Annotated in this window: 56 protein-coding genes and 2 riboswitches (2 of these 58 cut by a window edge); of the genes, 29 read left to right on the top strand and 27 right to left on the bottom strand. The window is 69.3% G+C overall.

The genetic code is table 11. The features are described from left to right. The 4 genes in view from glgX to glgB are tightly spaced (at most 22 nt apart) and all read right to left on the bottom strand, a layout consistent with a single transcriptional unit that may run on beyond the window. Window positions 1-1,816, bottom strand: the 5' portion of a protein-coding gene (glgX, locus tag FHD67_RS03730) for a glycogen debranching protein GlgX (protein WP_139597843.1). It extends 269 nt beyond the left edge of the window; only the first 1,816 of its 2,085 coding nucleotides appear in the window; the start codon lies at window positions 1,814-1,816; its stop codon lies off the left edge, out of view. Continuing rightward, a complete protein-coding gene (glgA, locus tag FHD67_RS03735; RefSeq protein WP_139597844.1) occupies window positions 1,813-3,237 on the bottom strand; it encodes a glycogen synthase GlgA in 1,425 nt (474 codons plus the stop codon). The genes glgX and glgA overlap by 4 nt, the downstream gene beginning before the upstream one ends. After that, entirely contained in the window at window positions 3,237-4,496 is a 1,260-nt protein-coding gene (gene glgC, locus FHD67_RS03740) for a glucose-1-phosphate adenylyltransferase (RefSeq protein ID WP_139597845.1), read from the bottom strand. Before glgC ends, glgA begins: the two co-directional genes overlap by 1 nt. 22 nt (window positions 4,497-4,518) lie before the next feature. Next, window positions 4,519-6,702: a 1,4-alpha-glucan branching protein GlgB gene (gene glgB / locus FHD67_RS03745; protein ID WP_139597846.1), complete on the bottom strand. Its 2,184-nt coding sequence runs from the start codon at window positions 6,700-6,702 to the stop codon at window positions 4,519-4,521. Between the two features lie 117 nt (window positions 6,703-6,819). Here glgB and FHD67_RS03750 point away from each other — a divergent pair, with 117 nt between their 5' ends. Continuing rightward, window positions 6,820-8,424 carry an alpha-glucosidase gene (locus tag FHD67_RS03750; protein WP_139597904.1) on the top strand — a complete coding sequence of 535 codons (1,605 nt, stop codon included), beginning with the start codon at window positions 6,820-6,822 and terminating at the stop codon, window positions 8,422-8,424. A gap of 19 nt (window positions 8,425-8,443) precedes the next feature. On the opposite strand, the gene FHD67_RS03755 is transcribed toward FHD67_RS03750, so the two are convergent. Then, window positions 8,444-8,632 carry a hypothetical protein gene (locus FHD67_RS03755; protein ID WP_139597847.1) on the bottom strand — a complete coding sequence of 63 codons (189 nt, stop codon included), beginning with the start codon at window positions 8,630-8,632 and terminating at the stop codon, window positions 8,444-8,446. Continuing rightward, on the bottom strand, window positions 8,629-9,603 hold the full coding sequence (locus tag FHD67_RS03760; protein WP_139597848.1) for a LysR family transcriptional regulator: 975 nt from the start codon (window positions 9,601-9,603) through the stop codon (window positions 8,629-8,631). Before FHD67_RS03760 ends, FHD67_RS03755 begins: the two co-directional genes overlap by 4 nt. Window positions 9,604-9,723: 120 nt before the next feature. On the opposite strand from FHD67_RS03760, the gene FHD67_RS03765 reads away from it, so the two are divergent. Genes FHD67_RS03765 through FHD67_RS03775 form a run of 3 tightly spaced genes read left to right on the top strand, consistent with a single transcriptional unit; the run spans window position 9,724 to window position 11,980 of the window. Next, window positions 9,724-10,656 (top strand): ring-cleaving dioxygenase, encoded by a 933-nt coding sequence (locus tag FHD67_RS03765; RefSeq protein WP_139597849.1) that lies wholly within the window; start codon window positions 9,724-9,726, stop codon window positions 10,654-10,656. 17 nt (window positions 10,657-10,673) lie between these two features. Next, a complete protein-coding gene (locus FHD67_RS03770; RefSeq protein ID WP_139597850.1) occupies window positions 10,674-11,228 on the top strand; it encodes an NADPH-dependent FMN reductase in 555 nt (184 codons plus the stop codon). Then, window positions 11,225-11,980: a VOC family protein gene (locus FHD67_RS03775; protein ID WP_139597851.1), complete on the top strand. Its 756-nt coding sequence runs from the start codon at window positions 11,225-11,227 to the stop codon at window positions 11,978-11,980. The genes FHD67_RS03770 and FHD67_RS03775 overlap by 4 nt, the downstream gene beginning before the upstream one ends. Before the next feature lie 67 nt (window positions 11,981-12,047). On the opposite strand, the gene FHD67_RS03780 is transcribed toward FHD67_RS03775, so the two are convergent. Then, entirely contained in the window at window positions 12,048-13,544 is a 1,497-nt protein-coding gene (locus FHD67_RS03780; protein ID WP_139597852.1) for a VOC family protein, read from the bottom strand. 153 nt (window positions 13,545-13,697) lie between these two features. On the opposite strand from FHD67_RS03780, the gene FHD67_RS03785 reads away from it, so the two are divergent. The 5 genes from FHD67_RS03785 to aroQ are packed head-to-tail and all read left to right on the top strand — an operon-like array spanning window position 13,698 to window position 18,217. After that, entirely contained in the window at window positions 13,698-14,630 is a 933-nt protein-coding gene (locus tag FHD67_RS03785; protein ID WP_139597853.1) for a pirin family protein, read from the top strand. An 11-nt stretch (window positions 14,631-14,641) separates the two neighbouring features. After that, a complete protein-coding gene (locus tag FHD67_RS03790; protein ID WP_139597854.1) occupies window positions 14,642-15,184 on the top strand; it encodes a DUF924 family protein in 543 nt (180 codons plus the stop codon). An 8-nt stretch (window positions 15,185-15,192) separates the two neighbouring features. Further along, window positions 15,193-16,248: a histone deacetylase family protein gene (locus tag FHD67_RS03795; protein WP_246071219.1), complete on the top strand. Its 1,056-nt coding sequence runs from the start codon at window positions 15,193-15,195 to the stop codon at window positions 16,246-16,248. A 34-nt stretch (window positions 16,249-16,282) separates the two neighbouring features. After that, window positions 16,283-17,749 carry an asparaginase domain-containing protein gene (locus FHD67_RS03800; RefSeq protein ID WP_139597855.1) on the top strand — a complete coding sequence of 489 codons (1,467 nt, stop codon included), beginning with the start codon at window positions 16,283-16,285 and terminating at the stop codon, window positions 17,747-17,749. Window positions 17,750-17,788: 39 nt separating this feature from the next. Continuing rightward, on the top strand, window positions 17,789-18,217 hold the full coding sequence (aroQ, locus tag FHD67_RS03805) for a type II 3-dehydroquinate dehydratase (protein ID WP_042250123.1): 429 nt from the start codon (window positions 17,789-17,791) through the stop codon (window positions 18,215-18,217). 246 nt (window positions 18,218-18,463) lie between these two features. Here the strand turns inward: aroQ and FHD67_RS03810 are convergent, their stop codons facing one another. From FHD67_RS03810 to cobO, 3 genes are all read right to left on the bottom strand, one after another. Further along, on the bottom strand, window positions 18,464-19,822 hold the full coding sequence (locus tag FHD67_RS03810; protein WP_139597856.1) for an alpha,alpha-trehalose-phosphate synthase (UDP-forming): 1,359 nt from the start codon (window positions 19,820-19,822) through the stop codon (window positions 18,464-18,466). A gap of 9 nt (window positions 19,823-19,831) precedes the next feature. Next, a complete protein-coding gene (gene otsB, locus FHD67_RS03815; protein WP_176695045.1) occupies window positions 19,832-20,554 on the bottom strand; it encodes a trehalose-phosphatase in 723 nt (240 codons plus the stop codon). Between the two features lie 101 nt (window positions 20,555-20,655). Then, entirely contained in the window at window positions 20,656-21,285 is a 630-nt protein-coding gene (cobO, locus tag FHD67_RS03820) for a cob(I)yrinic acid a,c-diamide adenosyltransferase (RefSeq protein WP_139597858.1), read from the bottom strand. Between the two features lie 40 nt (window positions 21,286-21,325). Next, a riboswitch (cobalamin riboswitch) is annotated at window positions 21,326-21,551 on the top strand. Between the two features lie 95 nt (window positions 21,552-21,646). Here cobO and FHD67_RS03825 point away from each other — a divergent pair. From FHD67_RS03825 to cobJ, 7 genes are read left to right on the top strand one after another with little or no spacing between them, the layout of a single operon-like run. Further along, window positions 21,647-22,057: a DUF1636 family protein gene (locus FHD67_RS03825; protein ID WP_139597859.1), complete on the top strand. Its 411-nt coding sequence runs from the start codon at window positions 21,647-21,649 to the stop codon at window positions 22,055-22,057. A gap of 2 nt (window positions 22,058-22,059) precedes the next feature. Further along, on the top strand, window positions 22,060-23,103 hold the full coding sequence (gene cobW / locus FHD67_RS03830; RefSeq protein WP_139597860.1) for a cobalamin biosynthesis protein CobW: 1,044 nt from the start codon (window positions 22,060-22,062) through the stop codon (window positions 23,101-23,103). A gap of 13 nt (window positions 23,104-23,116) precedes the next feature. Beyond that, window positions 23,117-26,290 (top strand): cobaltochelatase subunit CobN, encoded by a 3,174-nt coding sequence (gene cobN / locus FHD67_RS03835; protein ID WP_139597861.1) that lies wholly within the window; start codon window positions 23,117-23,119, stop codon window positions 26,288-26,290. Further along, the gene (gene cobG / locus FHD67_RS03840) at window positions 26,287-27,375 is read left to right on the top strand and encodes a precorrin-3B synthase (protein ID WP_139597862.1); all 1,089 of its coding nucleotides are present in this window, start codon (window positions 26,287-26,289) and stop codon (window positions 27,373-27,375) included. Before cobN ends, cobG begins: the two co-directional genes overlap by 4 nt. Continuing rightward, the gene (locus tag FHD67_RS03845) at window positions 27,375-28,004 is read left to right on the top strand and encodes a precorrin-8X methylmutase (RefSeq protein WP_139597863.1); all 630 of its coding nucleotides are present in this window, start codon (window positions 27,375-27,377) and stop codon (window positions 28,002-28,004) included. Before cobG ends, FHD67_RS03845 begins: the two co-directional genes overlap by 1 nt. Beyond that, window positions 28,004-28,741: a precorrin-2 C(20)-methyltransferase gene (gene cobI, locus FHD67_RS03850; RefSeq protein ID WP_176695049.1), complete on the top strand. Its 738-nt coding sequence runs from the start codon at window positions 28,004-28,006 to the stop codon at window positions 28,739-28,741. The genes FHD67_RS03845 and cobI overlap by 1 nt, the downstream gene beginning before the upstream one ends. Further along, on the top strand, window positions 28,738-29,466 hold the full coding sequence (gene cobJ / locus FHD67_RS03855; protein ID WP_139597865.1) for a precorrin-3B C(17)-methyltransferase: 729 nt from the start codon (window positions 28,738-28,740) through the stop codon (window positions 29,464-29,466). The genes cobI and cobJ overlap by 4 nt, the downstream gene beginning before the upstream one ends. Here the strand turns inward: cobJ and FHD67_RS03860 are convergent. Then, the gene (locus FHD67_RS03860) at window positions 29,442-30,179 is read right to left on the bottom strand and encodes a cobalt-precorrin-6A reductase (protein ID WP_139597866.1); all 738 of its coding nucleotides are present in this window, start codon (window positions 30,177-30,179) and stop codon (window positions 29,442-29,444) included. The two genes, cobJ and FHD67_RS03860, sit on opposite strands and share 25 nt — an antisense overlap. On the opposite strand from FHD67_RS03860, the gene cbiE reads away from it, so the two are divergent. From cbiE to cobF, 6 genes are all read left to right on the top strand, one after another. Then, the gene (gene cbiE / locus FHD67_RS03865; RefSeq protein ID WP_139597867.1) at window positions 30,178-31,374 is read left to right on the top strand and encodes a precorrin-6y C5,15-methyltransferase (decarboxylating) subunit CbiE; all 1,197 of its coding nucleotides are present in this window, start codon (window positions 30,178-30,180) and stop codon (window positions 31,372-31,374) included. The genes FHD67_RS03860 and cbiE overlap by 2 nt on opposite strands. Further along, window positions 31,356-31,679 carry a cobalamin biosynthesis protein gene (locus tag FHD67_RS03870; protein ID WP_139597868.1) on the top strand — a complete coding sequence of 108 codons (324 nt, stop codon included), beginning with the start codon at window positions 31,356-31,358 and terminating at the stop codon, window positions 31,677-31,679. The genes cbiE and FHD67_RS03870 overlap by 19 nt, the downstream gene beginning before the upstream one ends. Continuing rightward, entirely contained in the window at window positions 31,676-32,443 is a 768-nt protein-coding gene (cobM, locus tag FHD67_RS03875; RefSeq protein WP_139597869.1) for a precorrin-4 C(11)-methyltransferase, read from the top strand. Before FHD67_RS03870 ends, cobM begins: the two co-directional genes overlap by 4 nt. Then, window positions 32,440-33,765, top strand: coding sequence for a cobyrinic acid a,c-diamide synthase CobB (locus tag FHD67_RS03880; RefSeq protein WP_139597870.1), 1,326 nt, complete (start codon window positions 32,440-32,442; stop codon window positions 33,763-33,765). The genes cobM and FHD67_RS03880 overlap by 4 nt, the downstream gene beginning before the upstream one ends. Before the next feature lie 21 nt (window positions 33,766-33,786). Then, a riboswitch (cobalamin riboswitch) is annotated at window positions 33,787-34,001 on the top strand. A 31-nt stretch (window positions 34,002-34,032) separates the two neighbouring features. Continuing rightward, window positions 34,033-34,698: an energy-coupling factor ABC transporter permease gene (locus tag FHD67_RS03885; protein WP_139597871.1), complete on the top strand. Its 666-nt coding sequence runs from the start codon at window positions 34,033-34,035 to the stop codon at window positions 34,696-34,698. Further along, complete coding sequence (gene cobF / locus FHD67_RS03890; protein WP_139597872.1) at window positions 34,695-35,435, top strand: precorrin-6A synthase (deacetylating); 741 nt, start codon at window positions 34,695-34,697, stop codon at window positions 35,433-35,435. Before FHD67_RS03885 ends, cobF begins: the two co-directional genes overlap by 4 nt. 15 nt (window positions 35,436-35,450) lie before the next feature. On the opposite strand, the gene FHD67_RS03895 is transcribed toward cobF, so the two are convergent. Further along, a complete protein-coding gene (locus FHD67_RS03895) occupies window positions 35,451-36,347 on the bottom strand; it encodes a GAF domain-containing protein (protein WP_052715253.1) in 897 nt (298 codons plus the stop codon). Between the two features lie 331 nt (window positions 36,348-36,678). Here FHD67_RS03895 and FHD67_RS03900 point away from each other — a divergent pair, with 331 nt between their 5' ends. The 5 genes from FHD67_RS03900 (at window position 36,679) to FHD67_RS03920 (ending at window position 41,574) form a co-directional block, all read left to right on the top strand. Continuing rightward, the gene (locus FHD67_RS03900) at window positions 36,679-37,170 is read left to right on the top strand and encodes a Csu type fimbrial protein (protein WP_139597874.1); all 492 of its coding nucleotides are present in this window, start codon (window positions 36,679-36,681) and stop codon (window positions 37,168-37,170) included. Window positions 37,171-37,181: 11 nt separating this feature from the next. Continuing rightward, on the top strand, window positions 37,182-37,895 hold the full coding sequence (locus FHD67_RS03905) for a fimbrial biogenesis chaperone (protein WP_139597875.1): 714 nt from the start codon (window positions 37,182-37,184) through the stop codon (window positions 37,893-37,895). A 25-nt stretch (window positions 37,896-37,920) separates the two neighbouring features. Next, window positions 37,921-40,266, top strand: coding sequence for a fimbria/pilus outer membrane usher protein (locus FHD67_RS03910; RefSeq protein ID WP_176695046.1), 2,346 nt, complete (start codon window positions 37,921-37,923; stop codon window positions 40,264-40,266). After that, window positions 40,263-41,246 (top strand): Csu type fimbrial protein, encoded by a 984-nt coding sequence (locus FHD67_RS03915; protein ID WP_176695047.1) that lies wholly within the window; start codon window positions 40,263-40,265, stop codon window positions 41,244-41,246. The genes FHD67_RS03910 and FHD67_RS03915 overlap by 4 nt, the downstream gene beginning before the upstream one ends. Window positions 41,247-41,373: 127 nt before the next feature. Then, window positions 41,374-41,574 (top strand): hypothetical protein, encoded by a 201-nt coding sequence (locus FHD67_RS03920; RefSeq protein ID WP_127897629.1) that lies wholly within the window; start codon window positions 41,374-41,376, stop codon window positions 41,572-41,574. Window positions 41,575-41,601: 27 nt separating this feature from the next. Here FHD67_RS03920 and FHD67_RS03925 read toward each other — a convergent pair whose 3' ends face one another. From FHD67_RS03925 to FHD67_RS03955, 7 genes are all read right to left on the bottom strand, one after another. Further along, a complete protein-coding gene (locus FHD67_RS03925) occupies window positions 41,602-43,479 on the bottom strand; it encodes a bifunctional sugar phosphate isomerase/epimerase/4-hydroxyphenylpyruvate dioxygenase family protein (RefSeq protein WP_127897628.1) in 1,878 nt (625 codons plus the stop codon). Then, window positions 43,476-44,321, bottom strand: coding sequence for a shikimate dehydrogenase family protein (locus FHD67_RS03930; protein WP_139597878.1), 846 nt, complete (start codon window positions 44,319-44,321; stop codon window positions 43,476-43,478). The genes FHD67_RS03925 and FHD67_RS03930 overlap by 4 nt, the downstream gene beginning before the upstream one ends. An 18-nt stretch (window positions 44,322-44,339) precedes the next feature. Beyond that, window positions 44,340-45,833 carry a tripartite tricarboxylate transporter permease gene (locus FHD67_RS03935; protein ID WP_139597879.1) on the bottom strand — a complete coding sequence of 498 codons (1,494 nt, stop codon included), beginning with the start codon at window positions 45,831-45,833 and terminating at the stop codon, window positions 44,340-44,342. 9 nt (window positions 45,834-45,842) lie between these two features. Beyond that, window positions 45,843-46,343, bottom strand: coding sequence for a tripartite tricarboxylate transporter TctB family protein (locus FHD67_RS03940; protein ID WP_045982583.1), 501 nt, complete (start codon window positions 46,341-46,343; stop codon window positions 45,843-45,845). Between the two features lie 86 nt (window positions 46,344-46,429). Further along, the gene (locus FHD67_RS03945; protein ID WP_045982582.1) at window positions 46,430-47,419 is read right to left on the bottom strand and encodes a tripartite tricarboxylate transporter substrate binding protein; all 990 of its coding nucleotides are present in this window, start codon (window positions 47,417-47,419) and stop codon (window positions 46,430-46,432) included. Between the two features lie 105 nt (window positions 47,420-47,524). Beyond that, window positions 47,525-48,451, bottom strand: coding sequence for a LysR family transcriptional regulator (locus tag FHD67_RS03950; protein WP_139597880.1), 927 nt, complete (start codon window positions 48,449-48,451; stop codon window positions 47,525-47,527). 65 nt (window positions 48,452-48,516) lie between these two features. Then, a complete protein-coding gene (locus FHD67_RS03955; RefSeq protein WP_052715252.1) occupies window positions 48,517-48,999 on the bottom strand; it encodes a DUF421 domain-containing protein in 483 nt (160 codons plus the stop codon). Between the two features lie 161 nt (window positions 49,000-49,160). Between FHD67_RS03955 and FHD67_RS03960 the strand changes: the two genes are divergently transcribed. Further along, window positions 49,161-49,598, top strand: a complete 438-nt coding sequence (locus FHD67_RS03960; RefSeq protein WP_139597881.1) for a DUF1810 domain-containing protein — start codon at window positions 49,161-49,163, stop codon at window positions 49,596-49,598. Here FHD67_RS03960 and FHD67_RS03965 read toward each other — a convergent pair whose 3' ends face one another. From FHD67_RS03965 to FHD67_RS03995, 8 genes are all read right to left on the bottom strand, one after another. Next, entirely contained in the window at window positions 49,599-50,225 is a 627-nt protein-coding gene (locus FHD67_RS03965) for a TetR/AcrR family transcriptional regulator (protein ID WP_139597882.1), read from the bottom strand. 159 nt (window positions 50,226-50,384) lie between these two features. Next, complete coding sequence (locus FHD67_RS03970; RefSeq protein ID WP_139597883.1) at window positions 50,385-51,104, bottom strand: sulfate/molybdate ABC transporter ATP-binding protein; 720 nt, start codon at window positions 51,102-51,104, stop codon at window positions 50,385-50,387. 13 nt (window positions 51,105-51,117) lie between these two features. After that, window positions 51,118-51,978 (bottom strand): sulfate ABC transporter permease subunit CysW, encoded by an 861-nt coding sequence (gene cysW, locus FHD67_RS03975; RefSeq protein ID WP_139597884.1) that lies wholly within the window; start codon window positions 51,976-51,978, stop codon window positions 51,118-51,120. Continuing rightward, the gene (gene cysT, locus FHD67_RS03980) at window positions 51,971-52,777 is read right to left on the bottom strand and encodes a sulfate ABC transporter permease subunit CysT (RefSeq protein ID WP_425467239.1); all 807 of its coding nucleotides are present in this window, start codon (window positions 52,775-52,777) and stop codon (window positions 51,971-51,973) included. Before cysT ends, cysW begins: the two co-directional genes overlap by 8 nt. A 29-nt stretch (window positions 52,778-52,806) precedes the next feature. Next, entirely contained in the window at window positions 52,807-53,778 is a 972-nt protein-coding gene (locus tag FHD67_RS03985; protein WP_139597886.1) for a sulfate ABC transporter substrate-binding protein, read from the bottom strand. 23 nt (window positions 53,779-53,801) lie between these two features. Next, a complete protein-coding gene (locus FHD67_RS21050) occupies window positions 53,802-53,927 on the bottom strand; it encodes a hypothetical protein (RefSeq protein ID WP_281282443.1) in 126 nt (41 codons plus the stop codon). Window positions 53,928-53,944: 17 nt separating this feature from the next. Beyond that, the gene (locus tag FHD67_RS03990; RefSeq protein ID WP_139597887.1) at window positions 53,945-54,157 is read right to left on the bottom strand and encodes a hypothetical protein; all 213 of its coding nucleotides are present in this window, start codon (window positions 54,155-54,157) and stop codon (window positions 53,945-53,947) included. A 148-nt stretch (window positions 54,158-54,305) separates the two neighbouring features. Then, window positions 54,306-54,770: an RrF2 family transcriptional regulator gene (locus FHD67_RS03995; RefSeq protein WP_139597888.1), complete on the bottom strand. Its 465-nt coding sequence runs from the start codon at window positions 54,768-54,770 to the stop codon at window positions 54,306-54,308. 193 nt (window positions 54,771-54,963) lie between these two features. Here FHD67_RS03995 and FHD67_RS04000 point away from each other — a divergent pair, with 193 nt between their 5' ends. Then, a protein-coding gene (locus FHD67_RS04000; protein ID WP_046000615.1) for an Lrp/AsnC family transcriptional regulator crosses the window boundary here: on the top strand, window positions 54,964-55,411 show its 5' portion. Its footprint extends 35 nt past the window's final position; only the first 448 of its 483 coding nucleotides appear in the window; its start codon is at window positions 54,964-54,966; the stop codon falls past the right edge of the window.

The raw sequence follows: 55,411 nt of genomic DNA on the forward strand, positions 1-55,411 counted from the left end.
AATCGTCGGGCGTCATCGGCGCGCCATCGGCCCGGCGCCAGAACAGGTCGGGCAGCCCGTCCTGTTCGCGCGGCTGGCTGTGCAGGAACCGCTTCTGCCGCAGGATCGGATGCGCGCGCCGGAACGCGATGACGCGGCGCACGAAGTCTAGGAAGGCCGGGTCCGCGCCGTCCCAGTCGACCCACCCCGTCGGGTTGTCCTGGGCATAGGCGTTGTTGTTGCCGCCCTGGCTGTTTCCCAGCTCGTCGCCGGCCAGCAGCATGGGCGTGCCTTGGGACAGCATCAGCGTGGCGATCAGGTTGCGGCGGCGGCGGTCGCGCGCGGCGGTGATCGCGGGATCGTCGGTCGGGCCTTCGGCGCCCATGTTGTCGGACAGGTTGTGGTTGTGGCCGTCGCGGTTCTCCTCGCCGTTGGCCTCGTTGTGCTTGTCGTTGAAGCTGACCGTGTCCATCAGCGTGAAGCCGTCGTGGGCGGCCACGAAATTCACCGAACTGGTCGCGGGGCGACCGTCATGATCGAACCGCGCGGCCGATCCCGCCACCCGCTTGGCCAGCTTGCCGATCAGGCCCTGATCGCCCCGCCAGAACCCGCGGATCTGGTCGCGATAGCGGTCGTTCCATTCCGCGAAGGGCGCCGGATAGGCGCCCAGCTGGTATCCGCCCGGCCCGATGTCCCAAGGTTCCGCGATCAGCTTGACGCGGTTCAGCACCGGGTCCTGGCGGATGGCACGGAACAGCGGCGCGTCGCGGTCGAACACGCCGCGCGTGCGCCCCAGCACGGATGCCAGGTCGAAGCGGAACCCGTCCACATGCATCACCTCGACCCAGTATCGTAGCGAATCCATGACCAGCCGCAGCGTGAAGGGGCTGTCCAGGTTCAGCACGTTGCCGGTGCCCGCATCGTTGACATAGAACCGCCGATCCTCAGCCAGGCGGTAATAGGACGCGTTGTCCAGCCCGCGGAACGACAGGGTCGGGCCCAGTTCGTTCCCTTCGGCGGTGTGGTTGTAGACGACGTCCAGGATCACCTCGATCCCGGCCTTGTGGAACCGTGCAACCATCTGCTGGAATTCGGCGATGTCGCCCGCCTGCATGTAGCGCGGTTCCGGCGCGAAGAACCCATAGGACATGTAGCCCCAGAAATTCGTCAGCTTCCTGTCGGTCAGAAAGCGGTCGTCGGCAAAGGCATGGACGGGCAGCAGCTCGATCGCGGTGACGCCAAGCCGCGTCAGGTGATCCAGCACGGGTTCGGACGCCATCGCCAGATAGCTGCCGCGATGCCCGATATCGGTGCGCCCCGCGGTCAGTCCCTTGACATGCGCCTCATAGATCACCGTTTCCGACAGTGGCCGGTGCAGTGCACGGTCGTCGCCCCAGGCGAAGCTGGGGTCCACGACCACCGACTTCGGCATGTGCTGCGCGCTGTCGCGGCGGTCGAAGGACAGATCGGCATCGTGATGCCCGACCCGGTATCCCATCAACGCGTCATGCGCGGCGGGCCGTCCCGTCAGCCGCTTGGCATAGGGGTCTATCAACAACTTGCGCGCGTTGAAGCGATGCCCTTCGTGGGGGCGATAGGGGCCGTGCATCCGAAAGCCGTATTTCTGGCCGGGGCGAAGCCCCTCGACATGACCGTGCCAGACATGGCCCTCGCGTTCGGGCAGATCGACCCGCGTCTCTCGGTTGCGTTCGTCGAACAGGCACAGCACGGCGCGTTCGGCATGCTGAGAGAACACCGCAAAGTTCACCCCCGCGCCGTCGAAGGTCGCACCCAGGGGCGTGGGGCGCCCTGCGGTCATCGCGATGGTCTGGGTCATGACGGATGGGTCAGCCTTGCATAAAGATCGGCATAGGCACGGGCCGACTGCCCCCACCCGACGGGATGGGCCATGGCGTTGGCCTGCATCCGGGACCAGGTGTCCCGGTCCGCGTAAAGGGTCGCCAGCCGCATCAGCGCCCCGCGCAGCGCCACCGCCGTGACGGGCGCGAACTGGATGCCCGTGGCGACGCCGCGCGCCAGCCCCGCGGGCGAGGCGTTGATGACCGTGTCGGCCAGCCCGCCGGTCAGCGCGACGACCGGGATGGTGCCATAGCGCAGTCCGTACATCTGCGTCAGCCCGCAGGGTTCGAACCGCGACGGCACCAGGATCGCGTCCCCCCCGGCGATCAGCCGATGAGAGAACGCCTCGTCATAACCGATGCGCACGGCCACGTTGGGATCCGCCGCCGCCTGTCGGAACGCCTGTTCCAGGCCAGGATCGCCCGACCCCAGGACCGCCAGCTGACCGCCCGCCGCCATCAGCGCGGGCAGCGTCTCCAGCACCAGGTCCAAACCCTTCTGATGGGTCATCCGCGACACGATCACGCAAAGCGGCCCCTCCGCCTGCGGCAGGCCCAGCTCCGCCTGCAACGCGACCTTGGCGGCGGCCTTGCCCGCCGGATCCGTGAAGGACAGGATGGCCGGGTCGGTCGCCGGGTCCCAGGCCTGTTCGTCGATGCCGTTCAGGATGCCGGTCAGGGCGGCCTGCCGGTGGCGCATGACCCCGTCCAGCCCCATGCCAAATTCCGGCGTCATCAATTCGTCCGCATAGCTGGGCGACACGGTGGTCAGCGCGTCCGCGCCCATCAGCCCGGCCTTCAGCGCCGAGATGCCGCCCCAGAACTCGTATCCCTCGCTGTAGAATCGCGCGGGGTCCAGGCGCAGCGAATGCAGCCGCCCCGGATCGGTCGACCCGGTGAAGGCGATGTTGTGGATGGTCAGCACCGTCCGCACATCGGCCCCGCCCATGCGCGGCAGGTATTCGGTCATGAAGCCCGCCTGCCAGTCGTGACCGTGCAGCACCTGGGGGCGCCAGCCGCCCGCGCCATGGGCCGCGACATGCGCGCCCGCCCAGGACAGCGCGGCAAAGCGTTCCGGGTTGTCCGGCCAGTCGCGCCCGTCGGGGCCCAGATAGGGGTTGCCGGGGCGGCCATACAGATGGGGTGCGTCGATCACCAGCAGGTCCAGCCCCGCGCCCCGCCCCTGCAGCAGGACCGCAGGCCCGCCGAACAGGTCGTCGAAGGCATGAACGGCCTCGGCTTCCTGCAGCGCGGCCATCACTGCGGGATAGCCGGGGACCAGGCTGCGCATGTGGACGCCCACGCCCGCCAGGGCGGCGGGCAGCGCGCCCGTGACGTCGGCAAGCCCCCCGGTCTTGACCAGGGGGGCGATCTCGGAGGCGACCGACAGCACCCGCATCACAGGGATGCCGCCCGCCGGTCCAGCATGTCCTGGGTGATCAGGGTCACGCCGCCCTCGCTGACGCGGAACCAGCGGGCATCGGCCTCGGGGTCCTCTCCGACGATCAGGCCCTCGGGGATGACCACGCGGCTGTCGATGACGACGTTGCGCAGCCGGGCATGGCGGCTCACCGTCACGTAGGGCAGCACCACCGCGTGATCCAGGACCGCATAGCTGTTCGTGTGCACCTCGGTGAACAGCAGCGAATTGCGCACCTCGGTCCCCGAGATGATGCAGCCCCCGGACACCATCGATGACACGGCAAGGCCGCGGCGGTCGGTTTCGTCATGGATGAACTTGGCGGGCGGCACGCTTTCGGAATAGGTCCAGATCGGCCAGTCGCGGTCCCACAGGTTCAGGTCCGGGGTAAAGTCGGTCAGCGCGATGTTGGCCTGCCAGAAGGCGTCGACCGTGCCCACGTCCTTCCAATAGGCCGGCGCATGCGCCTCGCGCACGCAGGACGTGTCGAACCGATGCGCCATCGCCTTGCCGTTCTTGACGATGTCGGGGATCAGGTCGGTGCCGAAATCATGGCTGGAATTGGGGTCCTGCGCATCGCGCAGCAGCAGGTCGCGCAAAAAGGCCCAGTTGAAGACATAGATGCCCATCGAGGCCAGCGCCTTGTCCGGCTCGCCCGGCATGGCGGGCGGATCGGCGGGCTTCTCCAGGAAGGATACGATTCGACCCGTGGCGTCCACGTCCATCACGCCAAAGGCCGTGGCCTCCATCCGGGGCACGGTCAGGCAGCCCACGGTGACGTCCGCGCCGCTTTCGACATGCTCACGCAGCATGATCTCGTAGTCCATCTTGTAGATGTGGTCGCCCGCCAGGATGACGATGTAATCGACGTCGTAATCGTCCACGATGTCGATGTTCTGGGTGACCGCATCGGCCGTGCCGCGGTACCAGTGGTCCTCGGAGGTGCGCTGGCTGGCGGGCAGGATGTCCAGGAATTCGTTGCGTTCGGCCCGGAAGAAGTTCCAGCCGCGCTGGCAATGCCGGATCAGGCTGTGGGCCTTGTACTGCGTGGCGATGGCGATCTTGCGGATGCCGGAATTCATCGCGTTTGACAGGGCAAAGTCGATGATGCGGGTCTTGCCGCCGAAATAGACGGCGGGCTTGACGCGCCGGTCGGTCAGCTCCTTCAGGCGACTGCCCCGGCCCCCCGCCAGCACGAATGCCATCGCCCGGCGCGTCAGCCGTTGCGTTTCCACCATGGTCCTCTCCTCCCTCATGATTTCAGCCTGCCGCCACGAAGATCACCACGGACAGGGGCGGCAGGGTCACAGCCATCGAAGCCGGCTGACCGTCCTGCGGTTCCCCGTCCGCCACGACGCCGCCCAGATTGCCCATGCCGCTGCCGCCATAGGCGGTGGCATCGGTGTTCAACGCCTCGCGCCAGCGCCCCGCCTGCGGCACGCCGATGCGGAAACCGGGGCGCGGCACGGGGGTGAAGTTGCAGACCACCACCACCGGCGGATCGCCCGCATCGCCACGCCGGATCCAGGAATAGGTCGACTGCGCGGGATCGGTCGCGATCCACTGGAACCCCTCGGGCTCGGCATCCTTGACGTGCAGGGCGGGGGTGTCGCGGTAAAGGCCGTTCAGGTCGCGCACCAGTGCCTGCACGCCCTGGTGCATCGGCTGGCCGGCGGCGTGCCAGTTCAGCTCTCCGTTGTGGTTCCACTCCTCGGGCTGGCCGAACTCGCAGCCCATGAACAGCAGCTTCTTGCCCGGATGCCCCCACATGAAGCCGAAATAGGCGCGCAGGTTCGCGAACTGCTGCCATTCGTCGCCGGGCATCTTGTGCAGCAGGCTGCCCTTGCCGTGGACGACCTCGTCATGGCTGATCGGCAGGATGAAGTTCTCGCTGAAGGCGTACATCAGCCCAAAGCTCATCAGGTCGTGGTGATAGCGGCGATGGACCGGATCGCGGCTCATGTAGCGCAGGGTGTCGTTCATCCAGCCCATGTTCCACTTGAAGCCAAAGCCCAGCCCCCCCGCATCGACCGGGGCCGAGACCTTGGGAAAGGACGTGCTCTCCTCGGCCACGGTCATGATGCCGGGCTGTTCGCCGTAAGCCTCGATGTTCATGTTCTGAAGGAAGGCAATCGCCTCATAGTTCTCGCGCCCGCCATCCTTGTTCGGGACCCATTCGCCCGCCTTGCGCGAATAGTCGCGGTACAGCATCGACGCCACCGCATCCACGCGCAGCCCGTCGATATGGTATTCGTCCAGCCAGTAGACCGCATTGGCGGTCAGGAAGTTCTGCACCTCGGTCCGGCCATAGTTGTAGATCAGCGTGTTCCAGTCCTGGTGGAACCCCTCGCGCGGGTCGGCATGTTCGTAAAGCTCCGTCCCGTCGAAGCGGGCCAGGCCATGCGCGTCGGTCGGGAAATGCCCCGGCACCCAGTCCAGCAGCACCCCCAGACCGGCCCGATGCGCCGCATCGACCAGGTCGCGGAACTCATGCGGCGGGCCGAAGCGGATCGTCGGCGCATAAAGGCCCACCGGCTGATAGCCCCAGGACCCGTCAAAGGGAAACTCGCTGACCGGCATCAGCTCCAGATGGGTGAAGCCCATGTCCTTGGCATAGGCCACCAGATCCCGCGCCATCTCCTGATAGGAGAGCGGCCGCCCGCCATCGTCGTACTTGCGCCGCCAGCTGCCCGGATGGACCTCATAGATGCTGATGGGGGCGCGGCGATCCTGCGCCCGCGCGCGCCGCGCCATCCATTCGGCGTCCTTCCAGCCATAGCCGGTGATGTCGCGCACCACGCTGGCCTTCTCGGGCGGATGCTGGCTGCCGAAACCCACCGGGTCGGCCTTCAGCATGACCCCGCCATGGGCGTCCAGAACCTCGTACTTGTAGAGGGTGCCCTCGCCCAGGTCGGGCAGGAAGATCTCCCAGAACCCCTGGCCCACGCGGCGCATCGGATGGCGCCGGCCGTCCCACCCGTTGAACTGGCCCACGACCGACACCCGCCGCGCATTGGGCGCCCAGACCGCAAAGCGGGTCCCTGCGACGCCCTGATGGGTGGTCACATGCGCGCCCAGCACCTGCCACAGCCGCTTGTGCGTGCCTTCGGCCAGCAGGTGCAGGTCCATTTCGCCCAGCACGGGCGCGAACCGATAGGGGTCGTCGAAGGTCCATTCGACGCCGCCGCCCGACCGGGCCTTCAGCCGATAGGGACCGGCCGGGATGGGGCCGGCGAACAGATCGCCCGCCACGCGCGGCAGATCCGCCTCTCCGTCGGGCCCCACGGCCGACAGTGCGGCCAAGTCAGGGTGATAGACGGTCAGCCACTGACCGTCGCCGAACGGGCGCGGTCCCAGAATTGAAAACGGTTGCGAACATCGCCCCTGGGCCAGCAGGGCCTGATCTTCTGGGCTAACATGCGGAGGATTCTTGCTTTTGTCCATGAGGCCCACCTTAGCCCGATCATAGATTCGGGCAATCGTCTGGTTAACGCTAACACCTCCTTTTTGATCTCGCTATAGTCATCCGCGACGACAGGATTTTCCGGAAAGGTATCGATGATGGCGGAATGGTGGCGCGACGCGGTGATCTATCAGATCTATCCCCGCAGTTTTCAGGACAGTGACGGCGACGGCATCGGCGACCTGCCGGGCATCACGCGCCGGCTGGACCATGTGGCGGGCCTTGGTGTGGATGCGATCTGGCTGTCGCCCTTCTTCACCTCGCCGCAGAAGGACATGGGCTATGACGTGTCCGACTATACCGGCGTCGACCCGCTGTTCGGCAGCATGGCCGATTTCGACGCCATGGTCGCCCGCGCGCACGCCCTGGGCCTGAAGGTCATCATCGACCAGGTCATCAGCCATTCCAGCGACAAGCATCCCTGGTTCGAGGAGAGCCGCCGCGACCGCACTAACCCCAAGGCCGACTGGTATGTCTGGGCCGACCCCAAGCCCGACGGCACACCGCCCACGAACTGGCCCTCCGTCTTCGGCGGCCCGGCCTGGGAATGGGAGCCGCGCCGGCGCCAGTACTACCTGCACAACTTCCTGATCGAGCAGCCCGACCTGAACATGTGGAACCCCGCGGTCCAGGACGCCCTGCTGGACACGATGCGATTCTGGCTGGATCGCGGCGTCGACGGGTTCCGGCTGGACACGGTCAACTACTACTTCCACGACGCCAAGCTGCGCGACAACCCGCCCAATCCCGACCACAAGGGCCCCGAGACCTACGGCTTTCAGCGCCACGTCCATTCCAAGAACCAGCCCGAGAACATCGCCTTCCTGGAACGCATGCGCGCGCTGACCGACGAATACGACGCCCGCATGATGGTCGGAGAGGTCGGTGACGGCGGCCAGACCGCCATCGACATCATGGGCGATTACACTCAGGGCGATGACCGCCTGCACATGTGCTACAGCTTCGAGATGCTCAGCCCCGACTTCACCGCGCGCCATTTCCGGCACACGATCGAGGGCGTGCACGATCATGCCCCGGACAGCCATTCCTGCTGGTCCTTCTCGAACCACGACGTGATCCGGCACGTGTCCCGTTGGGCCGACCATGCGCAATCCCCCGAGGCGCTGGCACGGCAGGCGGCGGCGATGCTGCTGTCCTTTCCTGGCACGATCTGCCTCTATCAGGGAGAGGAGCTGGGCCAGACCGAGACGACCCTGGTCTATGAGGAACTGACCGACCCCCCTGCCCTGCGCTTCTGGCCCGAGGTCAAGGGCCGCGACGGCTGCCGCACGCCGATGGTCTGGGACCAGGTCGAACCGCATGCGGGGTTCTCGGACGCGACGCCCTGGCTGCCGGTCAAGGACGACCAGGCGGTCCGCGCCGTGGCGCATCAGCAGAACAGCAACGATAGCGTGCTGGCCGCCTATCGCGGCACGATCGCCTTTCGCAAGGCGTCCGATGCGCTGCGCTTGGGCAAGACCGCCTTCCTGGACATGCCCGAACCGATCCTGGCCTTCCGCCGCGACCATGACGGGCAGGCGCTGACGGCGGTGTTCAACCTGTCGCGCACGCCCCTGTCGGTGGCGGTCGCGGGCGATACCGACCTCAGCGGCCCGGTCAACGCCACGCTGGAGGGCGGCACGCTGCACCTGCCGGCGAACGGCTTCGCCTGGCTGACGGGTGCGCCGGCGCTGACCGCCTAAGATACGGGTGGCCGGGGCCTCAGGGCTCCGGCCGCCGCCACACGAACAGGGCCAGCCCCAGATAGATCCCCGCGGCCCCGAACAGCATGGCCCAGGCGGTACTGCCCGACCACAGCTCCACCCCCGCCCAGATCAGCGGCAGGATCACGCAGATCACCCGCACCCACAGCGGGCGAAAGAACGGCGCATCGGGATCGACAAGCTTCATGGCACACCTTCCAGGGGCTTGGGGGGGCGGGGGGTCCGGGGGGCTGGCCCCCCGGCCGTCGCGGGACGCATCAGACCGCGCTGCCATGGCGGGTCCTCGGCAAAGGCCGCCGCGATGTGATCGACAAAGGCCCGCGTCTTGCGGGGCAGCGGCCGGATCGGCGGCCAGACCACGCTGATCGGCAGCGGGTCCTGCGCCAGGTCCGGCAGCACCTGCACCAGCCGCCCGTCGCGCAACGCGTCATGGACGATGAACAGCGGCAGCAGCGCCAGGCCCAACCCGCCGATGGCCAGATCGCGCATCGCCTCGCCGTTGTTGGCGGATACCCGGCTCTGCCGGGGCGGCGCGACCTGGTCGCCAAAGGGCCAGATCTCGGCCAGCCGCGCATTCAGGTATCCGATGATCTCGTGCCCCGCCAGATCGCCGGGCGCCCCGACCGCGCCGTGCTGCGCCAGGTAATCGGGACTGGCCACCAGGGCGCGCGGATCCTCGCACAGGCGGCGCGCCATCAGGCTGCTGTCCTTCAGATGCCCGATGCGCAGCCCCAGATCGAACCCCGCCCGCCCCAGGTCCATGTGCCGGTCATCGTAATCCAGCACGATCTCCAGCCCCGGATGGGCGCGCGCGAAACCCGCGATCACCGGGCCCAGGTGGCGGATGCCGAAACTCATCGGCGCCGCGATGGCCAGCCGCCCGCGCAGCGCGGCCTCCGGCGCGGCGGCGCTTTCGGTGGCGGCGACCAGTTCGGCCAGCGCCGGGCGCAACCGTTCGGCCAGGGACAGCGCGCTGTCGGTGGGCGCGATGCGCCCGGCATGCCGGGTGAACAGCGCGACGCCCAACGCGGCCTCGAAATCAGTGATCCGCTTGCTGACCACGGATTTCGACAAGTCCGACCGCGCCGCGGCACCCGAGATGCTGCCCGCATCCAGCACCGACAGAAAGGTTCGGATATCCGTGATCGTCCAGGTCATGGCGAACCCTAGCACGTCGCCGGTCGTTCGCAAGAACCGAACGCGGCGTTGCCGCGCGCATGGGTGCCGCGAACGCCCCGCCTGCGCCATATTCCCTTCAAGCAAGGAAAGGAGCCTGCCATGCAGCTGACCGGAATCCATCACCTGACGGCGATCACCGCCAATGCGCCGGGCAACAACCAGTTCTATACCCAGACCCTTGGCTTGCGCCGGGTCAAGAAGACCGTGAACCAGGACGACACCTCGGCCTATCACCTGTTCTTCGCGGACGGCGCGGGCAGCCCCGGCACCGACATCACCTTCTTCGACTGGCCCGCCGCGCCCGAACGTCGCGGCACGAACGCGATCACCCGGACGGGGCTGCGCGTGGGCGCGGACAGCCTGGACTACTGGGCCGACCGTCTGTCGGGCCTGGCCGGCAAGATCACCACGCTGGACGGCCGCCCGACCTTGGATGTCGAGGACCCCGAGGGTCAGCGCCTGCGCCTGATCGCCGCCCCTACCCCGGCGGGCCAGCCCTGGGATCGCAGCGACGTGCCCGCCGAACACCAGATCCACGGGCTGGGGCCGATCACCATCTCGGTTCCCGAACTGGCCCCGACCCAAGCCGTGCTGACCCAGGTCATGAACATGCGCCCGGTGCGCGATTATGCCAGCCCCGATGGCCAGGGCCAGGTCCATGTCTTCGAGATGGGCGAGGGTGGTGCCGCGGCCGAACTGCATGTCGCGGTCCAGCCCGGCCTGCCGCAGGCGCGCCAAGGCGCGGGCGGGGTGCATCACGTGGCCTTCCGCGTGCCCGATACCGCCGCCCTGACCGCCTGGACCGACCGCGTGGCCCGGTTCCGCGTACCCAGCAGCGGCGAGGTCGAGCGGTTCTATTTCCGGTCGTTGTATTTCCGCGAACCCGGCGGCAATCTGTTCGAACTGGCGACCGACGGGCCGGGCTTCGACGTGGACGAACCCTTCGAGACGATGGGCGAGGGCCTGTCCCTGCCCCCCTTCCTGGAGGGCAAGCGCCAGCAGATCGAGGCCGGGCTGAAACCCTTGGCCTGAACGCAAGGAGAGACGCGATGACCACGATCCTGGGACTTTCCGGCAGCCTGCGTCGGGCATCGCTGAATTCCGGCCTGCTTCGGGCGGCGGCGGATGCCGCCCCCGAGGGTGTGACGATCACCATCGGCGACATCGCGCAGGTGCCGCTCTATGATGGCGATCTGGAGGCCGCGTCGGGCATTCCCCCCGCGGTCACGACCCTGACCGACCAGCTGGCGGCCGCGAACGGGCTGCTGCTGGTCAGCCCGGAATACAACAACGGCGTGCCGGGCGTGCTGAAGAACGTCATCGACTGGATGTCGCGCGGCCAGGGCATGGCCGTCTTCAAGGGCAAGCCCGTGGCCGTCATCGGCGCCTCTCCGGGCAATTTCGGAACCGCGCATGCGCAGTCGCACTGGCTGCCGGTGCTGCGGATGCTGGCCACCCGCCCTTGGTGGGAAGGACGGCTGATGGTGTCGCGCGCGGGCGATCTGTTCGACGACCAAGGCAACTTGACGGACGACAAGACCCGCGAAAGGTTGGCCGAATTCGTGGCGGGCTTTGCCGGCTCGATCGGCGGCGGCCGGTCATGACCGGCATCGCCCATGTCGCGCTGACCGTGCGCGACCTGCCCGGCATGGCGCGGTTCTATCAGACCGCGCTTGGGCTGGAACCGATGGGCGGGGACGGGGCGCAGCGCGACCTGGGCGCGGGCGGGCAGGTGCTGATCCGCCTGTCGGGCGACCCCGCCGCCATCCCGCGCGATCCGCGTGACGCGGGCCTGTTCCACACCGCCTTCCTGTTGCCCGACCGCGCGGCCCTGGGCCGCTGGCTGCGCCACGCCGCCGATACGGGCGTGCGGCTGACCGGCGCATCGGATCACGATGTCAGCGAGGCGCTGTATCTGGACGACCCCGAAGGCAACGGGATCGAGATCTATCGCGACCGGCCTGCCTCGGACTGGGCCCGCGACGGCGACCGCGTGCGGATGGTTACCGAACGGCTGGACCTGAACGATCTTGCGGCCGCGGCGGACGGGCCCTGGCAGGGCGCGCCCGCCGGGACCCAAATCGGCCATGTCCACCTGCAGGTCGGGGCGATGGACGCGGCCGATGACTTCATGCAGGGCACGCTTGGCCTGACGCGCACCCATGATGCGCCGGGCGGGGGGTGGTACGGCTGGAACGGCTATCACCACCATCTGGCCGCGAATGTCTGGAACAGCCGGGGCGCCGGTCCCCGTCCCGACGGCCGGACCGGGCTGGATCACGTCGCCTTGACCGGATTTCCAGAGAAATCGGCGGCCGTGGCGGACCCGTTCGGGAACCGGTTCGAATTTGTCTGAGTTATAGCGCCGTACACAGTCTGACCAGTGCGCCCCGCCTCCGGCCAAGACCGGAGGCGGGGCTTTTTCATGCCCCGGAACTGGCCATCCAGGCGCTGGCCGCGGCCAGGTCCTCGGGGGCGATCTCGTGTCCCGCCGCGATCGTGCGGGCGTCCAGATCGGCCCCGCTTGCGGTCAGCCAGTCGTTCAGCGCCGGGGCGTAATGCCCATAGGGGTCGCGCGCCCCCTGCAGCGTCAGAACCCGGACCCCCGACAGGTCGGCCCGTGGCACCGGGTCCAGCACCAGCATCGGCCGGATCAGAATCGCCCGCGCGATCAGCCCTGGATGCAGCGCCATCACCGCCCCCGCAAAGTTTGCGCCGTTCGAATAGCCCAGCACCGTCAGCCGCGCGGGGTCGAGGCCATAGGCCGCCATCGCACCCTCCCAGAAGGCGGCAAAGGCCGCGGCTTCGGACCGGATGTCGTCCTGGTCAAAGCTGGCCATGGACAGGCGCCGAAAGAACCGGGCGACGCCCTCTTCGGTCGACCGGCCGCGCAGGCCCAGCAGGGTGGCGCGCGGCGCGATGCGATGCGCCAGCGGCATCAGGTCGGATTCCGATCCGCCGGTGCCGTGCAGCAGCAGGATCACCGACCCGTCTGCATCGTCGGGGGTGTGGATGCGGTGGATGAAAGGCAGATCGCGCATGGGGGTCCTTTCCTCGCCCGGGCGGGCGAATTGCGGCAGGCGCAGCCGCAGGTCGGTGTCGTCAGTCATGTGCGGCGGGACCTTCAGCGTCCGGCCAAGGTCGTCCTCGTCCACGGCCATGCCGGGACCGTCGGTCGCCAGTTCGATCAGGATGCCCGCAGGATCGCGGACATAGAGCGAGGTGAAATACAGCCGATCATGGACCGTCACATCGGTCAGCGCGGCCCGGTGCGCGTCGATCGCCGCGACATCGGGCACGCGCAGGGCGACATGGTCGATCACCCCGGTTCCCGGAATGCCCGGCACGAACCCTGCCGTGTCGCGGATGTCGATCGCGTCGCGGTCCGATGCCAGGCGCGTCACGCCGCCTTCGATGCCCTGGTGGGCATAGCCGAAGCGCGCCAGGAACGCCGCCGTGGCCGGGGCGTCCTGCGACCACAGGGTCACGCCCTGCAGGCGGGCGGGGGCCGCGGGCCAGCCGGTATCGGGGATGTCCCCGCCCACCAGCTTGACGATGATCCCGTCCGGGTCGCGCAGGCGCAGGACCGGCGCGCCGAATTCGCGGACCGGCCCCTCGACGCGCAAGCCACGCTGCATGGCGCGGGTCAGCCAGTCGCCGATCCGCGCGCGGGGGATGGCCAAGGCGATCTCGGCCACCTGTCCGTGTCCCACCCGACCGGGCGCACCGTCCTGCCAGACTAGAAAGCTGACCAGCGACCCGGGCGCGCCCGTGGCATCGCCATAGAACAGATGCAGCTGTTCGGCATCCTCGAACCCCGCGGTCTGCTTGACCAGCGACAGGCCCAGAAAGCCCATCCAGAAATCGACATTGGCCTGCACGTCGCGCGTGATGGCCGTCACGTGATGAAGTCCCGTCATGGCGACCTCCTTTCAGGATCCAACATGCCCATGGCGGTCGTTCGGCGCCACGGGGGTCGTACGCAACCCGGCGTTCGCACGGGCAGAACGCCTGCACGCTTGCCCGATGGCCCGCAAACCCCCACCCTTGGGAACAGCACAGGAGAGAACGCCATGAGCTGGAACCCCGCCCTGACCCCCGGATGCCCCGACGCCATCGGCGCCGATGCCATCGAGACGCTGATCATCCCCCGCGCCCGCGACCTGGGCGGGTTCGAGGTACGCCGCGCCCTGCCCGCCCCCAAACGCCAGATGGTCGGGCCGTTCATCTTCTTCGACCAGATGGGCCCGGCGGAATTCCTGACCGACCAGGGCATCGACGTGCGCCCGCACCCCCATATCGGGCTGGGCACGGTCACCTATCTGTATCGCGGCAGCTTTCAGCATCAAGACAGCACCGGCGCCGACCAGATCATCACGCCGGGCGCGCTGAACTGGATGGTGGCGGGGCGCGGCGTGACCCATTCCGAACGCAGCCCCGACGCCGTGCGCGCCGGGCCCAGCAGCCTGCTGGGGATCCAGACCTGGATCGCCCTGCCGGAGACGCATGAGGACATCGCCCCCAGCTTCGAACATCACGCGGCGGACGCCCTGCCCGAGATCCGCGACCAGGGGATCGAGGCGCGACTGATCCTGGGTCGCGCCTATGGCGAGACAGCCCCCGCGACGATGCATTCCGACACGTTCTATCTGGACGTGACGCTTGCCGCCCGCGCCCGCTTTCCCCTGCCCGTCGATCACGAGGATCGGGGGATCTACATCACCGAGGGCAGCGTCAGCATCGCCGGGCAGGAGTTCCAGGCTGGCCAGATGATGGTGTTCCGCCCCGGCGACGCGATCACGGTGGCGGCGGGCGACCGGGGCGCGCGGCTGATGGCGCTTGGCGGTGCCACGCTGAACGGGCCGCGCCACATCTGGTGGAACTTCGTCGCGTCGTCGCGCGAACGGATCGAGGCCGCGAAACAGGAATGGCGCGAGGCGCGTTGGGGACAAGGACGGTTCGACCTGCCGCCGGGCGACCGCGACGAACACATCCCCTTGCCGTGACGGAGAGACACATGCCCAAGACCCCCCACGAGGTGCTGGAGTTCTGGTTTTCGGACCAGATGCGCCCCTATTGGTTCGCCAAGTCGGACGACATCGACCGCGACATCGCCGCCCGTTTCAGCGACACCTACGAGGCCGCGCATGCCGGGCGGCTGGACGACTGGATGGACGCGCCCGACAGCGCGCTGGCTCTGGTGATCGTGCTGGACCAGTTCCCGCGCAACATCTATCGCGGCGGGCCGCGCAGCTTCGAATCGAACGACCTGGCGCTGCGCCACGCGCGGACCGCGCTGGACATGGGCCATGACGTGGGCCAGGCCCCCGACCGGCGGCAGTTCTTCTATCTGCCGTTCATGCACAGCGAGGATCTGGCCGACCAGACCCGGTCGGTGGCGCTGTACGAAGACCTGGGCAACGACCATTCGCTGCATTTCGCGCGCGAGCATCGCGACATCGTCGAACGCTTCGGCCGCTTTCCGCATCGCAACGCGATCCTGGGCCGCGACAGCACCGCCGAGGAGGCGGAGTTCCTAAAGACGCATAGCGGCTTCTGATCTTGCCGATGCGGCGCGGGCGTCCTAGCCTGCGCCGCATGGACAGCCTGCTCTGCTTTTACGCACCCGACACCGCCGCCCACGATCCCCGGTTCTGGATGCTGCGCGGGGTGCCGATGGCGAACAAGGAAACCGCCGAACGTGCGGACTGCCTGCTGGCGGGCATCGCCGCCGCGGGGTTGACCGCGACCGATCCGCCGGTGGCCGACCGCGCCCCGATGCACGCGGTTCACACGGCGCGCTATCTGCACTTTCTGGAAACCGCATGGGACGAATGGCAGACGGCCCCCGGCGCGGGGGCCGAGGTTGTGGCCAATCTGCATCCGCAGAAGGCCGACCAGACCTATCCGTCGGGGATCACCGGGCGGGCGGGCTGGCACATGGCCGATACCGGCTGTCCGCTTGGTCAGCACACCTATGCGGCGGCGCTGCGCGGGGTGGACACCGCACTGGCGGCCAGCCGCGCGGTGCTGTACGGGGCGGGCGCGGCCTATGCGCTGTGCCGTCCGCCGGGGCACCATGCCGATGCCGACACCGCGGCGGGGCACTGTTTCCTGAACAATTCCGCGATCGCCGCGCAGGCCCTGCGCGCGGCGCATGACCGGGTCGCCATCCTGGACATCGATGTCCATCACGGCAACGGCACGCAGCAGATCTTTTTTGACCGTGCCGACGTGCTGACCGTGTCCGTTCATGCCGATCCGGACGCGTTCTATCCCTTCTATCTGGGCCATGCGCATGAGGTGGGGCCGGCCGGCACAAACCTGAACCTGCCGCTGCCCCTGGGATCGGACGATGCCGTCTGGCTGGACGCCATCGACCGCGCGCTGGACCGCATCGCGGGTTTTGCGCCGGGCGCGCTTGTCCTGGCCCTGGGGCTGGACGCGCACGAGAACGACCCGTTTCGCGGGCTGCGCGTCACCACCCCGGGTTTCGCCCGCGCCGCCGCCCGCATCCGCGCCGCGGGCCTGCCCACCGTCATCGTCCAGGAGGGCGGCTATCTGTCCGAGGATCTGACGCACAACCTTGCCAGCTTTCTACGGGGCTGGATCGGCACCGCCTGAGCGTTCTATAGCGGTCCGGGAACGGGGGACCCTCATGCGCATCTGCATCATCAACACGGGCGGCACGATCAGCAGCACGGGCCAGCCGCTGGCCCCCATGGCGGCGGACCGCTTTGCCCGCGCCGCGCAGGATCTGCTGGGGCCGGCGCTGGCGGCGGCCCTGCCGGGGGACGCGCTGCATTTCGACACGGGACTGCGGTTTTCGGATGACGGGCCCGGAACGCTGGACAGCACCGACCTGCGCCCGTCCGACTGGTGCCGGATCGCGCGGCGGGTGCTGGACCTCTATGCCGACCACGACGCCTTCGTGATCCTGCACGGCACCGACACGATGGATTACACCGGCGCGGCGCTTCCCCTGCTGCTGAACGTCTTCGACGATCTGGGGCTGGCCCGCGCGGCGCTGTCCAAGCCGGTGATCCTGACGGGCGCACAGCTGCCGCTGTTCACCGACACCCCCGCCGGGCTGGTCCTGAACGCGGGCAGCGATGCGCTGGCCAACCTGACCGGCGCACTGTCCTGTGCCCGCCTGCGCCTGCCCGAGGTCGCGATCTTCTTCGACGGACGCCTGCTGCGCGGGTGCCGCGCACTCAAGGTGTCGACGACACGCTTCGCGGCCTTTGACAGCCCGCATCTGGCGCCTCTGGCGGAACGCGGCATCGGCATCCGCCGGGGCACGGTCGCGCCCCTGCCCGGCCCCGCCGCCCCCGACTTGGCGCTGGACGCGCCCGCGGCCCATGCGCGGGCGATGGCCCAGCTGGACGCGGTGCAGGCCTGCATCGACGATCAGCGCGTGGTGCAGATCACGGCCGTGCCTGCCGATCACCGCGCCGCCGCCCCGATGCTGGCGCAGCAGGTGCGCGCGGCGCTGGACCAGGGCGCGACCGGCCTGCTGCTGGAGGGGTTCGGCCCCGGCAATGTCCCCGCAGGAAATGGCGCGATCGCGCAGGTGCTGGCGGATGCGGACGTGCCCGTGCTGATCGCCAGCCGGGTGATCGGCGGGCAGGTCGGCGCGTTCGATTATGCCGCCGGGGCCTGGATCGCGGCGACCGGGGCCGTCGCGGGGGGCGACATGACGCCCGTCGCGGCGCTGGCCAAGATGGTTGTCCTGACCGCGGCCGCGCCCCATCACGGGTGGGACCGTGCCACGCTGGCCGCCCTGCTGGCACGCGGGCTGACCGGGGAATGTGCGCCCACCGACCGGATGGACGGCCCGCTGTGGCCCGGACAGGTGCTGACCTGCGGCCCCGTGCGGCTGGAGAACGACCCCGATGCCGGGCCGCGGCTGATGCGGGGCGGCGCGGTCCTGTGGCAAGCGCCGGGGCCCGGCGTGCTGCGGATGCAGGGCGAAAGACTGGCGCTGATCGGTCACGACGGGGCGGTGCTGTGGTCCGGCCCCCCCGCCCCCGGCGCGGTGGCGATCCTGTCGGACGATCCTCCGGCGCTGCGCATGATCGACCCCGCCCATCGCGCCGCCCCCGTCACCGCGCTTGCGGGCTGACACCCGCCCGCGCTAGCAAGCCCCAGCAAGGAGACCCCGATGCCGCTGATCCATGTTCTGAACGGTCCGAACCTGAACCTGCTGGGCCAGCGCCAGCCCGAGGTCTATGGCCACGAGACGCTGGCCGATCTTGAGGCGCTGTGCCGCAAGGCCGCCGCCCCGCATGACATCCGCTTCCTGCAGTCGAACTGGGAAGGCCAGATCGTCGACTGGATCCACGAAGCCCGGCTGGAAGCCGCGGCCATCGTCATCAACCCGGCGGCACTGACCCATACCTCGGTCGCGGTGCTGGATGCGCTGAACGCCTTCGACGGCCCGGTGATCGAGGTCCATATCAGCCAGGTCCACAAGCGCGAGGCGTTCCGCCACCATTCGTTCGTGTCAAAGCGCGCCGACGGAGTGATCGCGGGGCTGGGGCTGAACGGCTATGCCGCAGCCCTGCGCCACGTGGCGGGCCTGATCGGCTGAGACGAAAAGACCGCCGGACCTGGCCGCAGGGAGGAGGGGGGCGGCAGGACCGGCGGCTTTCCGAAGTGTCCGTGGCCGGACCGGGAGGAGGACGCCACGAAGCATCTGCTTCATAGGTCCACCATGCGCCGGACCCGCGCCCCTGTCACCGCAGGCCGCGCCGCTCGGTCAACCGGAACGTGCGCTGCCACGGGACAGGGCGCAATTTGAGGGTATTGCCCGATCCTTGGGCACACCCCGCGCGAATCACCGCGCCGTCAGCGCCTCCAGATAGGTGCGCGACCACCAGGCGACATCGTGGTCCACCACACCTTTCAGGAGGGCGGCATGGCGGTCGCGGCGTTCGGCTTGCGACATCCGCATCGCCTGTGCCATCGCGACGGCCAGATCATGCGGGTCGTGGGGGTTGATGATCAGCGCCTCGGCCATGGTCTCAGCGGCCCCGGCAAAGCGCGACAGGATCAGCACGCCCGGATCGTCGGGGTTCTGAGCGGCGACGTATTCCTTGGCGACCAGGTTCATCCCGTCGGCCAGCGGCGTGACCAACCCGATGCGCGCCTGCCGGTACAGCCCCGCCAGCACGGGACGCGGGAACGGCCGATGAATGAACCGGATCGGCGTCCAGTTCAACGTCGCGAACTGGCCGTTGATGCGTCCGGCCAGGTGTTCGGTCTCCTCCCGGATGTCCTGATAGGCTTCGACCTCGCCCCGCGTCGGAGGCGCGATCTGCAGGAACGAGATCTTCTCGTGCAGGTCGGGGATCTTTTCCAGCAGCAGCTGATAGGCCCGGAACCGCTGCGGGATGCCCTTGGAATAATCCAGCCGGTCGACGCCGATCATCATCTTGGCCCCGGTCAACAGGCGCATGCGGTCGCTGTCGGGGGCGTCTGCTGCCTCGGTGATGAAGGCCGCGGCGTCGATGCCGATCGGAAAGACCTGCGTGCGGACCATGCGTCCCGACAGCCGGAAGCGGTCCGGCGCGACCTGATCGCCGTCCGCCAGCTGACGGGCGCTTTCGGCAAAGGCGCCAAGGTCGCGTTCGGCCTGGAACCCCAGCAGATCGTAATGGGACAGCCAATCGAACAGCTGCGCGGGGTTGGGCAGGGCCGCGCAATCAGCCGGACCCGGAATGGGGATGTGCAGGAAATGGCCGATCGGGTTTTCCACCCCCAAGGCGCGCAGTTCGGCGGCCATCGGGAACAGGTGATAATCCTGCACCCAGATCCGGTCATCGGGGCGCAGGACCGGCAGCAGCATCCGCGCGATGCGCTGGTTCACCCGTGCATATCCATCCAGGTATTCGGGCCTGATGCGCATCAGGTTGGGGCGCCCATGGCACAGCGGCCACAGGATGGAGTTGGAATAGCCCAGATAGTATTCGTCATGCTCTTGCGGGGTCAGGTCAAAGGACAGCCGTTGGAACGCCGCGCCCGGATGGTCCTGCAGGTCGGGCGCGGGATCGTCCGTCACCTCGCCCGAGAAACCCACCCACACCCCGCCGGAACTGCGCAACGCATCCTCCAGCGCCACCACCAGCCCGCCCGAGGGATCGTCCCCCAGCGGCAGGCGGTTCGAGACGACGATCAGGCGCGGTTCGGTGGACATGGGCATTCCTCAGTTCAGCGATGCGTCAAGCCAGGCGGCCAGCGCGGCAGGGTCGGACAATCGGTGATGCGCGGCGGTGGGACCGTCGCCGATCTTGATGGCAAAGCCACCGCGGGCCTGCGCCTCGGCCATGGCGGGTTCGTCGGTGGTATCGTCGCCCGCAAAGACCGGCACGCGCCCGGCAAAGGGCTCAAGCGTCATCAGATGCGCCAGCGCGCTGTCCTTGCCGACACCGCCGGGGCGCAGTTCGACCGCCATCTTGGCGGGCTGCAGCACCAGATGCGGGTTCCGATCGGCCAGATCCTGCATCACCTCATCGACAAAGGCGCGCAGATCGGGGGCGTCCCGATAATGCAGTGCGACGCCGTGGGGCTTTTCCTCGACCAGCAGGGCGGGATGGGGCGCGGCGGCGGCATGGGCCGCGGCATGAAGGGGGCCCGCGTCGAAATCCACCCGGTGCAGGGTCTGAATGCGGCCGGGGCGCAGCGACAGTTCGGCGCCGTGGCTGCCCGCGACGATGCCCTCGAACCCGTCCATATGTCCGCGCAGGTCGGCCACGTCGCGCCCCGAGATCAGCGCCACCGCACCCCCCTGCCTCCGGTACAGCGCCGCCAGCCGGTCGCGCAGCGCCTGCGTGACAACGACCGCATCGGGCCGGGGGGCGATGTCGACCAGGCAGCCGTCGAAATCCAGGAACAGGGCGGCGTCGGGGGCAAGCGGGGGTGGGGTCACGTCAGGCGGGCTCCGGCGATTGGGATATACCAAAGGGAACCCGTGACTCCCCCCGAGGGTTCACCGCCGCGTGAGGTTTTTTGACTGCCGACCCGCGCGCGTCAGTATTCGACCCCGGCCTGCGCCTTGATCCCAGACCGGAACGGATGCTTGACCTGGGTCATCTCGGTCACCAGGTCGGCAGCCTCGATCAGCGCGTCGGGGGCGCCGCGCCCGGTCAGCACCACATGGGTCATGGCGGGCTTTTCCGCCTGCAGAAAGGCCACCACTTCGGCCGCGTCCAGATAACCATAGCGCAGCGCGATGTTGATCTCGTCCAGCAGGACCATGCGGATGGCCGGGTCACGGATCAGGTCCCGCGCGCGCGCCCACCCGGCCTGCGCCATGGCGATGTCACGGGACTTGTCCTGCGTCTCCCAGGTAAAGCCCTCGCCCATGGCGTGGAACTGGCAGATGTCGGTGAAATGCGTGGTCAGCAGCGTGCGTTCGCCCGTGTCCCACGCGCCCTTGATGAACTGCACAACGGCGCAGGGCATCCCGTGCGCGATGGAGCGCATGATCATGCCGAACCCCGACGACGACTTGCCCTTGCCCGGCCCGGTATGGACGATGATCAGGCCCTTTTCGCCGGTCTTGGTCTCCATCATGCGGTCGCGTGCGGCCTTTTTCCTGGCCATCTTGGCGGCGTGGCGGTCCTGATCCTCGGCGGAAATCGGGTCGGTCTGCGTCATCGGGTCGCTCCTTGCGGTTGACAAACGGCGGGTGCGGGGGTTTGGGTGAGGGCGTGTTGGTTCCTGTCTATGACAGGCGAAGAGGGAATGCGACAAGGCCCCGGGTCACCAGACCCGCGACCCCAAGCGCAGCCGCCCCCGCGACCGTGACCGGAGAGGTCGCCCGATCCACTGGCCCCGATTGGGGCTGGGAAGGTGGGACGACCGTTGGGGCATTCGCCCCTGGATCCGCAAGCCGGGAGACCTGCCAGCACCTGACGATGACGGGCGAACGGGGTGTTTCGCGACCGGCAGGTGATGGCCGGATGCCCCGTGCCGCCTCCTCTCGGACGCCCCTTGCCGCAACAAGGAAGGGGCCGCGATGCGCGCCGTTCTGCATGTCTGCACCACCTGTCGCGGCACCGTGCCCGACCCGGTTCCCGATGCCGCAGGGACCGATGCCGCAAGGACGGATGCCCCTGGCCCGGACGTGCCGCGCCTTGGCGCCCGGCTGCACGACCTGCTGTCCCGCACCGCCCCCGACGGCGTCGAGATCCGCCCCGTCGAATGCCTTTCTGCCTGTTCGCAGGGCTGTTCCGTCGCGCTGTCCGCGCCGGGCAAGTGGTCCTATGTCTATGGCCGCCTGACGCTGGACGACGCCGCCGACATCCTGTCGGGCGCGCGCGCCTATGCCGGGACCGCCGACGGCATCGTGCCGTGGCGCGAACGCCCCGCCGTCTTCCGCAAGCAGAGCCTTGCCCGCATCCCCCCGCATACCCTGTCGCAGGAGTGACCATGAACGACCTTATCAAGACCCCCGTCACCGTGATCACCGGCTTTCTGGGGTCGGGCAAGACGACCCTGGTGCGCCATCTGATGGCCAACCCCCAGGGGCTGCGCCTTGCGGTGATCGTGAACGAATTCGGCACGATGGGTGTCGATGGAGAGATCCTCAAGGGTTGCGCCGACGCCGCCTGCCCGGCCGAGAACATCGTTGAGCTGTCGAACGGCTGCATCTGCTGCACCGTCGCCGACGATTTCATCCCCACGCTGGAGGCGCTGATGGCGCTTCCCGCCCGCCCGGACCACATCCTGATCGAGACCTCGGGCCTCGCGCTGCCCAAGCCCCTGCTGAAGGCCTTCGACTGGCCCGCCGTCCGCTCGCGCATCACCGTGGACGGCGTGATCGCCCTGGCCGATGCCGAGGCCGTGGCGGCGGGCCGCTTCGCCCCCGACGTGGCGGCGGTGGACGCGCAGCGCGCCGCCGACCCCGGCCTGGACCACGAGACGCCCCTGTCCGAGGTCTTCGAGGATCAGATCGCCTGCGCCGATGTCATCCTGCTGACCAAGGCCGATCTGGCCGGACCGCAGGGCGTCGCAGCGGCACGGTCGGCGATCGAGGCCGAGCTGCCCCGCCCCCTGCCCATCCTGACCGTGACCGAGGGCGCGGTCGATCCTCGCCTGGTCCTGGGCCTGGGCAAGGCCGCCGAAGATGATCTGGACGCCCGCCCCAGCCATCACGACGGCGCCGACGACCACGAACATGAGGATTTCGACACCGTCGTCATCGACCTGCCCGAAATCACCGACCCGGCCGATCTGGCCGCCCGCATCGCCCGTCTGGCCGCCGAGCAGAACGTGCTGCGCGTCAAGGGCCATGTCGCCGTCGCGGGCAAACCCATGCGCCTTTTGGTGCAGGCCGTGGGCGCGCGGGTGCGCCATCAGTACGACCGCCCGTGGGGCCAGACCCCGCGCCGCTCGCGCCTGGTGGTGATCGCGGAGCACGACGACGTGAACCCCGACGCGATCCGCGCCGTGCTGGAGGCCGTGCCAGCATGACCGGGCCCGCCTGATGCATGTCATCTTCCGCGAACAGGTCGGGCTGGAGCAGACCGACACCCCCTATGATCCCGGGCAGACGCCCGGCGATCTGGTGGTCCTGTCCTTTTCGGACAGCGACCTGGGGGCCTTTGCGGAGGGCTGGCGGCGCGCGGCGGGGGGACTGCCGTCCACGCGGCTGTGCAACCTGGTGGCGCTGCGGCACCCGGTCTCGGTCGACACCTATGTCGAGAACACCCTGTCGGGCGCGCGCGGCATCCTGATCCGCCTGATCGGCGGAGAGGCGTATTGGCCCTATGGCCTGGCCTCGGTCCAGGACCTGGCGCGCCGGCGGGGCATCGCGCTGGCCGTGCTGCCCGCGGACGGCCGCGACGATCCGCGGCTGGAGGAGATGTCGACCGTTCCCCCCTCGGTCCTGCGCGTGCTGCGGCGGCATTGCGACCAAGGCGGCGCGGTCGCGGCGCAGGCGGCGCTGGCGCAGATGGCCGTCGCATCGGGCCTGCAGGCCGCGCCCGTGCCGGGGGTCAAGACCCTGCCCGCGATGGGGTTCTACGACCCCGACCGGGGGGTGGTCGCCGATCCGGGCCCTATTGCGGCGCTGGTCACCTTCTATCGCAGCTGGCTGGCGGCGGCGGATGTGGCGCCCATCGACGCGCTGATCCGGGCGTTGCGGGCGCGGGGCATCGCGGCGATGGGCGTCTTTGCCCCGTCGCTCAAGGCGCCGGGCCTGGGCGACTGGCTGGCCGATGCCCTGCCGGGCGGGCCTGCGCTGGTCGTGAACGCGACCGGGTTTTCCGGGGGGAACGCGGGTCCGTTCGACGGCTGGTCCTGCCCGGTGTTCCAGGTGGCCCTGTCCACCAACCGCCGCCGCGACTGGCTGGCGGCCGAACGCGGTCTGTCGCCGTCGGACCTAGCTATGAACGTCGTCCTGCCCGAGGTCGACGGACGCATCTTCGCGGGCCTCATCAGCTTCAAGGCGGTCAGCCCGCGCGACCCGGACCTGCAGTATTCGCGCTTCGTGCACCGGCCCGATGCGCCGATGCGGGCCCGGGCCGTCGACCGCATCGCCGCCTGGCACGCGATGGCGCAAGGGGCGGGTCGCGTGGCGATGGTGCTCTCCACCTATCCGGGCCGCGACTGGCAACAGGCCCATGCGGTGGGGCTGGACGCGCCGGCATCCGCGCAGGCGGTGGGGGCGATGCTGGGCACGGACCTGCCCGCGCTGCCGGACGGCACCCTGGCTTGGCCGCTGGACGATTACCGCGCGGCGCTGGCCCGCCTGCCGCAGGCGCTGCAGGAGGACCTGCACGCGGCCTGGGGGCCGCCCGAGACGGACCCCGATTGCCGGGACGGCGCCTTCCACCTGCGCGCCAGCCTGCACGGCCCGGTGATCCTGGCGCTGCAGCCCGAACGCAGCCACCGCGCCGGGCGCGAGGACAGCTATCACGACCTGACCCGCGTGCCGCGCCATGCCTATGTGGCCTTCTATCTGTGGCTGGCGCAGCAGGGCGCGCGGGCGCTGATCCACATGGGCGCGCATGGCACGCTGGAATGGCTGCCGGGCAAGGCGGTCGCGCTGTCGGGCGACTGCTGGCCGCAGGTTCTGCTGGGGTCGCTGCCGGTGATCTATCCCTTCATCGTCAACGATCCGGGAGAGGCCGCGCAGGCGAAACGCCGCATCGGGGCGGTGACCCTGGGCCATATGCCGCCCCCCATGCGGGACGCGGCCCTGCCCCCCGGCATGGCCGGGCTGGAACGGTCCCTGGACGAATATTCCACCGCCGACGGGCTGGACCCCGCGCGTCGCGACCGCCTGATCGCCGCAATCCGGGACGAGGCGCGCGCCCTGGGGGTCGAGGCCGATCTGGGCATCCCCCCCGACGCCAGCGCCGCCGAGGCGATCACCCGAATCGACCGCTTCGTCTGCGACATCAAGGAAAGCCAGTACGGAGAGGGGCTGCATGTCTGGGGCAGCGGCGTCTGCGGTCAGGCCGAACGCGACGGGCTGATGGCCGCGCTGGCCGGGCGGTTCGTTGCGCCGGGGCCGTCGGGTTCGCCCAATCGGGGGCGGTCGGACGTGATGCCCACCGGGCGCAACCTCTACAGCGTGGACCCGCGTGCCGTGCCCACGCCCTCCGCCCATGCGCAGGGGGTGAAACTGGCCGAGGAGTTGCTGCGCCGTCACCTGCAGGATCACGGCGACTGGCCGCGCGGGCTGGTCGTGGATCTCTGGGGCAGCGCGACCATGCGCACCGCGGGCGAAGAGTTCGCCATGGCCCTGCATCTGGCCGGGCTGAAGCCGGTCTGGGATGCCGGGTCCGGCCGCGTCTCGGGCGTCGAGGTCGTGCCGCTGGCCCTGCTGGGCCGCCCGCGCATCGACGTGACGCTGCGGGTGTCGGGCCTGTTCCGCGACGTGTTCCCGGTGCTGGCACAGCTGTTTCAGACCGGGGCCGCGACGCTGGCCGCGCGGGACGAGGCGGCGGATCAGAACCCCTATGCCGAGGGCGCACGGGTCTTCGGCCCGCAGCCCGGGCAATACGGGCTGGGCATGGGCACCGCGCCCGCGGAATTCACCGATGCCGCGCGTCAGGCGGCGGGCGAGGCCTGGATCGCGGCCTCCAGCTGGGCCATCGGGGCGGATGGCGCCAGCCATGAGGCCCGCGACGTGCTGGAGGCGCGGCTGGCCGCGACCGACAGCTTTGTCCACGCGCAGGACCTGCCCGAGACGGATCTGCTGCTGGCCGCCGACTATGCCGCGCATGAAGGGGGCTTTGCTGCCGCCATGGCGCGGATCGGGGCGGATGCGCCCGCGCTTTACCATCTGGACGCCAAGCAACCCGACCGCCCCCGCGCCCGGACCCTGACCGAAGAGATCGCCCGCACCACCCGCGCCCGGGCCGCCGATCCGGCGTGGGCCGACGCCATGACGCGGCACGGCTATCGCGGCGCGGCCGAGATCGCGTCGACGCTGGACCACATGGCGGCCTTTGCCCATCTGGCGGGCGCGGTGCCCGCGCATCTGTTCGACCTTTATCATCAGGCGACCTTGGGCCGCCCCGAGATCGTCGCCTTCATGCAGGACGCGAACCCCGCCGCCCTGGCCGCGATGCGCGACCTGTTCCAGCGGCTGCACGATGCCGGCCTGTGGGTCACGCGGCGAAACTCGATCATGGCGGGGCTGTCATGATCCGCGGCTGGTGCCCTGGCGCGCTGCAGCCGATGGAGTCCGGCGACGGGTGGGTGGTACGCATCCGCCCCCCCGGCGGGCGTCTTGACGCGGCCCAGGCCCAGGCCATCGCCGATGCCGCCCAGACCCATGGCAATGGCGTGATTGAGCTCACCGGCCGCGCCAACCTGCAGCTGCGCGGCGTCACGCCCGCGACCCATGCGCCGCTGATCGCGGCGCTGCGCCCACACGGCCTGATCGACCCCGACATCGCCACCGAGACGCGCCGCAACATCTTGGTCACGCCCTTTGCGGATGCCGCCGCCGATGCGCTGGCCGCCGATCTGGCGGCGGCGCTGTCCGCAAGCGACCTGGCCCTGCCCGCCAAGTTCGGTTTTGCGGTCGATACCGGTCCCGCGCCAGTGCTGACCCGAGACCCTGCCGATATTCGCATCGAGGCAGGCCCGACGCTCCGCGCCGATGGCATGGACCGCGCCGCGCCCTATCGCGGGCCGCAGGATGCGCTGGCGCTGGCCCGCTGGTTCCTGGACCGGGGCGGCTCGCCCGACGGGCGGGGCCGCATGGCTGCATTGACCGCGCGGGTGCAGCCCCCCGGCGCCACCCTGCCCGCCCCCCGACCCGCCGCGCCACCGCAGCCGGGGCCGCAGGCGCAGGGCCTGATGGTCGCGCTGGAATTCGGCCAGATCGCCCCCGACACGCTGCGTCGCCTTGGGCGCCTGACACCGCTGCGCCTGACGCCGTGGCGGATGCTGCTGGTGGAGGGGGTCCGCCACCTGCCCGCGCTGGAGGGGCTGATCCTGGACCCCCGCGATCCGCGCAACCGTCTGCGTGCCTGCCCCGGCGCGCCCGCCTGCCCGCAGGGACAGGCCGCGACGCGCCCCCTGGCGCGGGCGCTGGCGCCGCTGATCCCGCCGGATGCCGTGCTGCATGTCAGCGGCTGCGCCAAGGGCTGCGGCTGGCCGCGTGCCGCCGACCTTACGCTGACCGCGACGCCCGAGGGGTTCGACCTGATCCGCCATGGCCGCGCCCATGACCCCGCCGCCCTGCGCGGCCTGCACCCCGATCAACTGCCGAAGGTTCTGTGATGCCCCATGACTACGAAAGGGACGGCGCCGCCATCTATCGCCAGTCCTTCGCCACTATCCGGGCCGAGGCCGATCTGGCGCGTTTCGACGCGGATGAGGAACCCGTCGTCGTCCGCATGATCCATGCCGCGGGCCTGGTTGGGCTGGAACGCGACGTGACCTTCACCCCCGGCATGGCCACCGCCGCCCGCGCGGCGCTGGCTGGCGGTGCGCCGATCCTCTGCGACGCGCATATGGTCAGCGAGGGCGTCACCCGCGCCCGCCTGCCTGCGGACAACGCGGTGATCTGCACCCTGCGCGACCCGCGTGTGCCGGACATGGCGCGCGACCTGGGCAACACCCGCAGCGCCGCCGCGCTGGAGCTGTGGCGGCCGCATCTGGCGGGGGCGGTCGTGGCCATCGGCAATGCGCCCACCGCGCTGTTTCACCTGCTGAACATGCTGGAGGACCCCGCCTGCCCCCGCCCCGCCGCGATCATCGGCTGTCCCGTGGGCTTCGTCGGCGCGGCGGAGTCGAAGGACGCGCTGATGGCCGCGCCGCCCGTGCCGTCTGTTGTCGTGCGCGGCAGGCTGGGCGGGTCGGCCATCACCGTCGCCGCAATCAACGCGCTGGCCAGCCGGAGGGAATGATGGGACGCATCATCTGCGCAGGTCTGGGGCCGGGCGATCCGGACCTGATCTCGGTCCGGGCCGACAGGGCGGTGCGCGCCGCGCGCCACGTCGCCTATTTCAGGAAGCCCGGCCGCCCCGGTCAGGCGCGGCGCATCGTCCAGGGGATGCTGACCGCCGATGCGGTCGAATATCCGATGGAATACCCGGTCACGACCGAGATCCCCTTCGATCATCCCGATTACAACGACGCGCTGGCGGGGTTCTATGACCTCTGGGCCGCGCGTCTGGCGCAGCTGGCCCAGACCGATGACGTGGTGGTCCTGTGCGAGGGCGATCCGTTTCTTTACGGCAGCTTCATGCATCTGCAGGTGCGCCTGCAGGGACTGGCCCAGGTTGAGGTGATCCCCGGCATTCCCGGCATGGTCGGCTGCTGGAACGCGGTGGGTCAGCCGATGACCTGGGGCGACGATGTGCTGACCGTGCTGATGGGCACCCTACCCGAGGCGGACCTGATCCGCCACATGCAGGGCAGCGACGCGCTGGTGGTGATGAAGACTGGCCGCAACCTGCCCAAGCTGCGCCGCGCGCTGGCGGCATCCGGGCGTCTGGCGGATACCTGGCTGATCGAACGCGGCACCATGCCCGGCCAGCGCATCCAGCCGCTGCGCGAGGTGGCCGATGACGACTGCCCCTATTTCGCGATCCTGCTGGTCCATGGTCACGGGCGGCGCCCCATGGCGCGGGTGGCGGAATGAGCGGCTGGATCACCGTCGCGGGGCTGGGGCCGGGGTCGGACGCCATGGTGACGCCCGAAGTCGCCGCCGCGCTGGATCAGGCGACCGACGTGATCGGCTACATCCCCTATGTCGCGCGGGTGGCGGCGCGGCCCGGCCTGACCCTGCATGCCAGCGACAATCGGGTGGAGCTGGACCGCGCCCGCCATGCCCTGTCGCTGGCGGCGCAGGGCGGGCGGGTGGTGATCGTCTCCTCGGGCGATCCGGGCGTCTTCGCCATGGCCTCCGCCCTGTTCGAGGCGCTGGAGGCCGAGGGTGGCGATCCGGACATCCGCATCCTGCCGGGCATCACCGCGATGCTGGCGGCGGCGGCGCGGGCGGGCGCGCCTTTGGGCCATGATTTTTGCGCCATCAACCTGTCGGACAATCTCAAGCCCATGGCGCTGATCGAACACCGTCTGCGCCATGCTGCGCGGGGCGATTTCGCGATGGCCTTCTACAACCCGCGCTCGGCCAGCCGCCCCGCAGGCTTCGCCCGCGTGCTGGAGGTGCTGCACGAGGAATGCGAACCCGAACGCCTGATGATCTTTGCCCGCGCCGTCACCACGCCGGACGAGGCGCTGCGCGTGGTCACGCTGGAGGAGGCCACGCCCGACATGGCTGACATGCGCACCGTCGTCCTGGTCGGCAACCGCGCCACACGGCGCGTGGGCCGGTGGGTCTATACCCCGCGGGGGGCGGTCTGATGCACCCAGTCCAGCGCCTGTTCCGGCGTGGCGACCTGCGGCCGGTCCGGCGCGGCGGGCCGGTCGATCAACACGACCCGCACGCCCAGATCGCGCGCCGCGTCCAGTTTCGCGCGGGCCCCTGCCCCGCCGCTGTTCTTGGCGACCAGATGGGTGATGCCATGCGCGGCCATCAGCGCCCGGTCGCCCGCGGCGGTGAAGGGGCCGCGCGCCAGCACGACCCGCGCACCGGGCAAGGGGGGCGCACCCGGCGCATCGACCAGCCGCAGCAGCCAGCGATGCGGCAGGGCGGCAAAGGGCGCCAGGGTCTGCTTGCCGATGGCCAGAAAGACGCCGGTCGGCGCGGGGGGCAGCGCCGCGACCGCGCCCACGATGTCGGGGACGCGCTGCCAACCGGGATCGACCGGCCAAGGCGGGCGGCGCAGCATCAGCATCGGCACCCCCGCCGCGCGGCAGGCGGCATCCGCGTTGCGGCTGATCTGGGCTGCGAAGGGATGGGTCGCATCGACCACCGCGCCGATGTCGTGATCACGCAGGTATCGCGCCATCCCCTCGGCCCCACCGAAGCCGCCGATCCGGGTGGGCAGGGGCTGGGCGATGGGCGCCTCCGTCCGTCCGGCATAGGAGAAGACCGCCGCGACACCGGCGCGGGCCAGCAGGGCGGCCAGGCGGCTGGCCTCACTTGTGCCGCCCAGCAGCAGGATGCGTCGCATGTCTGACCCTTGGCTGACGATCATCGGGATCACCGAAGATGGACCGGACGGCCTGCCCGGCGCAAGCCTGCGCGCGCTGGAGGCGGCCGAGGTCATCTTTGGCGGCCCGCGCCACCTGGCGCTGGCGGGGGTGGGCGCGCGGGGGCGGGCCTGGCCGGTGCCCTTCGACCTGGCGCCGCTTCTGGCGCTGCGGGGGCGGCGGGTGGCGGCGCTGGTCTCGGGCGATCCCTTCTGGTGCGGCGCGGGGGGCAGCATCGCCGCCGTGCTGGAGCCCCACGAATGGCACGCCCTGCCCGCGCCGGGGGTGCTGTCTCTGGCCACCGCGCGCCTTGGCTGGCGGCTGGAGGAGGTGGTGACCCTGGGCCTGCATGCTGCGCCCTTCGCGCGGCTGCGCCCGCATCTGGTGCGCGGCTGCCGCATCATCGCGACGCTGCGCGATGGCGACGCGCCCGCCGCGCTGGCCGATTGGCTAGTCGGCGCGGGCGCCGGGGCCGCGCGGCTGACGGTGCTGGAGCGTCTTGGCGGGCCGTCCGAACGGGTGTGCAGCACGCGCGCCGACGGCGTTGCCCTGATCTGCGTGGCGCCGGTGGCGGTGGCCATCGACGGGGCGGACCTGCCGCGCGGCTTCGGCCTGCCCGCGGTGCCGGGGCGGGCGGACGCGCTCTTCACCCATGACGGGCAGATCACCAAATCGCCCATCCGCGCGCTGACGCTGGCCGCGCTGGCCCCGCGCGCGTCAGAGGTGCTGTGGGATATCGGCGGCGGTTCGGGGTCGGTCGCGGTGGAATGGGCGCTGGCCGGAGGCCGCGCCGTGACGGTCGAGCCGCGCGCCGACCGCACCGCCACCATCCGCGCCAATATCGATGCCTTCGGCCTGGGCGGATGGGTCACGGTGATCGAGGGGTCGGCCCCCGAGGTGCTGCCGCCCGGGACGCCCGATGCGGTCTTTGTCGGCGGCGGCGCGTCGCAGGCGCTGCTGGAGGCGCTGTGGGCCCGCCTGCCCTCCGGCGCGCGGCTGGTCGCCAATGCCGTGACGCTGGAGACGGAATCGCTGCTGGCCCGCTGGCACGCCGATCACGGCGGTCGCCTGCTGCGCATCGATATCGCCGAGGCAATCCCCTTAGGCCGGATGCGCGGCTGGACCCCCGCCCGCCCGATCGTGCAATGGAGCGTCACATGCGCATCGCCGGAATAGGCTGCCGCCCCGGCACGCCCCTGCCCGCCCTGCTGGCCGCGCTGGAGGCCACGGGCGGTGCCGACGCGCTGGCCACCATTCCCGAACGCGCGCCCGAACTGCGCCCGCTGGCCCATTCGCGCGGCCTGCCGCTGCATCTGGTCGCGGTCGCGGGCGTCACCACGCCCACGCAATCGCCCCGCATCCTGGCCGCCTTCGGCACCGGATCGGTGGCCGAGGCCGCGGCCCTCGCGGCGGGCGGCCGCCTGATCCATCCGCGCCGGACCATCGGTCCCGTCACCATCGCCATCGCAGAGGTTCCATGACCGTCCATTTCATCGGCGCAGGCCCCGGCGCGCCCGACCTGATCACGCTCCGCGGGCGCGACCTGATCGCGGCCTGCCCGGTCTGCCTCTATGCCGGATCGCTGGTGCCTGCCGCGCTGCTGTCCCATTGCCCGCCCGGCGCGCGGATCGTGAACACCGCGCCCCTGTCGCTGGACCGGATCATGGAGGAGATCGCCACCGCCCATGCGGCAGGCCAGGACGTGGCGCGGCTGCATTCGGGCGATCTGTCGGTCTGGTCCGCGATGGGCGAACAGATCCGCCGGTTGCGGGCGCTGGACATCCCCTTCGACGTGACGCCGGGCGTGCCGTCATTCGCCGCCGCCGCCGCCGCGCTGCAGGCCGAGCTGACCCTGCCCGGCCTTGCGCAATCCGTGGTGCTGACCCGCACGCCGGGCCGCGCCTCGACCATGCCCGAGGGCGAGACGCTGGCGACCTTTGCCGCGACCGGGGCGACGCTGGCGATCCACCTGTCAATCCACGCGCTGGAGCAGGTGGTGGCTGATCTGACGCCGCATTACGGGCCTGACTGCCCGGTGGCGGTCGTTTGGCGGGCCAGCTGGCCGGACCAGCGGGTGATCCGCGCGACCTTGGCCACCGTGGACGCGCAAGGCATCGACCGCACCGCGCTGATCCTGGTCGGCCCCGCGCTGACGGGCGAGGGGTTCGAGGACAGCCGCCTTTACGCCGCCGATTACGACCGCCGCTATCGCCCCGTGGGCGACGCGCCGAGGTTCCCCGAATGACGCCGGGCCTGATGATCTCGGCCCCCGCATCGGGGACGGGCAAGACGATGCTGATGCTGGGCCTGCTGACCGCGCTGCGCAGGCGCGGGCTGGTGGTGCAGCCCTTCAAGTCGGGGCCCGACTACATCGATCCGGGGTTTCACCTGGCGGCCTCCGGGCGGGCCAGCTTCAACCTAGATGCCTGGGCGATGGAGCCGGGGCGGCTGATCGCCCATGCGACCGGCCAGCCACCCGCCGACCTGGTCCTGGCCGAGGGGTCGATGGGCCTGTTCGACGGGGTCGCGACGAAGGGGGAAACCGGCATCGGCTCCAGCGCCGAGATCGCCCAGATGATGGGCTGGCCGGTGGTGCTGATCCTGGATGTCAGCGGGCAGGCGCAATCGGCGGCGGCCACGGCGCGGGGCTTTGCCACGCTGCGCCCGGATCTGCCCTTTGCGGGGGTGGTGCTGAACCGCGTGGCCTCGCCGCGCCACGACCGGCTGATCCGCGAGGGGATGGATCAGGCGGGCATCCGGGTGTTGGGCAGCCTGCCGCGTCAGGGCAACATAACCCTGCCCGAACGCCATCTGGGCCTGATCCAGGCCGAGGAGACGGCGGGCCTGCAAGCCATCCTGGACCATGCGGGCGATTTCATCGCGGCGCATTGCGATCTGGAGGCGATCATCGCAGCCGCCGCGCATCGCGCCCTGCCCGAGGCGCCCGCGCCGCGCCCGCTGACGCCCCCCGGCGGGCGGATCGCGCTGGCCCGCGACGCGGCCTTCAGCTTCGTCTATCCGCATGTGCTGGAAGCGTGGCGGCGGGCCGGGGCCACGATCCTGCCCTTCTCGCCGCTGGCGGATGAGGGGCCGGATGACAGCGCTGACTGCTGCTGGCTGCCGGGCGGATACCCGGAGCTGCACGCGCCCCGGCTGGCCGCCTGCGACGGGTTCCGCTCGGCCATGCACCGCTTTGCGGGCACGCGGCCGGTGCATGGAGAATGCGGGGGATACATGGCGCTTGGGGCAGGTTTGGTGGATGCCGATGGAAAACGACACCAGATGTTGGGGCTGCTGGGGTTGGAGACCAGCTATGCCAAACGCCGGATGCATCTGGGATACCGCCGCGCCGATCCGCTGTCCGCCCTGCCGGGACTGGGTCGCACGGCGCTGCGGGGGCATGAGTTCCACTATGCCTCGATCCTGTCCCAGCCCGATGCGCCTTTGGCGCGCGTGACCGACGCGACCGGCGCCGCGGTGGAGGAAACCGGCAGTCACCGGACGATGTCCGGGGGCGGGCATGTGACCGGCACGTTCTTTCACCTGATCGCCCCGGCCGCGACTTGACGCAGGCCCTGCGATCCCGTCTATCTGACCGTCTGAATGGTGCCCGTCAGGCGTGAAACGCCGGGCTTCATCGGGAACGGGGAAGGGTGGACCCAATCACGGCACCCGAAGCCCCGGCCGCCCCCGCGACTGTATGCGGAGAGCGCGCGTCACCCATGCCACTGGAGCGATCCGGGAAGGCCGACGCCGCGCCCGGACCCGCAAGCCAGGAAACCGGCCATGTCAGGCAACCCCATGCCGTCGGGTGGACGGCCACAGGAGGATGACATGCATATCGAAGAGGGCGTCGTCACCGGCGCCAAGCTGATACTGGGCTATGCCACGGCCGCCACGGCCGGGCTTTACGCGCTGAGGCTGGCGGCCCAGGCCCTGCGCGCGCAGGGCGGGGCGTCGCTGGCGGCGCGCGGGGCGCTGGCGACCGCCGCGACCTTCGTGTTCTTCCAGGTTCTGCCCGCCGCGCCCGTGGGCGTGTCCGAGGTGCACCTGATCCTGGGATCGACGCTGTTCCTGATCCTGGGCGCGGCGCCGGCGGCGATCGGGCTGGCCTTGGGCCTGCTGATCCAGGGACTGTTCTTCGCGCCGTTCGATCTGCCGCAATACGGGATGAACGTGACGACGCTTCTGGTGCCGCTGTTCGCGGTCGCGGCGGTGGCGCGGCGGACCATCGCGCCGGGCACCGCCTATGTGGACCTGCGCTATGGCCAGGCGCTGGCGCTGTCGGCGGCCTATCAGGGGGGCATCGTGGCCTGGGTCGCGTTCTGGGCGTTCTATGGTCAGGGCGCCGGTGCGACGGCGGGGATCCTGTCCTTCGGCGCGGCCTATCTGCTGGTCATCGTAGTCGAGCCGCTGGTCGATCTGGCCGTGCTGGCGGGCGCCAAGGCGGCCCGCGGCCTGCGCGGCAGCGGGCTGGTGACGCCCCGGCTCTACGCATGATCGATCTGGTGCTGATCGGGGCCGGCACGGGCCATCCCGACCACCTGACCCTGCAGGGCGTCCGCGCCCTGCAGGAGGCCGATCTGGTCCTGATCCCCCGCAAGGGCGCCGGGAAGGAGGATCTGGCCCATCTGCGCCGCGCGATGCTGGACCGCCACCGCCCCGGCGGCGCCGTGGCCCAGATCGACCTGCCGGTGCGCGATGCAAACCTGCCCTATCTAGAGGCTGTCGACCGATGGCATGATGCCATCGCGCAAGTCTGGGCGGGGGCCGCCGCGGCGGCGCTGCCGCAGGGCGGGACGGTGGCGATGCTGGTCTGGGGCGACCCGTCGCTCTATGACAGCAGCCTGCGCATTGCCGCGCGTCTGGACTGGCGCGCACGGGTGATCCCGGGCATCACCGCGATCCAGGCCCTGTGCGCGGCCCATGCCATTCCGCTGAACGCCCTGGGATCCGAGGTGCGGATTACCACCGGGCGGCGGCTGCGCGACGCGGGCTTTCCCGACGACGCCGACCGGGTCGTGGTGATGCTGGACGGCACCTGCGCCTTTGCGACGCTGCCCCCGCAGGGCCTGCGGATCTGGTGGGGCGCCTATCTCGGCATGCCCGAACAGTTGCTGGAGGCGGGCCCCTTGACCGAGGCCGGACCGCGGATCGAGGCGGCGCGCGCCGCCGCCCGGGCGGCGCATGGCTGGATCATGGATTGCTATCTGCTGTCCCGCGACGATGCAGCGTGACCGGCCCGCGGGACGTCAGGATGTCAGGCGGGTCGCGTCGTTGATCGTGCAGTCCCATGTCAGCCCGCCGTTCCGACCGGATGCGGGAAGCCCATGCCCCTCCAGCCACTTGACCTGACCGTCAGGCAGACGGATGCGCCAGCGATGGTGCCACGGGATCATTCCGGCGGCAGAGTTTCCGAACGATGCGCGGGCCAGCGGGTAATCCTCGACCATGCAGAAGGCGAAGACATCGCCGAACCGCGCCATGTATTCGGCGGCCGGGATGCCCCAGATCTGCTGCGTCTCGGCGGTCGCGGCGTCGATCGTCTCGGTCCCGTCGGGGGCGTGGTGATAGGTCAGGACCGCGCTGGCAGGCTGTGGCAGGGCCGAGGCGCCGCCTGGTTCCTGACCGATGGCGGTCCGCATCCGTTCGGACAGGACCATCGTCTTGATCTGGGTCGAGACACCTTCCGCAAAGGCCTGCAGCACCTCGACATTGGCCGACGTCCAGTCCCGCGGCCTGCTTTCGGCCACGCAGAGGGCGGCGATGGCCCTCCCCGTCTCGTCCTTGACCGGCACGCCCAGATAGGCGACCACGCCGAACCTGCCGATTGCCAGATGCCCGCTGAACCGCGGATCGATCCGGGCATCCGCGATGACCAGCGGCGCGGAATTCGCGACGACGATCCGGCAGAAGGAATAGGCAAGCGACGTGACGCGATCCTCGTCCGCGGTCAGCATCAGGCCCGCCTCGGCCTTGAAGAACTGGCGGTCGTTCGCCTCGTCGATGATCGTCAGCAGGCTGGCTTGGCACGAGAAGATTCGCCGCGCCTGCTCGACGACGCGGTCGAAGACCGGCGTCCGCGTCGGACGCAGCACGCCGTTTTCATAAAGACGGATCAGGCCCGAATCGGTCGGCGGAACGTCCATGCCAGACATGTCCCGTCGCGGGGTGCCATCTGCGGCGGCGGACCCGGCGCCAGGGTCACCCGCACGTTTCCAGTTCAAGGTCATGACCGAATTCTTTCGATACCCGGACTGCGACGGCAATGGCCGCCGCGGCCAGGGGTAAGGCATGGGTCCGCGGGACGATCCGCGGATATGGGGAATTTGCGCAAAATCAAGGTTACACACTGGAAGGTTTAGTTTGACACGAAATCACTGTGCCCGATACTTCTTAATACACCTTTAAGATGTGCTTTTTGCTTAGTCTGCAAAACTTCGGATCGGCGTTCTCGAATTTTGGAGCATATGAACCATCATGACACAGGAAATTTTTCCGACGATCTTGGCCGTCATCGCCTTTTCGGCGACGGCGCCCCTGGCGCAGACGGTGACGACGGACAGCTTCGACGTCCGGATCACCATCGTCGCCGAATGCGAGATCACCTCGACCGAGACGCTGGATTTCGGGACCCAGGGCGTGCTTGGCACGGATGTCGATGCCACGGCCACGATGGAGGTCACCTGCACCGACACCACCCCCTATGACATCGGCCTGAACGAAGGGCTGGGCGCAGGGGCCACGACCAGCGTGCGCCAGATGACGTCGGGCGGAGAGACGATCGCCTATGCCCTGTTCCAGGACGCCGGGCGGGTGACGAACTGGGGCAATGCCGTGGGCGCGGACACCCAGCCCGCGACGGGGACGGGCGACGCGCAATCCTTCACGGTCTTCGGCCGGGTCCTGGCACAGGCGACGCCTGCCCCCGGAACCTATACCGATACCGTCACGGTGACCGTCACCTACTGAAAGGCCAGACCATGCGTGGATTTCTTGCAGGCGGCCTTCTGGCCGTGTCGATGTCGCTTGGCCTGGCGGTCGGGGCCGCGGCGCAGGGGTTGAGGGTCTCTCCGGTGCTGCTGGAGGTTCCGGCGCCCGGGGCGGCGACCACCCTGACCCTGCGCAACGACGGCAGCCGGCCGATCACCGTCCAGTCGCGCGTCTTTCGCTGGCTGCAGCCCGGCGCCCAGGACAGCCTGGAACGCAGCGCGGATGTCGTGGTCAGCCCGCCCGCGATCCAGCTTGCGCCCGGCGCGACGCAGACGATCCGCGTCGTCCGCGTCGCGCGCACCCCGGTCAGCGGAGAAGAGGCCTATCGCGTCGTCCTGAACGAGATCCCCGACCAGTCGCGCAGACAGGCGGGCGCCGTGGCCTTTGCCACCGAACTGCGCATCCCGGTGTTCTTCGCCGATGCCGGGGTGCGGTCCGCCGATGTCCGCTGGTCGCTGCGCCGATCGGGGGGCGCGACACATCTGGTGGCCCAGAACACCGGGGACAGCCGCCTGCGCATCGCCGACGTCACGCTGAGCGCGCCGAACGGCGCCACGGTGCGCCATCCCGGCCTGCTGGGATACGTGCTGGGCGGATCGTCGATGGAATGGCCGATCGCGCCGGCGGGGCAGTTGGGCGGTTCGGCGCGGCTGTCGGCCGCGACCAACCTGGGGGCGCTGGACGTCGATGTCCCCATGCGCTGAGCGCATCGGCCGAGGGTGGCTGGCCATGACCGTCCTTGCGTCGCTGTGCTGCGGACCGGCGGGGGCCCAGGACATCCCGCCACCCGAGGCGGGGCAGGACCTGTACCTGGAGGTGTTCGTGAACGGCCAGCCCAGGAACCTGATCGCCCGCTTCACCGACGTGGGCGACGGCGTCCTCAGCGCGGATGCCGAGGACCTGCGCACCAGCGGCATCCTGGCCGGTGATGCTGTGACCGGAGAGGTCAGGCTGGACCAGATCCCCGGCCTTGGCTGGCGCCTGGTCGCGCCCGACCAGACGATCCGCTTCATCGTCCCGCCCGACATCGCAGCGCCCCACGAACTTGACGCCGGTACCCCGGCAGAGGACACCCCGCCCGGCGAAGATGCCGGACCCGCGGTCGATCAGGGCTATGGCGTGGTGCTGAACTATGGGCTGAACGTCGAGACCTGGCGCGGCGATGCGGGAGCCGGCGGCCAGCTGGTCTCGGGCAGCGTCGACGGGCGGCTGTTCATGCCCCTGGGGGTGCTGAACCACGCATTCGTCGTCGCGCCGGACGGGGACGGATCGCACCGGTACCGGCGGCTGGAGACGAGCTGGCGCAGTTCGTTCCCCGGGCGCGCGATGCAGGTCCAGGTCGGGGACATCGCGTCACGCGGTCCCTCCTGGGCCAGGCCGGTCCGCATGGGCGGCGCGATGGTCGAGCGCAATTTCGGCCTGCAGCCCGATCTGATCACGATCCCGCTGGCCGGGTTCGAGGGCAGCGCCGCCCTGCCCTCGACGGTCGAGGTCTTCTCGGATTCGATCAGGGCCTATTCCGCCGAGGTGCCCGCCGGCCCGTTCAGCATCCGCGACCTGCCCTTGAGCGGGGGGTCGGGGGTGGCGCACGTCGTCGTGCGCGACGTGACGGGCCGCGAGACGCAGGTCGATCTGCCCTTCCTGATGTCGGACCTGCTGCTGAAACCGGGGCTTGCCGATTTCGCGCTGTCCGTGGGGCGGCCCAGGCTGGGCATCGGCACGCCAGGCGATCGCTATGGCGACGACATCTTCGGCGTGGGCACGCTGCGCTATGGCATGACCGACGCGCTGACCCTGTCGGCCCATGCCGAAGGGGGGCGCGGCCTGCAGATGGCGGGGGCGGGGGCGGTGGTCCGGATCGGCCATCTGGGCACGGCCAGCCTTGGCCTGGCCGGCAGCCGGTCCGACAGGGGCAGCGGCGCGCTGCTGGATCTGTCGACCAGCCTGTCGATCGGCTCTGCCGCCCTGTCAGGCCGCCTGATGCGGACCCAAGGGCGGTTCGATGACGTCGCCGCCGTGTCGGCCACCCCACGGGGCGCGCGCACCGACCGATACGATTTTCCCCGCCAGATCGCCCAGGTTAGCCTGGCGATGCCGCTGGACAGCCGGATCGGCAGCGGCGCCAGCCTGTTTCTTTCCGACATCCGTGCGCCCGGCCCGGTCGTCCGCGAAACCGCCCTGGGCCTGTCCTTCAGCCGGAGGCTGTGGGGCGACAGCAGCGTGACGCTGAGCGCAACGTCGCTGCGCGGATCGCGGCGCGACACGACCGCGGGGGTCCAGCTGCAGATCCCCCTGGGAACCCGGCACTATGCCGGGATGCAGTCCGAACGCCGCCAGGGCGGATGGCGTCACTATGCGCAGATCAGTGGTCAAAGCGCGGGCGACATCCCGCGCTGGAACTGGCGGGTGCAGGCGGACCAGGGGGACGGGCGCTCGATCCGGGCCGATGCGGGATACGAGAACCAGCTGGGTCGGGTCGAGGTCGCGGCGCGCAGCCAGTCGGGCGCCCAGGCCGTGGGCCTGCGGGTCGACGGTGCCATCGTCGCGTCGGGCGGTGGCGTCTTTCTGTCGCGCCCGGTCCAGGACGCCTTTGCCGTCGTCGATGCCGGCGCCCCCGGGGTCGAGGTCAGCGCCGAGAACCGCACCGTCGGCCGCACCGGGCGGTCGGGCCGCATCCTGGTCCCCGACCTGCGCGCCTACGAGGGCAACGCGATCTCCATCGACCCGCTTGGGCTGCCGCTGGATGCGGCCGCCGATGCCACGCAGCGGGTCGTCCGCCCGGCCCACCGGTCGGGGGCGACGGTCACCTTCGGCGTGCAGACCAGCACGCGCGAGGCGCTGATCGGGCTGGTCAACGGCCAGGGCCAGCCGCTGGAGGTCGGGGGACGGGTGGTGCTGAACGATGACGGCGGTGACAACCTGGTCGGATTTGACGGAGAGACGTTCCTGTCCGGCATGCAGGAGATCAACGTGATCGCGGTGTCCTATCCAGACGGGCGGCGCTGCCGCGCCGAGGTCGCCTATGTCGACGAACCCGGTGTGCTGACCCATCTGCAGAAGGTGCCATGCCTATGACCCCTGCCCCCTTCCCGCGTGCCATCCTGCTGTTCCTGATCGCAGGTCTGCTGACCCTTGGGTTGGCCGCGCCGGCCCGGGCGCAAAGCTGCACCTTCTCGGCCAGCAACATCGTGCTGGGGCCCGTCGATGTCCTGGGCAGCAGCCCGACCACCGCCACGGGCAACATCGCGGTCAATTGCTCGACCTTCCTGGGGCTGCTGACCTCGATCACGGTGACGATCGAACTGGGCGACGGTTCGGCTGGCTTGTTCGGCAGCCTGCGCCGCCTTGGGGGGCCGTCGGGCAGCAGCCTGGCCTATGACCTGTACCAGAACCCGACCCACACGACGATCTTCGGAGGAAGTCAGGGAACGCATGGCGGGCAGCCCGTGGTCCTGACGGGCAGCTCGGTCCTGTCGCTGCTGACGACGACGGGCATGAACGTGCCGGTCTATGCCCGCATCCCCGGCGCGCAGAACGCGGCGGTGCCGGGTGCCTACAGCGCGACCTTTTCGCGTCAGCCGCTGGATGTCCGCGCCACGACCGAGACGTGCAGGCCGGTTCTGGGATGCGACACGCGCGTGACGGGCTTCACCTTTGCCGTGCAGGCCCAGGTCCGCCCGAACTGCCGTGTCGTTGCCGACGATCTGGACTTTGGTCAGCATGGCCTGCTGGACCGGCCGGTCGATGCGACCAGCCAGGTGCGCGTGACCTGCACCGCGGGAACCAGCTACAGCCTGGGGCTGGGTCACGGGTTGCAGGCGGCGGGGATCGGCGGCCGGCAGATGCGCGATCTGGCGGGACATCGCGTGGGCTATCAGCTGTATCGCGACGCGGCCCGGACGCAGCCATGGGGGCTGATCGCGGACGGCCTGGCCACGACGGATGCGGGAACCGGGGTCTCGCGCGCCGTGACGGTCCATGGCCGCGTGCCCCCGCAGCCGACGCCCCCGCCCGGTGCCTATTCCGATACCGTCGTGGTCACGGTCACCTATTGATCTGTCCAAGGATCGGGCAGCGGCGAAAATCGGCTGATCCGGGCTGGCATGATGCAACCAAAGGATGAACGATGCAGTTTACCTGCGCCGACCGACAGTGCCCAGCCTTTGCGAAGACGGACATGCCATGCCCCGAATGATTCTGACCGATCCCGACACGCTGCAACCGCGGGCCATCGATTTCGACCGCGACACGGACTTTGAAACGCACGAAACGGTGGGTGGCCTGACCTCACTCACGGTGCTGCATCGCAACCGCGCGACCACCTATCGGGTGGTCGAGACGGTCACGCAGATCCAGCTGCTGCGCAACGTCGCGCTGCGCTGACGCCTGTGAGCCGCGGCCGCCGCGACGCTAGTGGCGCGGCATTCCGGCGGGACGGGCGGCGCGTTTCTGCGCGGCGATGCGGAACGGGGCATTGGGCGCGCCATAGCCCGCATAGTTGCCCTGCCGCTGGACGATCTCAAGGAAGAACCCATCGGCGCGCGGTTCGCTGTACAGTTGGAAGAACTGTCCGCCCTCATCCTCGTCATACATGATCGATGCCGCCTGCATCCGATCGACGAAGCCCTGATCAAGCCCGAACCGGGCCTGGATGTCGTCATAGTAGTTGGCGCCGATCCGCAGCGTGGCGAAACCGCGTTCCGCCAGGGCGGCGGCGGTGGCGAACAGGTCGTCGCTGGCAAAGGCCACATGCTGGACCGAGGCGCCGAAGCTGTCCTCGATGAACCGGCCGGCCAGGGTATGGCGCGCATCGGCCCCGTTCAGCGTCACCCGCAGCCCGCCCGACCGGACCGCCCGGCTGCGCACCAGCCCGTCGGGGTCCACGACATCGACCATGGGCGCCTTCTGCGCGTCGAAGATCGACGTATAGAACAGCGACCAGCTGAGCATCTCGTCATAGGCCATGGTCTGGCCGATATGGTCGATTCCGGTGATGCCGGCCCCGGCCTGCGCGGGCGTCGCACGGAAATCGACCTGCCAGATGCCCGCCAGGTCCGACGTGGCATCCAGCAGGCGGATCACGTTGCCGCTGACGCCCCGGATCGCGGGAATCGCCAGCTGTCCCGGCGGCGTCTCCTGGACCAGCGGCCGCGCCAGAAGCGCGGTCGCGCGCTGATATGCCGCGCGGGCATCGGGGACCATCAGCGCGATTTCCGACACGGTCGTCCCGTGGGTCACGTACGCGCTGTGGGCAAAGCCCGAGGGGTCGGAATTGACCAGCACGTTCACGCCGCCCTGACGCCAGACCGTCACCGGCTTGGAGACATGCCGCCCCCCTGCCGCAAAGCCAAGGCTGGACAGCAGCGTCTCCAGCGCGGGGGCCTCGGCCGCGCTGGTGGCGAATTCGATGTATTCGATCCGCTCGACCGGGGCCGGGGCGGGAAAGCGCGGCAGGTCGGGGGCGGCAGCCGGTTCGACACGCCGCACCTGATCCATCAGCGCGATCAGGCTGCGATGCCCGTCCTTGGCCACCATGCGCGGCAGGCCCGACCGGAACTGGTCGTTGAAGATCTCAAGGCTCAGCGGTCCTGCATAGCCCGTCGCCGCAACCGCCTGCATGAAGCTGGTCACGTCCAGATCGCCCTCGCCCGGCATGTTGCGATAATGCCGCGACCAGTACAGCAGGTCCATGTCGATGGCCGGCGCATCGGCCAGCTGCACGAAGAAGATCCGGTCGCCCGGAATCGCCCGGATGGAGGCCGGGTCGATCCGGCGCGCCAGCGTGTGGAAACTGTCCAGGATCAGGCCGACATTCGGGTGGTCGGCGCGGCGCACCACCTCCCAGGCGTCGCGGTGGTCGTTCACGAAGCGGCCCCAGCACAGCGCCTCGAAGCCCACGCGGATGCCGTGGCGGGCCGCCAGATCGCCCAGGTCGCGGAAATCGCGCGCCATGCGGTCGATGCCGCCGATGGCCGCCGGATGGACGGTCGAACAGACCAGCATCAGGTCGGTGCCCAGCTGGTTCATCAGGTCGAACTTGCGTTCGGCCCGGGCCAGTGCGCGGCTGCGATGCGGTTCGGGCAGGCCCTCGAAGTCGCGGAAGGGCTGGAACAGCGTGATCTCCAGCCCGTGGTCGCGGACCATGCGCCCGACCTCGGCCGGGGTGAAGTCCGAGGCCAGGAAATCCTGCTCGAAGATCTCGATGCCGTCGAACCCGGCCTCGGCGATGGCGGCCAGCTTGGCGGTCAGGCTGCCCGACAGCGACACGGTGGCGATCGAGGTCTTCATGGCGCGTCCCGCCCGGCCGCCAGATCGTCGCGCAGGCGCGCCTCGTCCAAGGGCAGGCCGGTGAAGATGGCCCAGGCATCCACGCCCTGCCCCACGAACAGCTCGTATCCCGAGATGACGTCCAGACCCGCCGCCCCCGCATCGCGCAGGAACGGCGTGTCGACCGGGGTATAGACCGCGTCGAAGACCCATTCCGCCCCCATCATCAGATCGGCGGGCAAGGGCGTGCCGCCATAGCCGACCATGCCGACGGGGGTGCAGTTGATCAGCCCCTGCGCGCCCGGCGCCAGCGCCGCCGCATCAGTGCCGGTCCGCACGACCAGCCCCGGCGCGGCGCGGCGCAGCGCATCGGCCAAGCCGTCGGCCTTAGCCGCGTCGCGATCGGCCAGCCGGATCTCGGCCGCGCCAAGCGCGATCAGGCCGAAGGCCACTGCGCGCCCCACACCGCCCGCGCCGACCATCAGCACGGCCCCCGGCGCCCGTTCGCCCCGCATCCGCCGATAGGCCGCGACAAAGCCGGAATAGTCGGTGTTGAAGCCGCGCGGTCCCTCGGGGTCGAACAGCACCGTGTTGCAGGCCCCGATCGCCTTGACCAGCGGATCGTCGATGCGCAGCCGCCCCGCCACGACCTCCTTGTAGGGATAGGTGACGTTGATGCCGCGATAGCCCCCCGCCGCGCAGCGGGCGAACAGGGCGTCGAAGTCCAGCCCCTCGATCGCGGGGATCAGGCTGTCATAGCGCACCCGGCGCCCGTTCTGCAGGCCCGCCAGACGGTGCAGGCGGGGCGACTGCGAGGCCGCGATGTTGTCGCCGATCAGGCCCAGCAGGATCGTGTCGGTCATGGTCCGGTCTTTCATTGCTCAGGCCTTGCGGGCGCGCCGCCGGGCCCACCACGGCGTGTTGGTGACAAGGATCATCACGACCGCCAGGAACAGGCACAGCGACAGCGGGCTGGTGAAGATGCCCATCATCATCGCGCCGAAATCCTCGCGCTCGCTGATGATGGCCCTGCGCCAGTTGTCGTCCAGAAGCCGCGACAGGATCACCCCCAGGATGATGGGCGCCAGCGGATAGCCGTAGAGGCGCATGAAATAGCCCAGCACGCCGAAGCCCAGCATCCAGTAGACATCCGTCAGGCTGTTGTTGACCGCACAGGCGCCGACGATCGACAGCACCATGATGACCGGCAGCAGGACCGTGCGCGGCAGTTCGACGATGCGCACGAACAGGCGGATCCCGGTCAGGCCGAAGATCAGCATGAACACGTTGGCCAGCGCCAGCGAGCTGACGATGAACCAGAACATGTCGGGCTGTTCGATCATCAGCATCGGGCCGGGGTTCAGGCCGTGGATGAACAGCGCGCCGATCATGATCGCGGTGACCGCGTCGCCCGGAATGCCAAGCGTCAGCATGGGGATGAACGCCCCGCCCACGGCGGCGTTGTTGGCGGTCTCGGGGGCGACCAGCCCTTCGATGGCGCCCTTGCCGAAGGGGGTCTCGGGGTTGCGGGTGACGCGCTTGGCGTGGTCATAGGCCATCAGCGCGGCGATGTCGCCGCCGGTGCCCGGCAGGGCCCCCACGACCGTGCCGATGGTCGAGGTCTGCAGGCCAAGCGGCAGGTGCCGACGCACCTTGGACCAGCTGGGGATGATGCCGGTGATCTTCTGACGCATGGCCGGGGTGTGGATGCTGTGCAGCTGGATCAGCGCCTCGGACACGCCGAAAAGGCCGATCATCACCGCCACGAACGAGATCCCGCCCCGCAGTTCCGAGATGCCGAAGACGAACCGGTCCTGGATGGTCAGCGGGTCCATGCCCACCGCGCCCACGCCGATGCCCAGGGCGCCCGCGAAGATGCCCTTGACCAGGCTGTCGCCCGACAGCGATCCGACCAGCAGGATGCCCATGATCGCCAGCAGCATGAAGTCGCGCGGCTGGAACCCGATGGCGAAATCCGACAGCAGCGGGGCAAGGGCGCCCAGGGCGAAGATGCCGATGAATCCGCCGATGAACGAGACCACGGTCACGATGCCGATCGCCTCTCCGGCGCGGCCCTGCTGGGCCATGGGAAATCCGTCCAGGGCGGTGGCGATGGCCGATGGTGCGCCGGGGATGTTCAGCAGGATCGCGGTGCGCGACCCGCCATAGACGCCGCCCATATAGATGCCGATCATCAGCGCCAGCGCCGGATAGACCTCCCATGAGAAGGTGAACGAGATCAGGATCGACACGGCCATCGTCACCGACAGGCCGGGGATCGCGCCGACATAGATGCCCGCGAAGGTCCCCACGGCGATCAGCATCAGCAGGTCAAGATTGACGATCGGGATCAGCAGGTTCGACAGGATGTCCATGATGCGCCCTCAGAACAGCGACGTGATGGCAGAGACGATGCGTCCCTCGGGGATGATGCCCTGGGGCATCAGGACGGCGAAGATCAGGCGGAAGATGATCCAGATCACGAAGACGGTGCCCACCGACACCGCCAGGCAGAAACCCCATCCGCGCCGCGACAGAAAGCGGATCATCACCAGCAGGAACAGCACCGAGGTCGGCAGGAAACCAAGCGGCCGCAGCAGCACCGCATAGGCGGCGATCATCGCGATGGTCACGATCACGATCAGCGGCAGGATGTCGGCGGCCATGGTCTGCCCGCCGCCCGTGCCCTTGCGCAGCGTCTGGACCAGGATGATGATCGCGCAGACCGCCATGATCGCGGTGGTGGCCATCGGCACCGCGCCGGGGGCCGAAAGCGCCTCGAAGCCCGAGATGCCGTAGGCGGAATAGAGCAGGCCGAAGCTGGCCAGCATGACCGCGATGTTGAAGACAAGTTCGCCCGGACGACGTTTGGGGGTCGGTTCCATGAATGGGTCCCTCCGTCGGACCTGTGACTTGCGCGGACCTTTGGATGCCGCCCCGGTCGGACCGGGGCGGCGATGATCGGGCCGGATCAGGGACGGCTGATGCCGAAATCCTCGGGCGAGTTCTTGGCGATCTCGGCGTCGTACAGGATCCAGGCGGTCTGACTCTGCCAGCCGTCCAGGAACTCCTGGGCTTCGGCGCCCGTCAGCGATAGCATGCGGAAGCCGCGCCCCTCCATCATCGACAGGAAGTCGGCGTTCTGCGTGGCCTGGCCATAGGCGTCGGTCAGCTTGGCCACGATGTCGTCGGGGGTGCCCGCCTTGACGAAGATGCCGAAGAACGGACCCCAGGGCAGCAGGTCGGCGAATTCCGGGTTCGTGTCGGTGATCGCCGGGACGTCGGGCAACTGCGGCACGCCCTCGGTGTCGAAGATCGCGATGGCCTTGAGGTTGCCGGCCCGCACCGGCTCCAACGCGGCGCCCAGCACGGCGGGCATCACGTCGATCGCCCCGCCCTGCAGCGCGGTCAGCGCCGGGCCGTCGCCGTCATAGGGCACGGCGGTCACCTCGATCGGGGTCTTGTCATTGATCATCGCCGTGACCACAGACGGCAGGCCGCCCGGCCCGGTCGAACCGAAACGGACCTCTCCCGGGTTCTCGTTGATATAGGCGATCATCTCGGGGAAGGTGTCGAAGGGCGCATCGGGCTGGGCGACCAGGATGGGGATGCCGCGCGCGATGACGTTGATCGGCACGAAGTCCGAATAGTCCTTCTCTCCCAGGCCCATGACCTTGTAGAGCAGCGGGTTCTCGGCCCCGAACAGCAGGGTATAGCCGTCGGCATCTGCGCGGTCGGCCTGGTTCAGGCCGATGGCCCCGACCCCGCCGGTCACGTTCTGCAGGATCACCTTGGCGCCCAGGATCTCCTCGGCATGCGGCGTCACAGAACGGCTGACCGTGTCGGTCGACCCGCCGGCACCCCACTGGATGATGCCCTGGATGTCGCGTTCGGGGTATTCGGCCATCGCAGGCATCGCCAGACCCAGCACCACGGCCGCGCCGTAAACAAAATGTCGCATCGTTCCTCCCTCAGATCAGCGCCCATCCTCCTGGGCCGACGCCCATGCATCTCAGATCGCAGGGCTAACCGCAAATACCGATTGAACGCGGAACGTAACCTGACGTTAATCGGCGGGCTGGTCCCACCTCTCGCGTGCCCGCGCCCGGCCCAGTTCGCGGCGGAACAGGGTCACGGTCTGTTCGGCAAAGCTGGACAGCTGGCGCCCCCGTTTCTGTACCGACCAGGCGGTGATCGTCGCGGGTTCGACAAGCGGCCGGCGGACCAGCCCGGCCATGTACACCTCGGCCACCGAGAATTCGTCGATGACCGCGACACCCAGGCCGTGGCGCACCAGGCTGACGATGGTCTGGGCGAACCGCCCGCGCATCGCGTGACGCGGGGTCAGGCCGGCATCGTCGAAGGGCCGCGCCAGGGTCTGGCCATAGGGGTCGGACGGATCTACGCCGATGAACGGATACTGGACCAGATCGTGGATCGACACGGCCAGCTTCTGCGCCAGCACGTGCCCTTCGGGCATGATGGCCACGATCCGGCCCTCGCCGATGGGGGTGCACTGGATGCCGGGATTGTCCAGATGCGACGACATGATCACCACCTCGCCCTTTTCCAGCAGCAGATAGTCCAGCGTCTCCTCGATCTTGAGGATGTCCAGGTCGATGTCCAGATCGGGGAACCGCTGTCGTAGTCCGCGGATGACCCGCGCCGCGATGAACTGCGCGATCGAGGGCGCGGATGCGAAGGACAGCGTGAACCGGTGCCCCTTCTGAAGCGCGCTGACCGCGACGTTCAGGTTGTCCATCTGGCGGTGGACCTGCTCCAGCATGGCAAAGATCGCATGCGCCTCGGTCGCGGGGACGAATATCCCGGCCTTGCGTTCGAACAGCCGGATGCCAAGGCCGCTTTCGGTATGCTTGATCAGCCGGCTGATCCCGGGTGCGGACACGTTCAGCAGATCGGCGGCGCCCTGGATCGTGCCGGCGATCATGACGGCGCGCACGACCTCGACCTGGCGCAGGGTAAGCTCTCTCATCGCTTATGCTTCGGGCGGAAAGGCGCGCATTGCAAGGTTCCGATCACGCCCCGCGCCGGTCGCCCTCACGGCTGCAGCGACACGCTGATGGTGCCGTCGGCCTCCAGGATGACGAAGCGGACCTCGGCGATGTCGCGCGCCCCGGCCGACCGGACGACGCCCATGATCTCGTCCTCGGTCAGCCGCTGTTGGGTCATCGTGGCGCTGCAGAACCGGCCGTCGCGGGCCAGCAGGCTCGGCTCGGACCGGATCAGCCGGGCGAAGGTGGCGGAATGGACCGACCCATAGGTGACGATGAACTGCAGCAGCAGAAGAAGGCCGATCGCCGTGGCCCCTTCGGCCAGCGCGATGGATTCCTGCAGCAGGATGCTGGCCAGGATCGAGCCCAGGGCGACCGTCACCACGAAGTCAAAGGCGTTCAGCTTGGCAAGGCTGCGCTTGCCGGCGATGCGCAGAAAAGCCACCAGCACGACATAGGCCAAGGTGCCGACAAGCAGCGTCCGCACGATGCCTTCCCAGCCCTGAAAGAACATTGCGCCCCAATCCATCCGATCCCCTCCGTCATCACGTTGCAGGGTCAACGTGGCGGGAACGGATCGGTTCGCCTTGGGCCGATGCCCATCGGACATCGGCCAGGGCCATGTGAACCCGGCAGGCCGGTCGGGGCGTTGTCCCGATGTCCCGTCCGAAACCCAAAGGCAGCACCCCCATGACCCGTCATTCGCCCGCACAGGACCCCGAAAGCCTCGATCGGTTCGTCGCCGCGCAGGACCGCGCCTATGCCGTCGCGCTGTCCGAACTGGAGCGGGGCCGCAAGGAAAGCCACTGGATGTGGTTCATCTTTCCGCAGCTGCGCGGATTGGGACAGTCGGCGATGTCCCACCTGTACGGCATAGCGGACCGCGACGAGGCGCGGCGGTACCTGGCGCACCCGCTGCTTGGTCCGCGCCTGGTCGCCTGCGCGCAGGCCGTTCTGGCCCATGACGACCGGTCGGCCGAGGCGATCTTCGGCACCATCGACGCGGGCAAGCTGCGGTCGTCGGCCACGCTGTTCGCCGTCGATGGCCCCACGGTCTTCACGACGATTCTGGACATCTTCTTCGACGGTCGGCCCTGCCCCGTGACGGCGCGGCGGCTGCACGCCTAGTCACGCGACCGCCTGACCCGACGGGCGCAGCAGGTGCAGGATGAAGACGCGCATGTTGGTGCGGGCGGCCTCGATGTCGGACGATCCGGGGTTCCAGCGGGCCAGATCGCCCAACAGCATCTTGCTGGCCACCCCATAGGCAAAGGTGTGTGCGACAGAAACGAAGGTCACCAGGTCCTGATCCCGCGCGATCAGGCCGGATGCCTGCGCCCGCTGCAGCAGCCTGTTCATCAATTCGTGGATCGACGCCTCATAGCGCATCAGGCGTTCGTTGCCCTCGAAATTGCCGGCGGGCATCGACCCGACGATCCGGAACTCGCGGGGATGGCGATGCGCCCATTCGACATAGCCGTTCGCGATGGCCAGGAACTGCGCGACCGGATCGTCGCGGCGGGCGGCCGCGACACAGTCAATCAGCGTCTGGTTCAGCACCATCATCGCGCTTTCGGCCATCGCGACCAGCAGGTGCTGGATGCTGGGAAACAGCTGGTCGATCCGGTCCCGGCACACGCCCATGTGGTCGGCGATCTCCTGGATCGACGGGACAGCGCCGTTGCGCGCCGCAAGCTCTGTCAGCGCCTCGATGGCGTTCGCATAGACGTTGCCACGCAGGGTCGTCCCGGTCATCGCAGCCTCTGTGTCCTGTCCGTCATCGCAGCATCGCGAACCGCATTTGGTCTGCGCAACTGCAAGCAGAGTTGGCCGCATTTCGCAAGAGGCGGCAGCGGCATTCGCGACACCTGACCACCCGCCGCCGACAGGACATCGACCCGCGACGGGCGTCCGTCAAGCGCCGACGAATTCGCGCACGAAGGCGGTGGCAGGGCGGGTGCGGATGTCCTGGGGCTTTCCGATCTGCTCGATCCGGCCCATGGACATGACGACGACCAGATCGGCCAGCGCCATCGCCTCGTCCTGGTCATGCGTGACGAAGACGGTGGTCAGCCCGGTCTCGTCATGGATGTCGCGCAGGCCCTGGCGCAGCTCCTTGCGGACCTTGGCGTCCAGCGCGCCGAACGGCTCGTCCAAAAGCAGCATGCGCGGCTCGATCGCCAGGGCGCGGGCCAGGGCCACGCGCTGGCGCTGGCCGCCCGACAGCTGGGTCGGATAGCGGGCGGCGATCTGCGGCAGCTGGATCAGGTCCAGCAGCTTCAGCACCCGCCGCTCGATCTCGCCCTTGGGGGGGCGACTGGCGCGGGGTCGGGCGCGCAGGCCATAGGCGATGTTCTCGAACACCGTCATGTGGCGGAACAGGGCATAGGACTGGAACACGAAGCCCGCGCGCCGGTCCTGGACGGTCATGCCGGTGGCGTCCTGGCCGTTGAACAGCACCCGCCCCGAGGTCGGGAACTCCAGCCCGCCCAGGATGCGCAAGAGCGTGGTCTTGCCCGAACCCGATGGCCCCAGAAGCGCCACCAGCGCCCCCGAGGGGATGGACAGCGACACCGGATGCAACGCGGTGGTGGTCCCGAATTCCTTGGCGATCTCGTCGATCTGGATATGCATGGGTTGTCCTTCCCTAATGGCGGCGGGTGGCCGACAGCGCGTCGGCATGGCGCAGTTCCAGCGCGGTCTTGAGCAGCAGCGTCAGCAGCGCGAACCCCGTCAGCAGCGCCGCCATGGAAAAGGCCGCGACCGACAGGTATTCGTTGTAGAACATCTCGATGGTGATCGGCATGGTCGCGGTCTGGCCGCGGATCTTGCCCGACACGACCGCGACCGCACCGAATTCGCCCATCGCGCGGGCGGTGCACAAAAGCGTGCCGTACAGCAGCGCCCACCGGATGTTGGGCAGCGTCACCGTGCGGAACACCCGCCAGCCCGATGCGCCAAGCGTCAGCGCGGCCTCCTCCTCGGCGCGGCCCTGCTCGATCATCACGGGGATCAGCTCGCGCGCGACAAAGGGGAAGGTCACGAAGACCGTGGCCAGCACGATCCCCGGAACGGCAAAGACGATCGGGTATCCGCTGGCCACAAGCCAGCCGCCGATGGCTGAATTCGCCCCGAACAGCAGCACGATGCACAGGCCCGCCACGACCGGGCTGACGCTGAAGGGCAGGTCGATGAGGGTGATCAGGAAGGCCTTGCCGCGAAAGTCGAACTTGGTGACGAACCAGGCGGCGGCGATGCCGAAGACCGCGTTCAGCGGCACGGCGATGGCGGTGATCAGCAGCGTCAGACGGATCGCGGATTGCGCGTCGCGGCTGGCCAGGCTTGCGACCGCGGCGGCCCAGCCCCGCGACAGGGCCTCGGCAAAGACGATGACCATCGGGGCGCCGACAAGCAGGGCCAGGCCCCCCACCGCGACGGCGATCAGTGCCCACCGGGCGGCGGGTGTTTCCTCGGTCGCGCGGCGGAAGGGGTGGGTGGCGTCAGACATGACCGATCCTCCGGCGTGACCAGATCTGGATGAGGTTGATCGCCAGCAGCATGGCGAAGCTGATCGCCAGCATCGCCAGGCCGATCGCGGCGGCGGCACCGTAATTGTACTCCTCCAGCTGGATCACGATCAGCAGGGGGGCGATCTCGGTGCGCAACGGGATGTTGCCCGCGATGAAGATGACCGACCCGTATTCGCCGACCGCACGCGCCAGCGACAGTGCGAACCCGGTCAGGGCGGCGGGCATCAGCATCGGCGCGATCACGTGGCGCAGGGTGTGCCAACGCGACGCGCCGAGCGTGGCGGAGGCCTCCTCGACCTCGGTCTCGATCTCCTCGATCACCGGCTGGACGGTGCGGGTGACGAAGGGCAGGCCCACGAAGACCAGCGCCAGCCAGATCCCCCATTGCGTATAGGCGATGCGCCAGCCCAGATCACCGGCCAGGCTGCCAAGCACTCCGTTCGGCGCGTAAAGCGCGGTCAACGCGATGCCCGCCACCGCGGTGGGCAGTGCGAAGGGCAGATCGACCGCGGCATCGACGATGCGCCGGCCCGGAAAGCGGTAACGCACCAGCACCCAGGCCAGGATCACCCCGAAGATCAGGTTGAAGCAGGCCGCCAGGAAGGACAGCCGGAAGGACAGCCACAGCGCCGCCCAGACCCGCTCGCGGTTGATCGTGTCCCACACGGCCGCCGGGCCGAAGGCCGCGCCCTGCCACAGCAGCGCGCCGATGGGCAGGAACACCACCAGCGTCAGCATGAACAGGGTGATCCCGGCCGACAGGCCGAGACCGGGCATCGCCGTACGGCTGATGAGGGGTCGGCCACTCATTTCGCCACATAGATCTGGTCGAAGATGCCGCCGTCGCCGAAATGCTCGGGCTGAAGCTTGGCCCAACCGCCCAGGTCGTCGATGGTGACCAGCTCCAGCTTGGGGAAGCGGGCGACATCCGCGGGGTCGGCGGCGCTGGCGTCCCACGCGCGATAGTAGTGTTTGAAGGCCAAGGCCTGCCCTTCGGGGGTATAGAGGTAGTCCAGATAGGCGCTGGCCAGTTCGCGCTGCGCGTCGTCGGCGATGTTGCCATCGACCAGGGCGACCGGCGGCTCGGCCAGGATCGACAGGCTGGGAACGACGATGTCGAACTGATCCTCGCCCAGTTCGGCCAGCGCCAGATAGGCCTCGTTCTCCCAGGCCAGCAGGACGTCGCCGATGCCGCGCTGTGCAAAGGTCGTGGTCGAGCCGCGCGCGCCGGTGTCCAGAACGGGCACGTTGGCAAAGATCTGGCCCACGAACGCGGCCGGATCGCGGCCGTTCTTCTGGGCCCAGGCCCAGGCTGCCAGATAGTTCCAGCGCGCCCCGCCCGATGTCTTGGGGTTGGGTGTGATCACCTCGACCCCCTCGGCGGTCAGGTCGCCCCAATCCTGGATGCCCTTGGGATTGCCGTCGCGCACCAGGAACACGATGGTCGAGGTATAGGGGCTGGAATTGTGCGGCAGGCGCGACTGCCAGTCGGCTGGCAGCTTTCCGGCGGTGGCGATCTGGTCGATGTCGCTGGCCAGCGCCAGCGTCACCACCTGCGCGTTCAGGCCGTCGATCACGGATCGTGCCTGCGCGCCCGACCCGCCATGGCTGGTCTCGATAGTCGGGGCATCATGGCCCTGGGCCTGCCAATGGGCGGCAAAGGCCTGATTGACGTCGCGATAGAGCTCGCGCGTGGGGTCATAGCTGACGTTGAGCAGATCCTGCGCATGGACGGCGGGCGCCAGCAGCAGCGACAGGATGGCGGGGCGGATGAACATGATGGTCCTCGTGATGGGATGGGTCAGATTCCGGTGGGCGTCAGGCGGCCGGTCGGCCACCAGCCCGGCGCGGTCCGCCGGGTCTGGGGGGCCGTGGCCGCGTCCGGGCCGCCGGTCTGCGCGGGGATGCTGGCTGCGATCGGGGTCATGGGCCGGCCTGTCCGGGTCAGCGGGCGCTGGCGGGCAGCGGCTGGATGCGGGCATCCCACAGCCGGGCGTCGCGCCCGGCCAGCAGTTCGGCCGCGGCGCTGTGGGGGTCGCGGCTCAGCGCGACCAGGGCCGCGCCGTTCACGCGGTGCGGGCGGCCGGTGCGGCGGTCGATCAGCGTCACGGCGCACAGCGCCGGGCGGCCATGGGTCAGGGGGTGGGTCGAGGTCATCGGGTCATCCCTTTCGGTTCGGGCCGGGTGCGGCGCTGCGATACCTTAATAACGACAGGGATACTCGTGTTTAGCAAAGGAAGAATCACGCCTATTTCGGTCGTGAAAAGAGATGATTATTCTCCGAAACCGCCCGATCGCAGTCGGCTCAGGCGGGCGCGCCGTCCTGCAGCACCGCCTGCGCCACGTCGGGCGTGCCCAGCATGTCAGCCAGGCTGAGGGATTCGATCAGGATGAGATAGGACCAGAACACCTCCGAGAACACGCGACGCAGGCGGCAGCTGGCCTCGTCGGTGCAGTCCTCGCACCGCTGATAGGCACGCCGCGACAGGCACGGCAGGGGCGCGATCGGCCCGTCGATCAGCCGCAGCAGCTCCGAGATCGACACGTCCTCGGGGCGCTTGATCAGCGTGTACCCCCCCGACCGTCCACGGATCGAGGCCACGACACCGGCATTGCGCACCTCCAGCAGGATCTGCTCCAGGAACCGCTTGGGGGTGCCCGACCGCCTGGCAATGACTTCGATTGTCAGCGGCTCGGGACGCGGGCTGCGCGCCTCGTCGCCCAGAACCAGCAGGGCCTTCAGCGCGTATTTCATCTTTTGCGTGATCATGACCCTGCCCCGGACTGCGTCGCTGTCCAGCGGATATAAGGCGGATCGCGCCCTGCGAAAAGAAAAGACGACCCGGCGGCGGGGTTTTTATTGGACATGTCTGCGCCGGGATCGCGCGGTCCCGGATAATAACGACAATCGCGCTAGACATTATATTCTATTGCGGCATGCTGGCGGCGAAAGGAATCGTACGATGACCCAGATCCCGCCCCTGGACCTGATCGACCGCAAGATCGTCGCCACGCTGATGGCAGACGCCACCACCCCCATCGCGCAGATCGCCGACAGGGTGGGCCTGTCCCAGACCCCCTGCTGGAAGCGCATTCAGAAGCTGGAGGCGAACGGCGTGCTGACCGGGCGCGTGGCGCTGGCCGATCCGGCGATGCTTGGATTCGGCCTGACCGTCTTCGTCGGCATCGAGGCGCCAGACCACGGCACGGAATGGCGCGAGGCCTTTGCCCGCGCCATCGACGCCCTGCCCGAGGTCATGGAAGCCTGGCGGATGGCCGGCGACATCGACTATCTGCTGCGCGTGGCGGTGCCGGACATGGCCGCCTATGACCGCTTCTACAGGGCGCTGACCGACGCCGTAGCGATCAAGAACGTCACATCGCAATTCGCGATGGAACGGCTGCGCCACA

Source organism: Paracoccus haeundaensis (assembly GCF_006239215.1).
Taxonomy (GTDB): domain Bacteria; phylum Pseudomonadota; class Alphaproteobacteria; order Rhodobacterales; family Rhodobacteraceae; genus Paracoccus; species Paracoccus marcusii.

Coding starts and splice junctions, on each gene's coding strand:
- glgA (WP_139597844.1), bottom strand. CDS start 3,237: ATGCGGGTGCTGTCGGTCGCCTCCGAGATCGCCCCCCTGGTCAAGACC.
- glgC (WP_139597845.1), bottom strand. CDS start 4,496: ATGGTGGAAACGCAACGGCTGACGCGCCGGGCGATGGCATTCGTGCTG.
- glgB (WP_139597846.1), bottom strand. CDS start 6,702: ATGGACAAAAGCAAGAATCCTCCGCATGTTAGCCCAGAAGATCAGGCC.
- FHD67_RS03750 (WP_139597904.1), top strand. CDS start 6,820: ATGGCGGAATGGTGGCGCGACGCGGTGATCTATCAGATCTATCCCCGC.
- FHD67_RS03755 (WP_139597847.1), bottom strand. CDS start 8,632: ATGAAGCTTGTCGATCCCGATGCGCCGTTCTTTCGCCCGCTGTGGGTG.
- FHD67_RS03760 (WP_139597848.1), bottom strand. CDS start 9,603: ATGACCTGGACGATCACGGATATCCGAACCTTTCTGTCGGTGCTGGAT.
- FHD67_RS03765 (WP_139597849.1), top strand. CDS start 9,724: ATGCAGCTGACCGGAATCCATCACCTGACGGCGATCACCGCCAATGCG.
- FHD67_RS03770 (WP_139597850.1), top strand. CDS start 10,674: ATGACCACGATCCTGGGACTTTCCGGCAGCCTGCGTCGGGCATCGCTG.
- FHD67_RS03775 (WP_139597851.1), top strand. CDS start 11,225: ATGACCGGCATCGCCCATGTCGCGCTGACCGTGCGCGACCTGCCCGGC.
- FHD67_RS03780 (WP_139597852.1), bottom strand. CDS start 13,544: ATGACGGGACTTCATCACGTGACGGCCATCACGCGCGACGTGCAGGCC.
- FHD67_RS03785 (WP_139597853.1), top strand. CDS start 13,698: ATGAGCTGGAACCCCGCCCTGACCCCCGGATGCCCCGACGCCATCGGC.
- FHD67_RS03790 (WP_139597854.1), top strand. CDS start 14,642: ATGCCCAAGACCCCCCACGAGGTGCTGGAGTTCTGGTTTTCGGACCAG.
- FHD67_RS03795 (WP_246071219.1), top strand. CDS start 15,193: ATGCGGCGCGGGCGTCCTAGCCTGCGCCGCATGGACAGCCTGCTCTGC.
- FHD67_RS03800 (WP_139597855.1), top strand. CDS start 16,283: ATGCGCATCTGCATCATCAACACGGGCGGCACGATCAGCAGCACGGGC.
- aroQ (WP_042250123.1), top strand. CDS start 17,789: ATGCCGCTGATCCATGTTCTGAACGGTCCGAACCTGAACCTGCTGGGC.
- FHD67_RS03810 (WP_139597856.1), bottom strand. CDS start 19,822: ATGTCCACCGAACCGCGCCTGATCGTCGTCTCGAACCGCCTGCCGCTG.
- cobO (WP_139597858.1), bottom strand. CDS start 21,285: ATGACGCAGACCGACCCGATTTCCGCCGAGGATCAGGACCGCCACGCC.
- FHD67_RS03825 (WP_139597859.1), top strand. CDS start 21,647: ATGCGCGCCGTTCTGCATGTCTGCACCACCTGTCGCGGCACCGTGCCC.
- cobW (WP_139597860.1), top strand. CDS start 22,060: ATGAACGACCTTATCAAGACCCCCGTCACCGTGATCACCGGCTTTCTG.
- cobN (WP_139597861.1), top strand. CDS start 23,117: ATGCATGTCATCTTCCGCGAACAGGTCGGGCTGGAGCAGACCGACACC.
- cobG (WP_139597862.1), top strand. CDS start 26,287: ATGATCCGCGGCTGGTGCCCTGGCGCGCTGCAGCCGATGGAGTCCGGC.
- FHD67_RS03845 (WP_139597863.1), top strand. CDS start 27,375: ATGCCCCATGACTACGAAAGGGACGGCGCCGCCATCTATCGCCAGTCC.
- cobI (WP_176695049.1), top strand. CDS start 28,004: ATGGGACGCATCATCTGCGCAGGTCTGGGGCCGGGCGATCCGGACCTG.
- cobJ (WP_139597865.1), top strand. CDS start 28,738: ATGAGCGGCTGGATCACCGTCGCGGGGCTGGGGCCGGGGTCGGACGCC.
- cbiE (WP_139597867.1), top strand. CDS start 30,178: ATGTCTGACCCTTGGCTGACGATCATCGGGATCACCGAAGATGGACCG.
- FHD67_RS03860 (WP_139597866.1), bottom strand. CDS start 30,179: ATGCGACGCATCCTGCTGCTGGGCGGCACAAGTGAGGCCAGCCGCCTG.
- FHD67_RS03870 (WP_139597868.1), top strand. CDS start 31,356: ATGCGCATCGCCGGAATAGGCTGCCGCCCCGGCACGCCCCTGCCCGCC.
- cobM (WP_139597869.1), top strand. CDS start 31,676: ATGACCGTCCATTTCATCGGCGCAGGCCCCGGCGCGCCCGACCTGATC.
- FHD67_RS03880 (WP_139597870.1), top strand. CDS start 32,440: ATGACGCCGGGCCTGATGATCTCGGCCCCCGCATCGGGGACGGGCAAG.
- FHD67_RS03885 (WP_139597871.1), top strand. CDS start 34,033: ATGCATATCGAAGAGGGCGTCGTCACCGGCGCCAAGCTGATACTGGGC.
- cobF (WP_139597872.1), top strand. CDS start 34,695: ATGATCGATCTGGTGCTGATCGGGGCCGGCACGGGCCATCCCGACCAC.
- FHD67_RS03895 (WP_052715253.1), bottom strand. CDS start 36,347: ATGGACGTTCCGCCGACCGATTCGGGCCTGATCCGTCTTTATGAAAAC.
- FHD67_RS03900 (WP_139597874.1), top strand. CDS start 36,679: ATGACACAGGAAATTTTTCCGACGATCTTGGCCGTCATCGCCTTTTCG.
- FHD67_RS03905 (WP_139597875.1), top strand. CDS start 37,182: ATGCGTGGATTTCTTGCAGGCGGCCTTCTGGCCGTGTCGATGTCGCTT.
- FHD67_RS03910 (WP_176695046.1), top strand. CDS start 37,921: ATGACCGTCCTTGCGTCGCTGTGCTGCGGACCGGCGGGGGCCCAGGAC.
- FHD67_RS03915 (WP_176695047.1), top strand. CDS start 40,263: ATGACCCCTGCCCCCTTCCCGCGTGCCATCCTGCTGTTCCTGATCGCA.
- FHD67_RS03920 (WP_127897629.1), top strand. CDS start 41,374: ATGCCCCGAATGATTCTGACCGATCCCGACACGCTGCAACCGCGGGCC.
- FHD67_RS03925 (WP_127897628.1), bottom strand. CDS start 43,479: ATGAAGACCTCGATCGCCACCGTGTCGCTGTCGGGCAGCCTGACCGCC.
- FHD67_RS03930 (WP_139597878.1), bottom strand. CDS start 44,321: ATGACCGACACGATCCTGCTGGGCCTGATCGGCGACAACATCGCGGCC.
- FHD67_RS03935 (WP_139597879.1), bottom strand. CDS start 45,833: ATGGACATCCTGTCGAACCTGCTGATCCCGATCGTCAATCTTGACCTG.
- FHD67_RS03940 (WP_045982583.1), bottom strand. CDS start 46,343: ATGGAACCGACCCCCAAACGTCGTCCGGGCGAACTTGTCTTCAACATC.
- FHD67_RS03945 (WP_045982582.1), bottom strand. CDS start 47,419: ATGCGACATTTTGTTTACGGCGCGGCCGTGGTGCTGGGTCTGGCGATG.
- FHD67_RS03950 (WP_139597880.1), bottom strand. CDS start 48,451: ATGAGAGAGCTTACCCTGCGCCAGGTCGAGGTCGTGCGCGCCGTCATG.
- FHD67_RS03955 (WP_052715252.1), bottom strand. CDS start 48,999: ATGGATTGGGGCGCAATGTTCTTTCAGGGCTGGGAAGGCATCGTGCGG.
- FHD67_RS03960 (WP_139597881.1), top strand. CDS start 49,161: ATGACCCGTCATTCGCCCGCACAGGACCCCGAAAGCCTCGATCGGTTC.
- FHD67_RS03965 (WP_139597882.1), bottom strand. CDS start 50,225: ATGACCGGGACGACCCTGCGTGGCAACGTCTATGCGAACGCCATCGAG.
- FHD67_RS03970 (WP_139597883.1), bottom strand. CDS start 51,104: ATGCATATCCAGATCGACGAGATCGCCAAGGAATTCGGGACCACCACC.
- cysW (WP_139597884.1), bottom strand. CDS start 51,978: ATGTCTGACGCCACCCACCCCTTCCGCCGCGCGACCGAGGAAACACCC.
- cysT (WP_425467239.1), bottom strand. CDS start 52,777: ATGCCCGGTCTCGGCCTGTCGGCCGGGATCACCCTGTTCATGCTGACG.
- FHD67_RS03985 (WP_139597886.1), bottom strand. CDS start 53,778: ATGTTCATCCGCCCCGCCATCCTGTCGCTGCTGCTGGCGCCCGCCGTC.
- FHD67_RS21050 (WP_281282443.1), bottom strand. CDS start 53,927: ATGACCCCGATCGCAGCCAGCATCCCCGCGCAGACCGGCGGCCCGGAC.
- FHD67_RS03990 (WP_139597887.1), bottom strand. CDS start 54,157: ATGACCTCGACCCACCCCCTGACCCATGGCCGCCCGGCGCTGTGCGCC.
- FHD67_RS03995 (WP_139597888.1), bottom strand. CDS start 54,770: ATGATCACGCAAAAGATGAAATACGCGCTGAAGGCCCTGCTGGTTCTG.